The organism is Polynucleobacter sp. 39-46-10 (assembly GCF_002282275.1).
The window spans coordinates 1-56778 of record NZ_NCJB01000002.1; the positions used below are offsets into that span (position 1 = coordinate 1).

At 46.5% G+C, this 56778-nt stretch carries 59 protein-coding genes, 1 pseudogene and 1 riboswitch (1 of these 61 only partly in view); of the genes and pseudogenes, 20 read left to right on the forward strand and 40 right to left on the reverse strand.

The window, feature by feature from the left end; genetic code table 11:
* Together B7X71_RS00295 and B7X71_RS00300 are read right to left on the reverse strand one after the other, a co-directional pair.
* Window positions 1-84: P-II family nitrogen regulator (locus B7X71_RS00295; protein ID WP_293600111.1), on the reverse strand; the 84-nt coding region annotated here is incomplete at its 3' end.
* A 25-nt stretch (window positions 85-109) separates the two neighbouring features.
* On the reverse strand, window positions 110-952 hold the full coding sequence (locus B7X71_RS00300; RefSeq protein WP_293596771.1) for a TorF family putative porin: 843 nt from the start codon (window positions 950-952) through the stop codon (window positions 110-112).
* A 262-nt stretch (window positions 953-1214) separates the two neighbouring features.
* Here B7X71_RS00300 and B7X71_RS00305 point away from each other — a divergent pair, with 262 nt between their 5' ends.
* Complete coding sequence (locus tag B7X71_RS00305; protein ID WP_015422110.1) at window positions 1215-1469, forward strand: accessory factor UbiK family protein; 255 nt, start codon at window positions 1215-1217, stop codon at window positions 1467-1469.
* Window positions 1470-1494: 25 nt separating this feature from the next.
* Here B7X71_RS00305 and B7X71_RS00310 read toward each other — a convergent pair whose 3' ends face one another.
* From B7X71_RS00310 to B7X71_RS00340, 7 genes and pseudogenes are all read right to left on the reverse strand, one after another.
* Window positions 1495-2112 carry a hypothetical protein gene (locus B7X71_RS00310; RefSeq protein WP_293596770.1) on the reverse strand — a complete coding sequence of 206 codons (618 nt, stop codon included), beginning with the start codon at window positions 2110-2112 and terminating at the stop codon, window positions 1495-1497.
* Window positions 2075-3028: pseudogene (lipA, locus tag B7X71_RS00315) on the reverse strand (lipoyl synthase); the annotation flags it as partial. The gene B7X71_RS00310 and the pseudogene lipA, both read right to left, overlap by 38 nt.
* Window positions 3029-3087: 59 nt before the next feature.
* Window positions 3088-3732, reverse strand: a complete 645-nt coding sequence (gene lipB / locus B7X71_RS00320; protein WP_293596768.1) for a lipoyl(octanoyl) transferase LipB — start codon at window positions 3730-3732, stop codon at window positions 3088-3090.
* A 9-nt stretch (window positions 3733-3741) separates the two neighbouring features.
* Window positions 3742-4011 carry a DUF493 family protein gene (locus B7X71_RS00325; protein WP_293596767.1) on the reverse strand — a complete coding sequence of 90 codons (270 nt, stop codon included), beginning with the start codon at window positions 4009-4011 and terminating at the stop codon, window positions 3742-3744.
* Window positions 4012-4040: 29 nt separating this feature from the next.
* The gene (locus B7X71_RS00330) at window positions 4041-4757 is read right to left on the reverse strand and encodes an alpha/beta hydrolase (RefSeq protein ID WP_293596766.1); all 717 of its coding nucleotides are present in this window, start codon (window positions 4755-4757) and stop codon (window positions 4041-4043) included.
* Between the two features lie 23 nt (window positions 4758-4780).
* Window positions 4781-5089 carry a ferredoxin gene (locus B7X71_RS00335; protein ID WP_215376104.1) on the reverse strand — a complete coding sequence of 103 codons (309 nt, stop codon included), beginning with the start codon at window positions 5087-5089 and terminating at the stop codon, window positions 4781-4783.
* A 12-nt stretch (window positions 5090-5101) separates the two neighbouring features.
* Entirely contained in the window at window positions 5102-6196 is a 1095-nt protein-coding gene (locus B7X71_RS00340) for a VanZ family protein (RefSeq protein WP_293600105.1), read from the reverse strand.
* A 46-nt stretch (window positions 6197-6242) separates the two neighbouring features.
* On the opposite strand from B7X71_RS00340, the gene B7X71_RS00345 reads away from it, so the two are divergent.
* Window positions 6243-7043: a biotin--[acetyl-CoA-carboxylase] ligase gene (locus tag B7X71_RS00345; protein WP_293596764.1), complete on the forward strand. Its 801-nt coding sequence runs from the start codon at window positions 6243-6245 to the stop codon at window positions 7041-7043.
* Window positions 7040-7861: a type III pantothenate kinase gene (locus B7X71_RS00350; protein WP_293596763.1), complete on the forward strand. Its 822-nt coding sequence runs from the start codon at window positions 7040-7042 to the stop codon at window positions 7859-7861. The genes B7X71_RS00345 and B7X71_RS00350 overlap by 4 nt, the downstream gene beginning before the upstream one ends.
* 27 nt (window positions 7862-7888) lie before the next feature.
* Here B7X71_RS00350 and rfaE2 read toward each other — a convergent pair whose 3' ends face one another.
* Window positions 7889-8380 (reverse strand): D-glycero-beta-D-manno-heptose 1-phosphate adenylyltransferase, encoded by a 492-nt coding sequence (gene rfaE2 / locus B7X71_RS00355; RefSeq protein WP_293596762.1) that lies wholly within the window; start codon window positions 8378-8380, stop codon window positions 7889-7891.
* Window positions 8381-8524: 144 nt separating this feature from the next.
* Between rfaE2 and B7X71_RS00360 the strand changes: the two genes are divergently transcribed.
* From B7X71_RS00360 to B7X71_RS00380, 5 genes are read left to right on the forward strand one after another with little or no spacing between them, the layout of a single operon-like run.
* Window positions 8525-9049, forward strand: coding sequence for a glutathione peroxidase (locus B7X71_RS00360; protein WP_293596807.1), 525 nt, complete (start codon window positions 8525-8527; stop codon window positions 9047-9049).
* Complete coding sequence (locus B7X71_RS00365; protein WP_293596761.1) at window positions 9049-10437, forward strand: NAD(P)-binding protein; 1389 nt, start codon at window positions 9049-9051, stop codon at window positions 10435-10437. Before B7X71_RS00360 ends, B7X71_RS00365 begins: the two co-directional genes overlap by 1 nt.
* Complete coding sequence (locus B7X71_RS00370; RefSeq protein WP_293596760.1) at window positions 10438-11223, forward strand: DUF1365 domain-containing protein; 786 nt, start codon at window positions 10438-10440, stop codon at window positions 11221-11223. It begins immediately after the preceding gene.
* A complete protein-coding gene (locus tag B7X71_RS00375) occupies window positions 11220-12515 on the forward strand; it encodes a cyclopropane-fatty-acyl-phospholipid synthase family protein (protein ID WP_293596759.1) in 1296 nt (431 codons plus the stop codon). Before B7X71_RS00370 ends, B7X71_RS00375 begins: the two co-directional genes overlap by 4 nt.
* Complete coding sequence (locus B7X71_RS00380; RefSeq protein WP_293596758.1) at window positions 12512-13288, forward strand: SDR family NAD(P)-dependent oxidoreductase; 777 nt, start codon at window positions 12512-12514, stop codon at window positions 13286-13288. Before B7X71_RS00375 ends, B7X71_RS00380 begins: the two co-directional genes overlap by 4 nt.
* A gap of 9 nt (window positions 13289-13297) precedes the next feature.
* Here the strand turns inward: B7X71_RS00380 and B7X71_RS00385 are convergent, their stop codons facing one another.
* Genes B7X71_RS00385 through argS form a run of 3 tightly spaced genes read right to left on the reverse strand, consistent with a single transcriptional unit; the run spans window position 13298 to window position 16349 of the window.
* Entirely contained in the window at window positions 13298-13960 is a 663-nt protein-coding gene (locus B7X71_RS00385) for a thiol:disulfide interchange protein DsbA/DsbL (RefSeq protein WP_293596757.1), read from the reverse strand.
* Window positions 13957-14571, reverse strand: a complete 615-nt coding sequence (locus tag B7X71_RS00390) for an SPOR domain-containing protein (RefSeq protein ID WP_293596756.1) — start codon at window positions 14569-14571, stop codon at window positions 13957-13959. The genes B7X71_RS00385 and B7X71_RS00390 overlap by 4 nt, the downstream gene beginning before the upstream one ends.
* 50 nt (window positions 14572-14621) lie before the next feature.
* Entirely contained in the window at window positions 14622-16349 is a 1728-nt protein-coding gene (argS, locus tag B7X71_RS00395) for an arginine--tRNA ligase (protein ID WP_293596755.1), read from the reverse strand.
* 35 nt (window positions 16350-16384) lie between these two features.
* Here argS and B7X71_RS00400 point away from each other — a divergent pair, with 35 nt between their 5' ends.
* The gene (locus B7X71_RS00400) at window positions 16385-16702 is read left to right on the forward strand and encodes a DUF1840 domain-containing protein (protein ID WP_293596754.1); all 318 of its coding nucleotides are present in this window, start codon (window positions 16385-16387) and stop codon (window positions 16700-16702) included.
* A gap of 21 nt (window positions 16703-16723) precedes the next feature.
* On the opposite strand, the gene metH is transcribed toward B7X71_RS00400, so the two are convergent.
* Both metH and B7X71_RS00410 read right to left on the reverse strand, forming a co-directional pair.
* Entirely contained in the window at window positions 16724-19471 is a 2748-nt protein-coding gene (gene metH / locus B7X71_RS00405) for a methionine synthase (protein ID WP_293596753.1), read from the reverse strand.
* The gene (locus B7X71_RS00410; RefSeq protein ID WP_293596752.1) at window positions 19468-20532 is read right to left on the reverse strand and encodes a homocysteine S-methyltransferase family protein; all 1065 of its coding nucleotides are present in this window, start codon (window positions 20530-20532) and stop codon (window positions 19468-19470) included. The genes metH and B7X71_RS00410 overlap by 4 nt, the downstream gene beginning before the upstream one ends.
* Before the next feature lie 78 nt (window positions 20533-20610).
* Between B7X71_RS00410 and B7X71_RS00415 the strand changes: the two genes are divergently transcribed.
* Window positions 20611-21054: a PhaM family polyhydroxyalkanoate granule multifunctional regulatory protein gene (locus B7X71_RS00415; protein ID WP_293596751.1), complete on the forward strand. Its 444-nt coding sequence runs from the start codon at window positions 20611-20613 to the stop codon at window positions 21052-21054.
* Here B7X71_RS00415 and B7X71_RS00420 read toward each other — a convergent pair.
* Window positions 20966-22051 carry an MBL fold metallo-hydrolase gene (locus B7X71_RS00420; protein WP_293596750.1) on the reverse strand — a complete coding sequence of 362 codons (1086 nt, stop codon included), beginning with the start codon at window positions 22049-22051 and terminating at the stop codon, window positions 20966-20968. The two genes, B7X71_RS00415 and B7X71_RS00420, sit on opposite strands and share 89 nt — an antisense overlap.
* A 22-nt stretch (window positions 22052-22073) precedes the next feature.
* On the opposite strand from B7X71_RS00420, the gene B7X71_RS00425 reads away from it, so the two are divergent.
* Entirely contained in the window at window positions 22074-22250 is a 177-nt protein-coding gene (locus tag B7X71_RS00425; RefSeq protein WP_293596749.1) for a DUF1289 domain-containing protein, read from the forward strand.
* A 21-nt stretch (window positions 22251-22271) separates the two neighbouring features.
* Here B7X71_RS00425 and B7X71_RS00430 read toward each other — a convergent pair whose 3' ends face one another.
* Window positions 22272-23255, reverse strand: coding sequence for an MDR family oxidoreductase (locus B7X71_RS00430; protein WP_293596748.1), 984 nt, complete (start codon window positions 23253-23255; stop codon window positions 22272-22274).
* An 87-nt stretch (window positions 23256-23342) separates the two neighbouring features.
* Here B7X71_RS00430 and B7X71_RS00435 point away from each other — a divergent pair, with 87 nt between their 5' ends.
* The 3 genes from B7X71_RS00435 to B7X71_RS00445 are packed head-to-tail and all read left to right on the forward strand — an operon-like array spanning window position 23343 to window position 24845.
* Entirely contained in the window at window positions 23343-23645 is a 303-nt protein-coding gene (locus B7X71_RS00435) for a hypothetical protein (RefSeq protein ID WP_293596747.1), read from the forward strand.
* 26 nt (window positions 23646-23671) lie between these two features.
* Window positions 23672-24160, forward strand: coding sequence for a flavin reductase family protein (locus tag B7X71_RS00440; RefSeq protein ID WP_293596746.1), 489 nt, complete (start codon window positions 23672-23674; stop codon window positions 24158-24160).
* A gap of 22 nt (window positions 24161-24182) precedes the next feature.
* Window positions 24183-24845 (forward strand): glutathione S-transferase N-terminal domain-containing protein, encoded by a 663-nt coding sequence (locus tag B7X71_RS00445; protein ID WP_293596745.1) that lies wholly within the window; start codon window positions 24183-24185, stop codon window positions 24843-24845.
* Between the two features lie 67 nt (window positions 24846-24912).
* Here B7X71_RS00445 and B7X71_RS00450 read toward each other — a convergent pair whose 3' ends face one another.
* From B7X71_RS00450 to B7X71_RS00500, 11 genes are all read right to left on the reverse strand, one after another.
* The gene (locus tag B7X71_RS00450) at window positions 24913-27948 is read right to left on the reverse strand and encodes an efflux RND transporter permease subunit (RefSeq protein ID WP_293596744.1); all 3036 of its coding nucleotides are present in this window, start codon (window positions 27946-27948) and stop codon (window positions 24913-24915) included.
* Between the two features lie 7 nt (window positions 27949-27955).
* Window positions 27956-29095: an efflux RND transporter periplasmic adaptor subunit gene (locus tag B7X71_RS00455; protein ID WP_293596806.1), complete on the reverse strand. Its 1140-nt coding sequence runs from the start codon at window positions 29093-29095 to the stop codon at window positions 27956-27958.
* A 169-nt stretch (window positions 29096-29264) separates the two neighbouring features.
* Window positions 29265-30800, reverse strand: a complete 1536-nt coding sequence (locus B7X71_RS00460; RefSeq protein WP_293596743.1) for an efflux transporter outer membrane subunit — start codon at window positions 30798-30800, stop codon at window positions 29265-29267.
* Window positions 30801-30943: 143 nt separating this feature from the next.
* Window positions 30944-31807 carry a pirin family protein gene (locus B7X71_RS00465; RefSeq protein WP_293596742.1) on the reverse strand — a complete coding sequence of 288 codons (864 nt, stop codon included), beginning with the start codon at window positions 31805-31807 and terminating at the stop codon, window positions 30944-30946.
* Window positions 31808-31837: 30 nt separating this feature from the next.
* Window positions 31838-32395 carry a flavodoxin family protein gene (locus B7X71_RS00470; protein WP_293596741.1) on the reverse strand — a complete coding sequence of 186 codons (558 nt, stop codon included), beginning with the start codon at window positions 32393-32395 and terminating at the stop codon, window positions 31838-31840.
* Window positions 32388-32819 (reverse strand): MarR family transcriptional regulator, encoded by a 432-nt coding sequence (locus B7X71_RS00475; RefSeq protein WP_293596740.1) that lies wholly within the window; start codon window positions 32817-32819, stop codon window positions 32388-32390. Before B7X71_RS00475 ends, B7X71_RS00470 begins: the two co-directional genes overlap by 8 nt.
* Before the next feature lie 159 nt (window positions 32820-32978).
* Window positions 32979-34811 (reverse strand): glutamine--fructose-6-phosphate transaminase (isomerizing), encoded by a 1833-nt coding sequence (glmS, locus tag B7X71_RS00480; RefSeq protein ID WP_293596739.1) that lies wholly within the window; start codon window positions 34809-34811, stop codon window positions 32979-32981.
* Window positions 34811-36286 (reverse strand): bifunctional UDP-N-acetylglucosamine diphosphorylase/glucosamine-1-phosphate N-acetyltransferase GlmU, encoded by a 1476-nt coding sequence (gene glmU, locus B7X71_RS00485; RefSeq protein ID WP_293596738.1) that lies wholly within the window; start codon window positions 36284-36286, stop codon window positions 34811-34813. The genes glmS and glmU overlap by 1 nt, the downstream gene beginning before the upstream one ends.
* Window positions 36283-37191 (reverse strand): tRNA 2-thiocytidine(32) synthetase TtcA, encoded by a 909-nt coding sequence (gene ttcA, locus B7X71_RS00490; RefSeq protein WP_293596737.1) that lies wholly within the window; start codon window positions 37189-37191, stop codon window positions 36283-36285. The genes glmU and ttcA overlap by 4 nt, the downstream gene beginning before the upstream one ends.
* 28 nt (window positions 37192-37219) lie before the next feature.
* Complete coding sequence (locus B7X71_RS00495) at window positions 37220-37615, reverse strand: dihydroneopterin aldolase (protein WP_293596736.1); 396 nt, start codon at window positions 37613-37615, stop codon at window positions 37220-37222.
* Window positions 37616-37660: 45 nt separating this feature from the next.
* On the reverse strand, window positions 37661-38482 hold the full coding sequence (locus tag B7X71_RS00500; RefSeq protein WP_293596735.1) for an SDR family oxidoreductase: 822 nt from the start codon (window positions 38480-38482) through the stop codon (window positions 37661-37663).
* Between the two features lie 25 nt (window positions 38483-38507).
* Between B7X71_RS00500 and B7X71_RS00505 the strand changes: the two genes are divergently transcribed.
* On the forward strand, window positions 38508-39695 hold the full coding sequence (locus B7X71_RS00505) for an SAM-dependent methyltransferase (protein WP_293596734.1): 1188 nt from the start codon (window positions 38508-38510) through the stop codon (window positions 39693-39695).
* A 4-nt stretch (window positions 39696-39699) separates the two neighbouring features.
* Here B7X71_RS00505 and B7X71_RS00510 read toward each other — a convergent pair whose 3' ends face one another.
* From B7X71_RS00510 to B7X71_RS00520, 3 genes are read right to left on the reverse strand one after another with little or no spacing between them, the layout of a single operon-like run.
* The gene (locus B7X71_RS00510) at window positions 39700-40839 is read right to left on the reverse strand and encodes a polynucleotide adenylyltransferase (protein ID WP_293596733.1); all 1140 of its coding nucleotides are present in this window, start codon (window positions 40837-40839) and stop codon (window positions 39700-39702) included.
* Window positions 40840-40843: 4 nt separating this feature from the next.
* Entirely contained in the window at window positions 40844-41752 is a 909-nt protein-coding gene (locus B7X71_RS00515; protein WP_293596732.1) for a complex I NDUFA9 subunit family protein, read from the reverse strand.
* Window positions 41753-41775: 23 nt separating this feature from the next.
* Window positions 41776-43734 (reverse strand): lytic transglycosylase domain-containing protein, encoded by a 1959-nt coding sequence (locus B7X71_RS00520; RefSeq protein WP_293596731.1) that lies wholly within the window; start codon window positions 43732-43734, stop codon window positions 41776-41778.
* 55 nt (window positions 43735-43789) lie between these two features.
* Here B7X71_RS00520 and B7X71_RS00525 point away from each other — a divergent pair, with 55 nt between their 5' ends.
* Complete coding sequence (locus tag B7X71_RS00525) at window positions 43790-44413, forward strand: 5-formyltetrahydrofolate cyclo-ligase (protein ID WP_293596730.1); 624 nt, start codon at window positions 43790-43792, stop codon at window positions 44411-44413.
* Here the strand turns inward: B7X71_RS00525 and metF are convergent.
* From metF to metK, 3 genes are all read right to left on the reverse strand, one after another.
* Window positions 44403-45233: a methylenetetrahydrofolate reductase [NAD(P)H] gene (gene metF, locus B7X71_RS00530; RefSeq protein ID WP_293596729.1), complete on the reverse strand. Its 831-nt coding sequence runs from the start codon at window positions 45231-45233 to the stop codon at window positions 44403-44405. The genes B7X71_RS00525 and metF overlap by 11 nt on opposite strands.
* Before the next feature lie 61 nt (window positions 45234-45294).
* Entirely contained in the window at window positions 45295-46740 is a 1446-nt protein-coding gene (ahcY, locus tag B7X71_RS00535) for an adenosylhomocysteinase (RefSeq protein WP_293596728.1), read from the reverse strand.
* Window positions 46741-46801: 61 nt separating this feature from the next.
* Window positions 46802-46913: riboswitch (S-adenosyl-L-homocysteine riboswitch) on the reverse strand.
* A 79-nt stretch (window positions 46914-46992) separates the two neighbouring features.
* Window positions 46993-48159, reverse strand: coding sequence for a methionine adenosyltransferase (metK, locus tag B7X71_RS00540; protein WP_215302209.1), 1167 nt, complete (start codon window positions 48157-48159; stop codon window positions 46993-46995).
* 195 nt (window positions 48160-48354) lie between these two features.
* Between metK and B7X71_RS00545 the strand changes: the two genes are divergently transcribed.
* The 3 genes from B7X71_RS00545 to dapF are packed head-to-tail and all read left to right on the forward strand — an operon-like array spanning window position 48355 to window position 51054.
* Window positions 48355-49215 carry a lysophospholipid acyltransferase family protein gene (locus B7X71_RS00545; RefSeq protein ID WP_293596727.1) on the forward strand — a complete coding sequence of 287 codons (861 nt, stop codon included), beginning with the start codon at window positions 48355-48357 and terminating at the stop codon, window positions 49213-49215.
* Window positions 49216-49240: 25 nt separating this feature from the next.
* Window positions 49241-50140 carry a lipid A biosynthesis acyltransferase gene (locus B7X71_RS00550; RefSeq protein WP_293596726.1) on the forward strand — a complete coding sequence of 300 codons (900 nt, stop codon included), beginning with the start codon at window positions 49241-49243 and terminating at the stop codon, window positions 50138-50140.
* Window positions 50141-50199: 59 nt separating this feature from the next.
* Window positions 50200-51054, forward strand: a complete 855-nt coding sequence (gene dapF, locus B7X71_RS00555) for a diaminopimelate epimerase (RefSeq protein ID WP_293596805.1) — start codon at window positions 50200-50202, stop codon at window positions 51052-51054.
* 45 nt (window positions 51055-51099) lie between these two features.
* Here the strand turns inward: dapF and pyrE are convergent, their stop codons facing one another.
* Window positions 51100-51768 carry an orotate phosphoribosyltransferase gene (gene pyrE, locus B7X71_RS00560; protein WP_293596725.1) on the reverse strand — a complete coding sequence of 223 codons (669 nt, stop codon included), beginning with the start codon at window positions 51766-51768 and terminating at the stop codon, window positions 51100-51102.
* 8 nt (window positions 51769-51776) lie between these two features.
* On the opposite strand from pyrE, the gene B7X71_RS00565 reads away from it, so the two are divergent.
* Complete coding sequence (locus B7X71_RS00565) at window positions 51777-52559, forward strand: exodeoxyribonuclease III (protein WP_293596724.1); 783 nt, start codon at window positions 51777-51779, stop codon at window positions 52557-52559.
* On the opposite strand, the gene B7X71_RS00570 is transcribed toward B7X71_RS00565, so the two are convergent.
* The 5 genes in view from B7X71_RS00570 to argB are tightly spaced (at most 22 nt apart) and all read right to left on the reverse strand, a layout consistent with a single transcriptional unit that may run on beyond the window.
* On the reverse strand, window positions 52552-53886 hold the full coding sequence (locus tag B7X71_RS00570; RefSeq protein ID WP_293596723.1) for an MFS transporter: 1335 nt from the start codon (window positions 53884-53886) through the stop codon (window positions 52552-52554). The genes B7X71_RS00565 and B7X71_RS00570 overlap by 8 nt on opposite strands.
* On the reverse strand, window positions 53879-54460 hold the full coding sequence (metW, locus tag B7X71_RS00575; RefSeq protein ID WP_215302215.1) for a methionine biosynthesis protein MetW: 582 nt from the start codon (window positions 54458-54460) through the stop codon (window positions 53879-53881). The genes B7X71_RS00570 and metW overlap by 8 nt, the downstream gene beginning before the upstream one ends.
* A complete protein-coding gene (locus B7X71_RS00580; RefSeq protein ID WP_293596722.1) occupies window positions 54457-55596 on the reverse strand; it encodes a homoserine O-acetyltransferase in 1140 nt (379 codons plus the stop codon). The genes metW and B7X71_RS00580 overlap by 4 nt, the downstream gene beginning before the upstream one ends.
* A complete protein-coding gene (gene slmA, locus B7X71_RS00585; protein WP_293596721.1) occupies window positions 55593-56249 on the reverse strand; it encodes a nucleoid occlusion factor SlmA in 657 nt (218 codons plus the stop codon). The genes B7X71_RS00580 and slmA overlap by 4 nt, the downstream gene beginning before the upstream one ends.
* Before the next feature lie 22 nt (window positions 56250-56271).
* On the reverse strand, window positions 56272-56778 hold the 3' portion of the coding sequence (gene argB, locus B7X71_RS00590) for an acetylglutamate kinase (RefSeq protein ID WP_215376228.1). 396 nt of this gene lie beyond the right edge of the window; the window shows 507 of its 903 coding nt (coding positions 397-903); its start codon lies beyond the right edge, outside the window — the gene reads right to left on this strand; its stop codon occupies window positions 56272-56274.

Sequence of the window (56778 nt, forward strand, 5' to 3'; positions counted from 1 at the left end):
GATGCCCGAAACTCCCACTTCCGAGAGAGCTTCGCGCACTTCGTCAAGCTTGAAGGGCTTGATGATTGCGGTAATTAATTTCATACGTTTCTCCGTTCAAAGGAAGGAATTAGAAAGTTTTTGTCAGAGCAACTACTGCGCCACCACGACCGGCGGTAGTGTTTGATGTTCCCAAAGGAGTACCAGTCCATGTATTCCACCAACTGGAATTTGCATTGGTACTAACATAAGAAGCGGACAAAGCTAAGCCACCACCGAAATCTTTCGTTAAACCAAGCTTCCAATCGGTATAGCTGATATTTTGCGCAGTTTGTCCGATGCCACCAGTTGTAGCAGGTTGACCAGCGACATATTGGTAACCAACGTGGCCATTTGCAGATATACCCCAAAAACCAGTGTCATAGTTCAATGTCAAATCAGGGTACATAGAACCAGCGCTATTAGGAATACCAAACAACGTAGTCACTGCATATGAGAGCTTTACAAAACCAGTCAATGGTCCAAGTGTAAAGTTTTGGGCAGCATAAAGCTCAGTGCTATTAGGATTTAGCATCGCAGAATACTGACCCTTGCTCGGATAGTAATATTGAAGAACGCCAAAGTCAGAAGCAAATCCCGGAGCAATCAATTCTTTCTTAAAGCCGCCGTAGAAATCCATCTCAACTGGTGCAGAGACTGCGCCTGAAGTTGTATTGCCAACCCAGTTAATTGTGCTGTTCCAGTTGCCAATATAGAAACCGCTCTCATGGGCGTAATCAAAACCACCCTGGATAGCTGGCTGGTAGTTAGTTTGAGTAATACCACGGTAACGGTAATCATTAGTAATAGTTACGTTAGCTGTTACTGGGCTAACTTCTGGAGCCTCTGCTGCAGGAGCTGTTTGTGCAAACGCTGCAGTTGCAAATAAGCCAGATGCTGCGAGAGCGATGGCTGTCTTTTGAATAGTTTTCATGTGTTGCTCCTTGCTGTGTGTAATGAAAAAGGGATAAATGCTTTATTGCATTAAGTGATCATGAATCTCTGGCCCTCTTTCAATTTGGTGCGATTCCCCTAAATAAGGCTTATGCACAATTTTGGTGCTTAGATATGCACCATTTACGTTCATTTTGGTGCAAATGCAGCATTTTTGGCTGGATCAGCCTGTTTTTGGCCCAACAACTTAAAATAGATTCTGTATCTTTTAAGCAACCTTCAACAGAACGGCGGGCAGCATTATGCAAAAACCAGGCGAAATCCTAGAGCAAATTCAGCGCATTGCTAGCGATATGCAAAACAAAGTTGGGGATGCTATTCGCAACTCACCTGCACAAGAGATTGAAAAGAATGTGCGAGCTATGATGAATCAGGGATTTCAGAAAATGGACTTGGTTACTCGTGAAGAGTTTGATCTGCAATCAAAAGTTTTGGCTAAAACCAGGGAAAAGTTAGAAGCACTCGAAGCTAAAGTTGCCGCCCTAGAAAAATCTTAATCAGATTCGCAGTTTCATCTAGAAACTATTCTGGATGAAACTCATCAAAGAAGTTGGAGTAAGCCTCTTCAGAGAAAAACTTTTTTGCATCTACCCTTGCTGGAGCTGCATGCAGAACCGATATCTGATAAATCCAAGTTCCATTATCTGGCGCAATCCTGGTAATCCAACGGACACGCATTGACTGCTCTACTGCACCAGTAGATTTAAATTCCAAAAAGTAATCCTTAGTAGCAACACGCTGTTTATTCGCAGTCTGATAAAGAGCTTCAACACTCAACGCACTTTCCAAACTGACATTTGCCCGATTCAATAAGTTACCCTGTAATTGCTCTAACAATTTGGGTGCTAGGGTAGCCTGATCCCTGCTCAAATGAATCGTACTCACAGAATAAATATCATCCTCAATTTTTACTGCCTCTAAGGTTTGAGGAATTTCTTGATTCGCATAGGGCAGTCGTCGCTCCTTTTTTTCAGGCTTACCTGGAAATAAAGCGTTATAACCTTCTTGAGGAGACTGCACAGTCCGCCAATCTAACTTGGGACTACAAGCAGCAAGCAGCAATGTAAGCGTTAGAATTACGCCAAACTTCTGGAGCATGAATTTAGACAACACCTGCACTGTGAGCTTGTTGGTCAGCATGGTAGCTAGAGCGCACCATCGCACCCACGGCAGCATGTGAGAAGCCCATGGCATAAGCCTCTTCCTCGAAATGCTTGAACACGTCTGGATGGACATAGCGCTGAACTGGGAGATGGTGACCCGAAGGTGCTAAGTACTGCCCAATCGTCAGCATATCAATATTGTGCTCACGCATATCACGCATCACTTCCAGAATCTCTTCATCTGTCTCGCCCAAACCGACCATCAAGCCACTCTTAGTCGGAATGTGTGGGAAGCGCTCTTTAAAGTCCTTTAACAACTTCAATGAGTGTGCGTAATCTGCGCCAGGACGAGCTTGCTTGTACAAACGCGGTACGGTTTCTAGATTGTGATTCATGACATCGGGTAAGCCTTGTGGCGCATGCTCAGAAAAAATATCCAAAGCTTTATCCAAGCGACCACGAAAATCTGGAACCAAGACTTCAATGCGCGTACCTGGTGAGAGATCTCGTGATTGAGAAATGCAGTCCACATAATGCATAGCACCACCATCACGTAAATCATCACGATCTACGCTAGTAATCACCACATAATTTAATTTGAGGGCAGCAATCGTACGGGCTAAATTGCCAGGCTCTTTTGTGTCGAGCGGATCTGGTCTGCCGTGACCCACATCACAAAATGGGCAACGACGTGTACATTTATCACCCATGATCATGAAGGTAGCGGTGCCTTTGCCAAAGCACTCGCCAATATTGGGGCAACTTGCTTCTTCACATACCGTTACCAACTCATTCTCACGCAAGATTTTTTTGATCTCGTTAAAGCGAGAATTACCAGAAGCTGCTTTTACTCGAATCCAGTCTGGCTTTTTTAGAACTTGCTCCAAGGGAATAATCTTGATTGGAATCCGCGCAGTTTTCTCACTCGACTTCTGCTTACGCGAAGCGTCGTAATTAAGATCCTGCCGGCTATTAGCGTTGGCAGTTAAATCGAGATCCGGCTTATTGGTGGTCATGATGGAATCAGTTGCTTTTGCAAATGCCCTAAAAGGGTTTGAATAATAATGTCTATATTGTCCTTGATCCCAAGGGTTTGCATATCCACCGTCCTTAAGCCCTCATACCCACATGGGTGAATTCGGGAAAAAGCCGCTAAATCAGTAGACACATTTAGGGCAAGTCCATGATACGAGCATCCTTTTGAGACTTTAAGGCCCAAAGCAGCAATCTTTGCACCCCGATACTCCAATGAAACTGGGCTCTCCTGGGCAATATAAATACCAGGAGCGCCGGCATGTCTTTCTGCCTGTATGCCAAAGTCTGCCAGGGTATCAATTAAAGCTTGCTCAATTCGGGAGACAAGCTCTTTTACAAAAATCTTCAAACGCCGGAGATCGAGCAATAGATACACCACGATTTGCCCAGGGCCGTGATAAGTGATCTCACCTCCGCGATCCACCTGCACTAAAGGAATTTGATTGCTAGGGGAATGTAAATTACTCGCATCCCCCGCTAAACCCAATGTAAATACTGGGGGATGCTCCAGAATCCAAATTTCATCTAGAGTATCGCCATCTCGCTGCTGCGTAAAATCCCGCATCGCTTGATAGGTTAACTCGTAGTCAGCTACCCCTAAATGTTTTACTAAAAAACTCATGCAAATAATTTAGAGAACAACACTAACTAGAGGATGTGTGGATAGTGTGCGATACAACTCATCTAATTGCTCACGGCTGGTTGCGGTGATCGGCAAAGTAATGCCCAGATAATTTCCATCTTTAGAAGGTCGTTGCTCAACCTTGCTCTCATCAAGCGTAGGGTCAAATTGACGAGCAATGTGCAAAATTGCCGGCAAGTATTCTCGATTGGTCTTGCCCATCACCTTAATTGGAAACTCAGATGGATACTCGATAAGAGATTTTCTATCTTCAGTCATGTTTTTATCTTTCTAATGTACTTTGTAGTTTATTGATTGCGATGATCAGGCATACCCAACCAAGCACCAGTGATGATGTTGCGTATGCAATGTAGACGTCGGTGGAAAAAATGATCTGCGCCTGGCACTACTTGAACTGTTAGTTCTTGAGGACGCGCCCAATCCAAGACATCGATCAAGGGAATGGTCTCATCTACCTCGCCATGAATCAAAATCGTATCAGCAGGCACAGGCGCTAAGGCCCACTTTCCTGCCGCACTACCCACCATGACCAGTCGCTCTGCTGGGCGTCCTAGCCCTGCTAAGCGCTGTACTAGATGAGTCCCAACAAAACTGCCAAATGAAAATCCAGAAACCACTAAGGGTAAGGTATTTGCAGTCTGAGTCCACGCTTGTTGTGAAGTCGCTTCAAATTGATTCCAGCTCAAGGGGGTGCGCATCCAATCAGCAACATGAAGCAGATCTTCCATCTCACCAATGCCATCATCATGCACACCAGCAGTAGCGCCAACACCGCGGAAATTAGGGCGCACACTGACATAACCCAATTGATTAAAGGCCCGCGCCATCGTTTGCGCAACCTTGTTATCCATTGTTCCGCCCATTAGCGGATGAGGATGCGCAACCAAAGCCAAACCCCTTACCAAAAAATCAGGGTTATTTTTTAATTCGTCAGGCAGATCAATCGACATTTCAATTTGACCTACAACACCTTCAATATGAATGATTTTTGTACGGCTATTCATGAGGGAAACTTTCCAAAATCTTTTTAAGCCAACTGCAGACGCTCTACTGGACGCCCTTGTATTAAGTGTGACTGAATAATTTCTTCAATGTCTTCAGTATCCACAAAGGTATACCAAATACCCTCTGGGTAAATCACGGCTACTGGGCCATCTGCGCAACGATCTAAACATCCCGCCTTATTAATGCGGATGTTTCCTGGGCCAGACAATCCCAACTCTTTCACGCGTTTTTTTGCATAGTCAAATAATGCAAAAGCATTATGGCGATCGCAACAATCCTCGCCATTACTTCGCTGGTTTAAGCAGAAAAAAACATGGTGTTTGAAACTCATAAGCAATCTCAATCAAGGTTTTAAATTAACAGTAGTCCGATTTCGGAACACCCAAAATAAAGCTAATGGCAACCATACTACTGAAACCCATTGCATTAATTCATTAAAGTGTAATAGCCTGCCTTGGTACCAATGCCTTAATGTCAAAATGAAATAAGGATTGTCCGGTAAAAGATTAATTGCCAGAGTAGCACTAAGCAGGCAAGCGATCGCAAGCCAGGTTTTATTGGCTTCAGAAAATTGGAGAGTCCATTTCAGCAATAGACTGCCCAATACCATTCCCCAAATAGCTCCCGCAGTAAGCCATAGCAAACTAAACTCTGCCCCGAATTGCAATGCAGTAAAGGCAATCTTGATCAAAACGGTGAAGCAAAGAAGGCTAGTTAAGATTTTCCACTGGGGCGCTTTTGCACGCATACCCAGTGATAGCAAGAGCCCTGTGCCGAGCCAACAAATTGCCGTAATGATTGATTCCTGAATAACGTGGTTCACGACCATAGTTCCCCAATCGACCGAGGCAAAGATCGCATGTCCCCATACCCCAGTGCCTAACCAAGAGCTTTGGGGGTAAATCTGGGCCCAAGGAAAGAGTAGAAACAAGGCACATGCAGCCCAGTTCAAACCAAACCACTGGTCAAAACGACGGCGTATTGCGCTACCAGAGAGCCACTGGGGGCCCAGGGGGATGGCTAATAAGCCACCTATCAAGCCACCCAAGATATTGGCCCACCAATCCATTTGGCTCGGAATGCGCGTGGGCAGCCAAGTTTGCAAAGACTCCACACTAAAAGCCAGTGCTGCACTAAAGCTCAATGCAATGCCTAGGGCAACAAAATTACGCCATCGCGGGTAACAGGCAAAGACCAGCAAAAATCCCAAGGGGATATAAGCCAAGATATTGACCGAGACATCAAAGAGCGTAATAAAGCGGGGTAAAGGGGCATCTAACCACGCCCATGGGGCAATGCCATTGTCAAAGCTGAAATCAAATGGATTTAGGCTGACATAGACGATTAATAGCGCATAGCTCAGGCTAATGGCTCTGGCCAAAGGCATTGCCTGGAGTGGCCAAACAAACTTGCGAGGACGCTGATCATCGTGATGCATTCCACCATTCTAGGTCAGCCTGGTCAGATCTTTCTACAATAGGTAAATGAGTACAAATTGCATCCTAGAGCGCGTTGCCAGCACTAAATCAACTAATGATGATTTATTAGCCCGTTGGCGCGCTGGGGAATTAATTGATCCCGTTGCTCGCATTACCCAAGAGCAGACCTCTGGTAAGGGCAGGGCTGGGAGAGTTTGGCTTTCTAATCCTGAAGATACCCTGTGCTTTTCCTTGGCCTACCCCTTTCATAAACGCCCCAATGAACTGAGTGGACTTAGCCTAGTTATTGGCTTAGCGCTTATTTCTGGAATTGCCACGACACTAGGTCTTAGTGAGGATGCATTGCATCAACAAGGCTTGAGACTCAAATGGCCTAACGACTTACTACTTAACAATGCCAAGCTTGGCGGCATCCTCATTGAAGGCGGCCAAAGTAATCCAAGCCTACCCACCTGGATGGTGATTGGGCTGGGTCTTAACTTACGTAATGCAGCGCTGATTGAAAAGAGCCTAGAAGGCCAAACCTCTTTTGGAGTTGCAGCTTTAGGGCAACTCATACCCCACCACAGTGTACTTCCCGATACTGAGTTTGTTTGGCTAAAACTCATTGAGTCCTTTGAAAAGCATTTGGCTCAGTTTGACGAAAATGGATTTGGCTATTTTAAGAATTCGTGGGAGCAGTGGGATGCCTTCAATGGTCAATCCGTTTGTATATCAGGCGCAGGCAAAGAATCTATCATCGGAATTTCCGCTGGAGTTGATGACACTGGCGCGCTTATCCTAAAGCAGCATGACAAATCGATTGCCATTCATGCGGGCGATGTTTCTTTGCGAGTTCAATCATGAGTCTGTATTTAGTATTTGATCTTGGCAACACTCGGCTTAAATGGGCTGCTGTCGAATCCACACAAAATATTTCAGATCGCAATAAAAAGTTGTGGGCGTATTCTGGATCAATTAGCACTAAATCTTTTCAATCACCAGAGCTGCGTGCCGAGCTATCTGACTATATTTCTAAAACCTTGCCCAGGCCAGATACGATTGCGTTTTGCTGTGTAGCAGGTGATGCTGCTATTGAAAATCTACGTAGCCTCTTTCCGCAATGGCAAGATCTTGAGTGGAAGCAATTTATAGGCAGCAGTTCTTACGACGGTGTTCGCACACTCTATCAAGACCCAAGCAAGTTGGGCGCAGACCGATGGGCGGCATTGATTGGTGCAAGAGCAATCTCAAATACCAACACACTGGTGATTAATGCTGGGACCGCCACAACCATTGATTTACTAGGCGGTAATGGCATTCATTACGGCGGCTGGATACTACCGGGCCTCAGCATGATGCAAGAAAGCCTGCAACAAAATACGGCCCAACTCCCATTAGCGGTTCGCATCAGCAAGACTACAACTCAAGCGAGCTTTGGCACAACAACGGATGAAGCTATTACTGGCGGTTGTGATGCGGCACAAATTGGAGCAATACTGCGCGCAGCTTATTTAGCTAAAGCGATGAATCATCCTATCGAACGAATTTGGCTTGATGGCGGCAATGCCAAAGTCTTGGCGAATGAGATTAAACAATTTCCTGAGCTGGCAGCACTTCCAATTGAGCCTATCGAAGGCTTAGTACTTCGGGGGCTTTGGGCTTGGCTCTTACAAAACTTCTAGGTATTTGTATGCGTTAATTGGCAAGGCTTAACTAGTACGGATCTTGCCCAACAGAGTTGTTGTAGAGCGCTCATATAAAAATGGAATAGCAACCGCTTTGCCACCCCAGGTTTTCACTAAGCGAGTTTCTTGGAGGGTATCGATTTCATAATCTCCCCCCTTGACGTAGATATCTGGATGAATTTTTGCAATGAGATTCACTGGAGTCTGTTCCGTAAATAACACCGCTAAATCCACACTCTCCAGCGCCGCTAATAGAGCTTGGCGATCAGCCTCAATATTAATAGGCCTGTCATCACCCTTACCCAACATCTTGACTGAAGCATCTGAGTTCACACCCACCACCAGACTGGCGCCTAATGCTCGCGCTTGGGCTAAATAACTAGCGTGACCACGATGCAAGATATCAAAAACACCATTAGTGAACACCAGAGGTCTTGGAAGGGCGGCAATACGCGCCTCCAGCTCTGCAGGGTCACAGACTTTGGACTCAAATGAAGGTAAAGATAAAGAGCTCATAGCGTCATATTAATGGCATTGAGCTGGGCCCAACGATATTTGCCAGAATGTCTTAGACTTGGGCATCCCCACCCAGTCCATAGGCTCAAGATGATTCGCAATATGCAGAGCTACTTACTAGCACTACTTTTGCTGCTACCAGTAATGCAATTAGTTGAGGCAGCACCGCCAGCCTCACCCAGCTGCAGCCCCCTTCTGTCTCAGACCTTTCCGAGATTGCAGGATGAGGCACCTCAAAACCTCTGCCAATACCAGGGCAAAGTCATTTTAGTTGTGAATACAGCCAGCTTCTGTGGTTTCACTAGCCAATATGAGGGTCTTGAGAAGTTATATGCCAAATATAAAGATCGCGGCTTAGTGGTATTGGGATTTCCATCTAATGATTTTGGTCAACAGGAGCCCGGCAGTAATAAAGATATTGCTGAATTCTGTAAAAATACCTATGACGTGAAGTTCCCGATGTTTGCCAAGAGCTCAGTAAGCGGGGGCAACCCCAATCCTTTATTTAAGATGTTGATTGCTAAAACCGGTACAACACCTAAATGGAATTTTTATAAATACCTCATTAATCGCAACGGTAATGTAGTGGACGCATTTGGTAGTCTGACCAATCCAACAAGCACTAACATTACCGGTGAGATAGAGAAACTTCTTGGAGAGAAAATTTAGTGGGCAAGAAAAAAATTGCCATCATTGGCGCCGGCATTTCTGGCTTAGGATGCGCACATGCATTAAGACAGCACCCCGATTTAGATCTCACCATATTTGAAGGCGGCAACCATATTGGCGGCCACAGTAATACCGTAGATCTCACGCTAGAAACTCCTCAAGGCAAGATGACCCATGGAGTGGATACTGGATTTTTAGTATTTAATCGCAAAACCTATCCCCGCTTAGTTCGCCTTTTTGAGGAAATTCAGGTGCCCATTGCGCCATCAGAGATGTCATTTTCAGTGTCAATTGATGCTAGCAAAAAAACAGGTGCCAGTAAAAAGATTGAATGGGCTGGAAACGATCTCAATTCCTTCTTTGGACAAAGAAAGAATTTATTCTCGCTGTCATTTTGGAGCATGGCTTATGACATATTGCGCTTCAATCGTCTCGCCACTCAACTCGCAGAAAAGCAAATTACTGCCAAGCTTGAATACTCGGAGCCAGATGAGCGTATTAAAGATTTTTTAGATCGCAATCGTTTTGGCTCTAGTTTTAGAGAGAATTATTTTCTACCAATGATTGGCGCTATTTGGTCATGCTCCGTTGAGCAGATGCTGGAGTTTCCAATTCAGACCATGGTCCGCTTCTGTCATAACCATGGCCTTTTGCAAATTCAAAATCGCCCGCAATGGCTTACTGTGAAAGGCGGCTCGCGAGAGTATGTAGATCTTTTAGTGGCGGCTCTGGAGAAATATCGAGTTAAGTTTGTGCGCGAGGCGGTTACTCGCGTCAATGCCTGTCAAGCTGAAAATTCTCAGGTTGAAGTCATTGCGTCCACTGGATCACATTGGTTTGATGAGGTAGTTATGGCATGTCATAGTGATCAAACCTTAGATCTGGTACATGGTATTGATCAGGATGCCCGCAATATTTTGGCCTCGGTACCTTATCAAAAAAATCGTGCAATTTTGCATACAGACATTAATTTCTTACCGACTACCGAGCGCTGCTGGGCAGCCTGGAACTACACCGCAAAATCTGGCGCAACACCGACTGCACAACAACACGTCAGTGTGAATTATCTAATTAATCGCTTACAACCTCTACCCAAAGCATTCGAGGGCACACAGATTATTGTCAGCTTGAATCCATTGACTGATCCCAATCCAAAATTGGTGCATGAGGAAATTCACTACTCACATCCAGTCTTTGATATGCGCGCCGTTCAGGCGCAAAAAGAGCTACCACTGATTCAGGGTAATTCCTCAATTTGGTATTGTGGTGCATGGACTGGCTTTGGCTTTCACGAAGATGGTCTTCGCTCAGGTGAATTAGTGGCGATGGATCTAATGGGAAAAATTGCTCATCGTGTTTTACCCAATTCCATCAAAGATGCTCAGTAAATGAGTTTGCCAACGATTAATTTTGGCGCGGTAAAGCATCGGCGCTTTCGCCCCGCCAAGAACGCTTTTGGCTACGGTGTATTTACCTTATCTATTCCGATGCGTGCGCGCAGAAGTGACCCAAAACTACTCAGCAAGCACGGCCTTAAAGATAATCAGTTCGGGCTCTTCTCATTCTTCGACCAAGATCATGGATTGGGTAATGCGGATAGCCTATCCTGGATTGAAGCGATCCTCAAGGAAAATCATATTCAGCATGTTGATGGTGAAATTTGGTTACAAACCTTCCCGAGAGTCCTAGGCTACGTCTTCAATCCTGTGAGCTTTTGGATCTGCACTCAAGCCAATGGCCAAGTTCAAGCTGTATTAGCCGAGGTAAATAACACCTTTGGTGAACGGCACTGCTACTTACTCAATCATGACTCTGGCAAAGCCTTGCAATCCGGGGAGACCTTGGTAAGTAGGAAAGTTTTCCATGTATCGCCTTTCTGTGACGTACGCGGGGAATACCACTTCCGCTTTTTATTTCCCCAGGACAGCAATTCAAAGCGGAATAGCGTTTGTCGGATTGAACTCCACGAAGATGGCGCCCCACTGATTAATACAAGCATCAGCGGGCTAGCTCAGCCTTTAAATAAGAGCTCCCTCTATCTTGCCTTCCTTCAATACCCCCTGATGAGCTTAGGCGTCATTGGCCGAATTCATTGGCAGGCATTGAAATTATGGTTAAAAGGTGTACCCTTTCATTCAAAACCTAAACCACCAGAACTTGAAATTACCCGATGAATCGCCCCGGCCAATCACTGCTGTCCCGCCTAACCTTCTCTCGCCCTGAGAAGTGCGAATCTAAACAGCAACAATATCGCTCAAGCACAGAAACCTTATTAACTCTTTTAGGGCAATTACGCAGCGGACATTTGCTGCTCACCCTGCCAAATAAAGAAGTCAAAGAATTTGGAAATAGCGCAGACCAGCTGCATGCAGAAATCCAAGTTTTAGATTGGTCCGTATTTAAAGAAGTGTTATCTCATGGCGATATTGGCTTTGCTGAGAGCTATATTCGGGGTGAATGGAATACGCCTGATCTCAAAGCGGTTCTGGAATTAGCTATTCGTAACCGTACCATCCTAGAAAGAGCAATTTATGGAAGTTGGTTAGGCTCTATAGCGTATCGACTGAGGCATTGGTTTAGAGACAACTCCAAGTCTGGAAGCCGTAAGAATATTCATGCGCACTATGACTTAGGCAACGCTTTCTATACCCTTTGGCTAGATCCCACCATGAGCTATTCAAGCGCCTGGTTCTCTGAAGGTGACAAGCAACCTCTGATGGATGCGCAACGTGCCAAGATCAAACGTATTTTGGATGCCATACATGCCAAACCAGATGATCAACTCCTCGAAATTGGCTGTGGTTGGGGTGGCTTTATGGAAGAGGCTCTGCGGAACGGCAATCAAGTTACGGGCCTGACTTTATCGACTGAACAAAAGGCTTTTGCCGATACCAGACTGCAAAAAGTTGCTGCGCAGACAAGTGATGGCCAGCAATTCGAGGTGCGTCTTCAGGACTATCGAGACTGTGTAGAGCAGTTTGATGGCATCGCCTCAATTGAAATGTTTGAAGCAGTTGGTGAAAACCATTGGGGTGAGTACTTTCAAACCATTGCCAATCGACTAAAAGCAGGCGGCCGAGCTTGCATCCAAACCATCGTCATAGCAGAAGGTTTGTTTGATCGTTATCGCCATAGCACCGACTTTATCCAGCAGTATGTTTTCCCAGGTGGAATGCTGCCATCACCAAGCAAATTCAAGGCTGCAGCTGCTAGTGCCGGCTTAGAGGTTGAAGCTGAGTTTGCATTTGGCGCTGACTACGCTAAGACTTTATGCTTATGGCGTGATAGCTTTAATCAAAAGATTGAAGAAATATATCGCCTTGGATTTGATGAGGCGTTCATTCGACTCTGGAATTTCTATCTCATGTATTGCGCAGCTGGATTTTCCGAAAAGAATATTGATGTCGTTCAGTACATCCTTAAACACCAAGATGTTATTCACTCAAGTGATGCACTACGCCCATGAAGCAAAAAGGAATGGATTCATTTGTAAATCAACGGATTTGGATTGTTGGGGCCTCGAGCGGAATCGGTGAGGCCTGCACAAACGCTTTTATCAAGGCAGGCGCTAAAGTTGCCCTCTCTAGCCGTCGTGTTGAGCGTCTAGATGCACTTGCACAATCGGCAGACCCAGGACAAGCCTTAGTTCTCCCGCTAGATGTTACCCAGCAAGGGCAGCTCATTGCAAGCTATCAACACATCCTAGAGGCATGGGGCGGATTAGATCTACTACTCTTTGTTTCGGGTGTGTACACACCATTGCGTGCTGACAATTTTGACTTTGAGGTTGCACAACAAACTATTGATGCCAACTTACTAGGACCCATGCGGGCAGTAGGGGCAGTCTTGCCCAATATGCTTGAGACCCACTCTGGTCATATTGCGATCGTTGGTAGCGTTGCTGGATATAGCGGACTACCAAAAGCTTTGGCTTACGGGCCAAGCAAAGCAGGGATTATTAACTTCTGCGAAACCCTGTATTACGACTTACTGCCGCAGGGGGTGAGCGTACACATGATTTCACCAGGATTTGTGGCAACAGAAGCTACTGCACAGAATGATTTTGAGATGCCAGCACTGATAACCGCTGATGAAGCTGCAAAAGAAATCCTCGGCGGAATTCAGGCGGGAGAGTTTGATATTCACTTCCCTAAGCGGTTTTCAGGATTCTTAAAATTCCTCAGAATCCTGCCTTACCCTCTTTACTTCTGGATCGTACGACGCTTCGTCAAAATCTAAGACACTGAATTACTTGTACTTATCCTTACGGATTTTTTGCTCCAGATAATCCATTACAGCAATTGCTTTAGCCTTTGTTCCAGCAATGGATGGAGAAGTGACATAGCGACCCTGCATCACAATAGTTGGCACACCATCTATACGATAGGCATCAGCCATCTGTCTTGCAGCACGAGCTTTGGATACAACAGCAAATGAACGATAAGTAGCCAAGAAAGTATTGCGGTCGATGCCTTGAGAAGCAACCCAATCTGCAATCTCATTTTCTGTCATGAGGCGTTTATTTTCTTTATGCATCGCATACATCACTTTGTCATTCATCGCTTCACCCTTGCCCATAGACTCTAAGGCATAGAACAACTGGCTATGTGGCATAAAGTCATCGCGAAAGGCAACAGGTACTTTACGGAATGTCACATCCTTTGGCTGGCGCTTAAGCCATGCATTGAGCTCTGGCTCAAAGTCATAGCAATGCGGACAGCCGTACCAAAAAAACTCGATAACCTCAACCTTACCTTTGGACTCAACTGGCTGAGGGGTAGGCAGAATACGGTAATCAAAGCCCTCTTCAATTTTCGGGCTTTGCGCAGAAGCCAGACCTGAAAAAGAAAATGCCAAACCAAGAATGGCGGCAGATATAAGTGCTCTCTTAGACTTAGATAATGTGATCATGATTTACTAGATTTAATAACACTCGGTTTAATGCCCATGCCATTTAACTTATCTCGCACGGGATTGCTTTCCTCAACACTGTTATATGGGCCAACGCGAACACGCCAAAGCGTATTGCCCTCGCTACTAATTTCACTCAATTGTGACTGAATACCCTGAATAGCTAAACTTGCTTTTTGTGCATCTGCATCAGCGCGTTTATTAAAAGCACCCACTTGCAAGAAATAAATGGCATCCGATTTTGCAGCTGGTGCCGGGGTTGATTCAGCTGGTTTCTTGCCATTAGCTAAATCAGCAATTGGGTCTGGGGCATTGGCGGCAGGTGCTGCCGACTTGCCTTGCAAAGGCTTATTTAAGTCTAGAGCTTCCACTGGTGCGGTTGCTTCACCTTCTGCGGGAGCTGGCCCTGGCTTAATGGTCAAAGGCAGATTAGGCGCTCTGACTCCAGGGCGCTCTTGAGGTGTATTTTTAGAAAGATAGAAGGCGATCACAAAAGCAACCCCTAGTCCAACCCCAAGCCCCAAAATAAAACCAAGGATAGTGCCGCCATACTCTGGGCTCGTAGACTTCGTCTTTGGAGTGAAGCTGGTGTGTTGATTATTTTGTTTCATCGTATCCCCATCCTTCTTTTTACATCTTAAGCGCTAGCAATTGGTACAGCTTACATCTTAGCGGGTGCTGAGACACCCAATACTTTTAATCCATTTTCAAGCACCTGACGCGTCGCCGAAAGCAGTGCCAGACGAGCTAATTTCAAGGCAGGGTCATCCACCAGAACGCGATCTGCGTTATAAAAAGTATGGAAATCTCCAGCCAAATCACGTAAGTAAAAAGCTAAGGTATGTGGCGCTAAATCTGCGGCTGCATCCGTGAGCATTTCTGGATATTCAGCTAAACGACGTAAGAGATGATCTGAAGCTTTGCTTTGCAACAAAGAAAGATCTGCACCCTTCAGGTCAGAAACTTGTCCACCCCATTGGGTCAAGATTGAGCAAATACGCGCATGCGCATATTGCACATAGAACACGGGGTTTTCATCATTTTGCTGCAATGCTAGATCAACATCAAATACAAATTCCGTATCAGCCTTGCGAGAAATCAGGAAGAAACGTACCGCATCGCGTCCACGCTGCAACGCAAGCTCGCGCTCATCAACAGTCATCTCTGGCGTAACACCGCCGGACCATTCGACTAAGTCACGTACAGTCACATAAGAGCCTGCACGTTTAGAAATTTTTACCTCTTCACCATGGCGCATCACTGTCACCATCTTGTGCAATACATAGTCTGGGTAGGTTTTTGGAATATCCCAACCGCGCTTCTGCGCTACGCCCTGCAAGCCTGAGCGCACACGGGCGATCGTGCCATGGTGATCACTACCTTGGACGTTAATCACTTTTTGGAAGCCACGATTCCATTTACTGGTGTGATAGGCAACATCAGGCACGAAGTAAGTAAAGCTACCATCAGACTTACGCATAACGCGATCTTTATCGTCACCATCATCTGTTGTCTTCAACCAAAGCGCACCTTCAGACTCGTAGGTCTTACCAATATCCTGCAACTCTTCAACTATCTTGGCAACGCTACCATCGGTATACAAGGAAGATTCTAGGTAGTAGCAATCAAACTTCACGCCAAATGTTTTTAAATCGATATCTTGTTCATTGCGCAAATACGCTACGGCAAATTGACGAATGGCTTCAAGGTCATCTTTATATTCGGGTGAAGCCTTAAAAGCAGTCGCAATCTCCGCAATGTATTCACCGTTATAAGCACTTTCTGGCCAAGTGACATCACCTGGCTTAAGTCCGTTTAATCGAGCTTGTACTGAGAGTGCCAAGTTTGCGATCTGCACTCCAGCATCGTTGTAATAAAATTCGCGGTGTACTTTAATGCCCTGCGTTGCCAATAAGTTTGCCAAGGCATCACCGAGTGCAGCCTGACGACCATGGCCAACGTGTAGTGGCCCAGTGGGATTGGCCGACACAAACTCAATCATGGCGCTGGAGACTGGAGCCGCTTCTGGAGCTAACTGACCAAACTGAGGCCCCGCCATAAGAACCTCTTGAACCACCGCTGTTTTAGCGGCATTGCTTAGGCGAAAGTTAATAAATCCAGGGCCCGCGATTTCACAAGAAGCGATGAGGTCACCATAGCCGGGTTGCCGCTCCAAACGCTCAACCAGCGCTTGGGCTAATTCCCTGGGATTTAACTTCCAAGCCTTGGAAAGCTGGAGGGCAATATTGCAAGCAACATCGCCATGGTCTACCGCCTTGGGGCGCTCTAAACGAGGGGCAGGGGCATCACCCAAGCTGTGCTCCTGGGCCAAACCCTCTAGAGCGGCACTGAGCATCTCAATTAAACGATTTTTATTAGTTAACAACATAGATAAGTGAGTTTATCAGGTGGTAAGCTACTGAAATGATCTATCAATTTCGCTCCAAAGCGGGTCCTGACGTCATCATGTTGGCTGATCTGACCCAGCGAATCTTTGAAATTTTGGGCCGCCCATTAGAGCCCAGGGGGATTTTCACTGTTGAGCAACTACCAGCCCTCATTATTGCCCTAGAAACCGCCATTCTGAAAGATTTGGAAGAGCGAGCTAAAAGCAATGCGGATGACCAACAAAATACTGAAAAACCGAAGCTTGCAGACAGACTCGGCCAGCGTGCCTACCCCTTCCTAGAACTCATGAAACAGGCCAAGGCCAAAGATGAACCGGTGATGTGGGGCGTTTAAAGCACCACATCAAGGAAGTTCTTAGTCGATAGAGCTGGCCAGCTGACGGCGGATATCTTCCACAGTCTCGTTACGGCGCTTAGCAAGATCTTCAATTTGGTCTGCCGACAACTTACCCACATTGAAATACCGCGCATCTGGATGTGCCAGATAAAAACCACTGACGCTGGAAGCCGGATTCATTGCCATCGATTCAGTCAGGGTCATACCAATATCTTCTGAACCAATGACGCGCAATAAGTCTTTTTTCACTTCATGCGCAGGGCAAGCTGGATAACCTGGCGCTGGACGGATGCCACGGTATTCTTCATTGATCATTTGATCATTCGTCAGAATTTCATCAGTTGCATAACCCCACAGATCAGTACGAACACGGTGGTGCATTAACTCTGTAAATGCCTCTGCCAAACGGTCAGCTAAAGATTGCAACATGATTGCGCTGTAGTCATCATGCTTGGCATGAAACTCAGCCACTTTTTTCTCAACGCCATGGCCAGTCGTCACAGCAAAGCAGCCGAGATAATCAGCCACCTTAGAATCTTTTGGCGCAACATAATCTGCCAAGCAACGATTAGGTCGACGTACGCCATCAACTACAGGGCGCTCGGCCTGCTGACGCAAGTTATGCCAAACAAATAATGGATGTTCGCGTGATTCATCGCTGTATAAGACGATGTCATCACCGATTGTGTTGGCTGGATAAAAGGCCACTACAGCATCGGCTTGCAACCACTGACCTTTGATTAATTTATCTAAAAGCGCCTGGCCATCTTCAAATACTTTGCGAGCCTCTACGCCAACGATTTCATCATCCAAGATTGCTGGGAACTTACCAGCTAAATCCCAGGTCTGGAAGAATGGTGTCCAGTCAATATATTTAGCAATATCACTTAAAGCAAAATTCTTGAAAACACGGCGCCCAATGAACTTCGGCTTCTCAGGCACATAACTATCCCAATCAATCAGCTCGCGATTCTTGCGTGCAGCTTCTAGTGAGATGGTTGGCGAAGCTTTTTTATTGGCATGCTGCTCACGTATGCGCACATAGTCATCGCGCAGATCTTGAATAAATTTCTTGGCGCTCTCATCTGAAAGCAGGCTCGATGCCACCGACACAGAACGGGATGCATCAGGTACGTAGACCACAGGACCATCGTAGTGTGGCGCAATCTTAACTGCAGTGTGTACACGAGAAGTCGTAGCACCCCCAATCATCAATGGAATTTGACGTTCACGGAAATAGTCATCACGCTGCATCTCTTGAGCAACGTAAGTCATCTCTTCTAAGGATGGGGTGATCAAACCAGACAGACCAACAATATCCGCCTTTTCTTCTTTAGCACGCTTCAGAATTTCTGCGCAAGGCACCATCACGCCCATATTGGCAACTTCAAAGTTATTACATTGCAGCACTACCGTCACAATATTTTTACCAATATCGTGCACGTCGCCTTTAACAGTCGCCATCACAATCTTACCCTTGGCTTTGGCTTCACCACCAGAGGCAATATGCAAGCGTTTTTCTTCCTCAATGTAAGGAATCAAAATCGCCACTGCTTGCTTCATCACACGTGCACTTTTAACCACTTGAGGCAAGAACATCTTGCCGGCACCAAACAAATCGCCAACGACGTTCATCCCATCCATCAAGGGACCTTCAATCACCTCGATCGGACGACCACCCGCACCCATAATTTGCGCACGTAGCTCTTCAGTATCTTCTTCAATAAAAGTAGTGATGCCATGTACTAAAGCATGGGTTAAACGCTCACGTACTGGAGATTCACGCCAAACTAAGTTCTCTACCTGCTTTGCGCCACCACCCTTAAATTGGTCAGCAATATCCAGCAAGCGCTCCGTTGGAGTCTTGCCGTCTTTATCTTTAAAGCGGTTAAGCACCACATCTTCAACGCGTTCACACAATTCGGGATCTAGGTCTGCATAGACGCCGAGCTGTCCTGCATTGACGATACCCATATCCATGCCTGCCTGAATGGCGTGATACAGGAACACCGTATGAATAGCTTCTCGTACGCGATCATTGCCACGGAAAGAGAAGCTAACATTGGAGACGCCGCCACTGACCTTCGCGCCCGGCAGATTTTCTTTAATCCAGCGCGTAGCATTAATAAAATCTACTGCGTAGTTGTCATGCTCTTCAATACCAGTCGCAATTGCAAAGATATTGGGATCAAAAATAATATCTTCTGCAGGAAAACCAATCTCATTCACAAGAATTTGATAGCAGCGTTGGCAAATTTCAGTCTTGCGCTTAAAAGTATCGGCCTGACCTACTTCATCGAACGCCATCACCACGGATGCTGCGCCATAACGTCGAATTAGGTGCGCTTGTTTTCTAAAGGACTCCTCGCCCTCTTTGAGTGAAATTGAGTTAACAATCGGCTTACCTTGAATACATTTCAGACCCGCTTCGATAACACTCCACTTGGAAGAGTCAATCATGATCGGTACACGTGCAATATCTGGTTCTGAAGCAATCAAATTCAAGAAGCGCGTCATCGCTGCTTCAGAATCCAACATCGCTTCATCCATATTGATGTCAATGACTTGAGCACCATTCTCAACTTGCTGTCTTGCAACTACCAAGGCTTCATCAAATTGATTATTCAAAATCATTCGTGAAAATGCTTTAGAGCCTGTGACGTTAGTACGCTCACCGATGTTCACAAAGCCAACTTCAGGCGTGACATTGAAAGGCTCTAAACCCGAGAGCTTCATCGGCGGCATTACCTTTGCAGTCTTACTCATGCTGATGCCTCCACGCTCTCACGATAGAAGGCACGAGGCTTACGCTTAGCAACTGCATTCGCAATCGCACGAATATGGTCTGGCGTCGTTCCACAGCAACCGCCCACAAGATTCACCAAACCATCTTTTGCAAAGCCATCGACTAAGCTGGAAGTAATTTCTGGAGTTTCATCAAATCCAGTGTCACTCATTGGATTAGGCAAGCCTGCATTGGGATAGCAAGATACAGCGGCATCACAAATACGAGCAAGCTCAGCAATATACGGGCGCATTAGTGCAGCACCTAAGGCACAGTTCAAGCCAAAAGTTAATGGCTTAATGTGACGCAAGCTATTCCAAAATGCCTCAACTGTTTGTCCAGACAAAATACGACCAGAAGCATCAGTCACTGTACCTGAGATCATCACTGGTAAACGTTCACCAGTTTCTTCAAAGAATTCATCTAAAGCGAACAATGCAGCTTTTGCATTAAGTGTGTCAAAAATGGTTTCGACTAAAAATAAATCAACGCCACCTTCAAAGAGGCCTTCAATCTGTTCGCGATAGGAGGCACGCAATGCATCAAAAGTCACGTTACGGGCACCTGGATCATTTACATCTGGAGAAATGCTTGCTGTCTTTGGAGTAGGTCCGATTGCGCCCGCTGCAAAACGTGGCTTATCTGGCGTAGAGTATTTTTCGCAGGCAGCGCGCGCCAATTGAGCTGAGATGACATTCATCTCACGTGCCAAGCCTGCCATTTTGTAATCCTCTTGCGCAACCGAGGTAGCACCAAAAGTATTGGTTTCAATAATGTCTGCACCCGCATCTAAATACTGCTCATGAATCTTGCTAATGATTTGGGGCTGCGTTAAAACTAAAAGTTCGTTATTGCCCTTGATATCGCCCGGATGATTTTCAAAGCGAGTGCTCGCTGGTAATCCACGGTAATCCGCCTCATTCAGCTTGTATTGCTGAATCATGGTGCCCATAGCGCCATCCAAAATCAGAATGCGCTGCTTCAGTAGCTCGGGAAGTGCCTGGCCGCGGGTGTAAGGCTGGGATAAACCATTAGATTGCATTGCTTAACCGGGATTAATCTCTAGAATCTCTTATTGTATTGGCAATAAGCCACTTTTATCTGACCCGGAGCTCGCCCTATGTTTGGAACTATCCCTGAATTCAATCAAAGCCTTGAAATGATGAAAACCATGTGGGGCCAGGGGGCAGGCGGATCGACGCCAGGACAATTTCCCTTCACTACAGATGCCTCCAAGGCTGCTGGGGGGTTCGGCTCAGCATTTCCAGGGCTGGATACCGATGAGCTAGAAAAGCGCATCAAAGACCTCAAAAGCGTTGAAAACTGGCTTAACCTCAACCTCAATATCTTGAAGTCCACTATTCAGGGTCTTGAAGTACAACATGCCACCATGATGGCCCTCAAATCCTTTGGAGATGCGGTTTCAGCAACTGCTGCTGCCGGCGGATCTACTGAAGAGTCCGGAACTAAGGCCTCTAAACCACGCAAAACCGCAACACGCCGTCGTCGCAAAGCTGGCGACTCAACTTTCCTCGACGAAGTAGGTAATTCAGATGAGCAATAGCCTCACCCATAGCAAATGTCATTTGGTGAATATCTAATTCACGCTTAAATAAAACCGGCACTATCTCTCGAGCAGTTGCCGGTTTTTTACAGGCCCCAAGCGTTTCTGCCAAGCGCTCATCGTGGTGCAATTTCAACTGATCAATCCGCGACTTCATTCCTATAAATGGCTTACCATGAGATGGCAGTACTAAGGTGTTATCAGGCAAAGGTAGGTAGCGATCCAAAGAACTCAGATATAAACCGAGAGGATCTGCATCAGGATCCGCGTCATAGACACTGACATTGGTGGAGATGCGTGGCAACAACATGTCCCCAGAAATCAACACACCTAAATCTTTACAAAATAGTGAAGCATGCTCAGGCGCATGGCCAAACCCCATAATCACTTGCCACTCGTGTCCACCAATCAAAATCACTTCACCATCGATGATGCGACGATATTGTCGCGGTACACCTGGAACCATATTGCTGTAGTAATTCGAGCGTGCCCGGATTTTTTCTAAATCTTCTGGAGCACTTAATCCATGTCTCTGAAAGTGGTCCGCAGAACCACCGCCGCCAGCACGGGCACCAACAGTAGCACCACCTTCTTTATGGCTCAACCATTGCGCTGTTAAATAATCCGTCATGGAGATCCAGAGAGGTACATTCCATTTTTCGCAGAGCCATTGAGAGAGTCCCACGTGATCTGGATGCATATGGGTCACGATCACCCGCAATACCAGTAAGCCCTCTAGCTGTGTGGCAAAGATCTGCTCCCAAGCTGCTTTGGTCTCCTCATTGGCAATGCCGCAATCAACAATTGTCCAGCCTTGAATGCCTTCAAGCTCATCACGCAGCAGCCATAAATTAATGTGGTCCAGAGCAAAGGGTAAGCGCATACGCAACCAGCGCACGCCAGGCGAGACCTCCATTGAGTCACCCACTTCCGGCAAAGCATCGGCTAAGGGATAATGAATAGAACTAAGATCGCTGGATTGGTTTTTGGTATTCATCTATTTCTATTCTAGGTTTGCTTTGACAACAGTTCCATCGCCTTGCATCAACTGGTGCGACATCAACCCTGAAAATGGTTTTTGCCGTGGCTGCTATCGCACGCTCACTGAAATTGCAGGCTGGTCTGAACTTTCTAAGGCCGACAAGCTTGAGGTCTGGGAAAAACTAGAAACGCGCAAACCTCAAGTACCGCAGTAAGTATTGCCAATTACTAATTGCTTATTTATTGACATCAACAATCAAACGACCACGCACATTGCCTGCCATCAGTTCTGTTGCGTACTTTAAAGAATCTTCCAAGCTAATTTCATGAGAGATTTCTTCTAGAGTTTTGAGGTCAATCAGCTTACTCAATTGCTCATAGGCTGCAATACGTTTTGCTTTTGGCACTGTCACACTATTAATGCCGTACAAAGTTACACCACGCAAAATGAATGGAGCAACAGTCGATGGAAAATCCATTCCCTGAGCAAGACCACAAGCGGCAACCGCACCATCACTTTTGGTTTGTGCGCAGGCATTAGCCAAGGTATGACTACCAACGCTATCGACTACTGCCGCCCAGCGCTCTTTAGCTAAAGGCTTACCAGGGGCCGACAATGCGGTGCGATCAATTACTTCGCTTGCACCCAATTTCTTCAAATAATCAGCCTCAGACATACGTCCAGTGCTGGCAACTACGGTAAAGCCCAATTTACTTAATAGGGTGATAGCGAAGCTACCCACTCCACCAGCAGCCCCCGTCACCAATACTTCACCATCACTAGGTTTTAAGCCATGCTTTTGTAAAGCCATCACACATAGCATTGCCGTGTAACCTGCAGTACCAATAGCTAAGGCCTGCTTAGCAGTAAAACCCTTTGGCAGTGGAATGAGCCACTCTGACTTCACGCGTGCTTGTTGGGCTAACCCACCCCAATGACCTTCACCAACACCCCAACCATTCAGCAACACCATGTCGCCGGCCTTAAATTCTGGGCTAGCACTCTCCAATACCTCACCCGCAAAATCAATTCCAGGAACCATCGGAAAGCTGCGCACTACTGGCCCTTTGCCAGTAATGGCCAAGCCGTCTTTGTAGTTCAGCGTGGAATAGAGCACCTTCACTCTGACATCGCCCTCAGGCAAACTTGCCTCATTGACCTGAGCAAGCTCAGCTCGATAACCTTGATCATCTTTATTCACCAAAATCGCGTTAAACATGTCTCTTCCTTTTAAAAGCGCTGCATTCTCCACAGCAAATACGTAATAGGTTTATCCTAACGAGCATTGCTGATTATGGAGGTTTCCATGAAAAAAATTCTACTATTAACTGCGGCCTCTGGTCTAACACTAGTTGGATGCTCCTCAAGCCAAATTAATATGTCTATGGGTAATATGCGCTTAATTAGCTCCAGCGCAGCACCACAAGATGTCATGGATTTCGCCAACACAACTTGTAAGAATGATTTCTACCAAGGAGCAAGCTTCCTCTCTAAGGCAGGCAAGGAATATCGCTTTAAATGCGTAAAAGCTGAAGAAAATGAAATCCTCACCCCGATTCCTGGCACAGCAATGTCCTCTGATGCACCCACTACAGCTGTAGCAAAGTAAGTAAATCACTAAATAGATATAGCAAGATGACCCCATTTACCTCCCAAGAGCTACGCAAAGGCTTTTCCTCTTTTGCGACAGGGGTCACTGTGATTACTTGCCTGGATCCCGACCAGCAGGCGCACGGCATCACCATCAGCTCATTTAATACTGTTTCATTAGAGCCACCACTCATTTTGTGGAGCCTCAAAAAGCATTCACGTTTAATGCCCCACTTTGAGGTCGGTCAGAAACAGCTTATTCATGTCTTGGAGCGTTCGCAGGAAGCCATGGCAATGCACTTTGCCACCGTTAAAGAAAATCAGTTCGTTAACATTCCCCATCAAATTGCAGCTAGCGGCCTTACTCAAATTGATGGATGCTGCGCTTACTTTGAATGCGAAACTGTATCAGTGCACACCGGGGGCGACCACAACATTATTGTTGCCAAAGTTCTCAACTTAAAGCACGCAGCACAAAGTCACCCCCTCATCTTTGCGCATAGCAAATTTATGGGACTGGACTCACCCCTTTAAATACAGGCCAATAGGAGCTCTCATGATGCGTTTGTGGGGAAGAAAAACTTCAATCAATGTCCAAAAGGTGTTGTGGTGCCTGGCAGAGTTAGGGTTAGAAGAAGGCAAGGATTTTGAGCGCATTGATGCGGGCCTTCATTTTGGCAAGAGTCGCACTCCCGAATTCTTAGCCCTTAATCCAAACGGCTTAGTACCAACGCTTGAAGATGGAAATCTTGTGCTTTGGGAATCTAACACTATCTTGCGCTATCTAAACAACCAGTACGATCAAGGGAAACGCTTTCCTGCAGACATAAAAAGTCAGTTCCAATCTGAAAAATGGATGGATTGGCAACTGGGAACCATGTGGCCACCTTTAAGGGTGGCAGTGCTTGGACTCACTCGCGTCCCTGAAGCAGACCGTAACTATGAGCTAATTAAAAAGTCTTATCAAGAGGCAGACTCATGGCTCGCCTTGCTTGATCAGTATTTAGAGAATAACTCCTACTGCTCTGGTGAACAATTCACTATTGGAGACATTCCATTGGCTTTGTGCGTAAGTCGATGGCTCCTACTAGAGCAAACCTTCCCAGAAAAAACTGGACCACGCTCGCAATTAAGCAATATTGATGAGTGGATGAAGCGCATATCTAGGGAAACCAAATACAGCGTAGTAGAAGAAAAAGCACTCAACATTGTGAAGTAATATAAGTGCTCAATTAGAAAAGGGTGAACCAAGTTCACCCTTTTTCTTTACTTACTTGAGGAATATATTACTGCTGCTTGAATTTCTTTTGGTGGTGATCAGCGCCAATAAATAAATACATAGCGGGCACTACAAAGAGCGTGAACAGAGTGCCAATCGATAGGCCAGTAAAAATCACGATGCCCATAGATTGACGACCAGCCGCACCTGCACCAGAGGCAATCACCAGAGGTACTACACCCAACACCATTGCAGCAGTAGTCATCAATATCGGACGCAGACGCACGCTACTTGCCTCTACGATGGCATCCAACTTACTACGACCAGCTTCCTGCAATTCATTTGCAAACTCCACAATCAAAATACCGTGCTTACTAATCAATCCCATCAGCGTGACCAGTCCAACCTGGGTATACACATTCAAGGTGGTGAATCCTAAATTAATAAAAATCAATGCCCCAAACAAGGCGAGCGGTACTGAAACCAAAATCACGATCGGATCGCGGAAGCTTTCAAACTGTGCAGCTAAGACTAAGAACACGATCAAGATCGCAAAGAACATCGTCACCAAGAAGCCGCCGGACTCTGCCATGAACTGACGTGATGGGCCAGCGTAATCCATGGTGTAACCGTTCGGCGCTACTTCTTTTAAAGTTTGGCGCATGAACTCCAGCAGGTCCGCTTGAGAAATAAATGGCGTACTTACACCAGAGATTGTTGCGGAGTTGAGTTGCTGAAAGTGATTAATCGACTGCGGTACCACTCTTTGCTTAATCGTTGCGATGGTGCGCGCCTGAATCATCTGACCACTTGGCGTGCGTATGTAGTAATCCAAGATCTGGTCTGGATTTAAGCGATCTACTTGCTTAACTTGCGGAATGACACGATATGAACGGCCAGCGACAGAGAAGTAGTTAACATAACCGCCGCCCAAAGCAGCTGATAGCGCATTACCCACTTGCTGCTGCGTCATGCCCAGTGCAGCGACTTTTTCACGATCGATTTCTAAAACGTCTTGTGGCTTATCAATCTTCAAATCCGAGTCTACGAAGAAAAAGTTGCCGCTACGACGCGCTTTATCTAAAACTGCTTGCGAGACTTCATTCAGCGATTCATAAGACTCAGTGGTATTAATAACCACCTGAACAGGTAAGCCCTGCGCACCTGGCAACGCTGGGAACTGGAAAGCTGCTACACGAGCGCCAGCGATCGTATTCCACTTGCCCTGCATATCCTCTTGGAACTTTGTAGCATTGCGACTTCGCTGATCCCAATCCTTGAGCAACACACCACCAAAACTACTGGTGGGGCTGGTGATCTGGAACATCTGCTCATACTCAGGCTCTGCTGCTGATATTTGATAAATCTGATCGGCATAGGTCTGCATCTGATTGACCGTGCTGTTGGGTGGGCCTGAAGCCTGCATCAACACGATACCTTGATCCTCTGTTGGCGCTAATTCAGCGCGGGCAGTAGCGTAGAGGTAGGCAACTCCACCTAGCAAAATTACACCCATCACAATGATGACTTGCCAGGTACTCAAGAGCTCACGCAAAGTGGTTTGATAGCTGTGGTGGACCTTTTCAAATATGCGGTCAATCTTTTGCACAAAAGAAGAGGCCTCTTGCTCCTCAGTAAAGATGCGGGAACACATCATTGGAGAAAGCGTCAATGCAATTAATCCTGATACCGCGACTGCACTGGCTAGGGTAAAGGCGAATTCCGTAAAGAGCGCACCGGTTAATCCACCCTGAAAACCAATAGGGATATATACCGCGATCAATACAATGGTCATCGCCAAAATCGGGCCGCCTAACTCACGAGCAGCAATCAAAGAAGCCTCTAGCGGAGACTTTCCTTCCTTCATATGACGGTCAACGTTCTCAACCACAATAATGGCATCATCGACGACCAAGCCAATCGCCAGAACGAGGGCAAGAAGTGTCAGCAAATTAATGGAGTAGCCCAAGACCTGCATCAAAAAGAATGTGCCAATCAAAGAAAGTGGCATCGCAATCACAGGCACAGCAACAGCACGTGCGCTTCCTAAGAAGAGATAGATCACCACCGTCACAATCAACAGCGCCTCTAGAAGCGTTGCCACCACCTCATCAATCGACGTGGTAATGAACTTAGTAGAGTCGTAAACTACCTTGCCTGACATGCCAGTGGGTAACTGCTTCTGAATATCGGGCACCGCTGCACGCACACGCTCAGCAACATCAAGCAAATTCGCTTGGGGTGCTACCTTGATAGCAATAAACACCGATTTCTTACCGCTAAAGGCGACGTTGGTGTTGTAGTCCTCCGAGCCCATGCTTACAGTAGCCACTTGATCAAGGTACACAATATTGATGCCATCTTTCTTGACAACCAATTTACGGAACTCATCAAGCGTATGGAGATCGGTACCTGCCACCAAGTCAACAGCAACCATATCCCCTTTAGTGCTACCTACTGCGGATAAGTAGTTATTGGCTGCCATGGCACTATAAACATCATCTGCACCCACACCAAGCCCTGCCATCTTCTCGCGATCAAGCCAAGCGCGCAGAGCAAACTTTCTGCCACCAGTAATTTCAGCATTCTGTACACCGTCTACAGAATCCAGCTTTGGCTTCACTACCCGCAATAAGTAATCAGTAATCGCATTGTTTGGAATGTCATCGCTATAAAAACCCATATACATCGCTGCAGTGGACTGACCAATCTGTACAGTCAACACAGGTTGCTGGGCTTGCGGTGGTAACTGATTCTTAACCGAACTAATCTGAGTTTGGATCTGCGTTAACGCAGCATTGGAGTCGTAATTGAGCTTCAGAGTTGCGGTAATTGTCGATAGGCCGCTCACACTCATCGAGGACAAATAGTCGATACCTTGAGACTGAGCAATCGCCGTCTCTAGTGGCTGCGTAATAAATCCTGCAATCGTCTCTGGATCAGCGCCATAGTAAGCCGTTGTAATCGTAACGATCGCATTTTGCGTTTGCGGATATTGATTGACAGGCAAAGATCCAACCGCCTTTAAACCAAATACCAAGACGAGCGCACTCACTACCAGTGAGAGCACCGGCCTACGAATGAATATGTCAGTCCAATTCATCTAGGACTTATTCCTGTGGCTGTGGGTTTGGTGAATTCGCTGGCAACACCTTGTTATTCACAATCAGCGGAGTACCGTTCTTCAGCTTAAGTTGGCCACTAGTCACAACCGTGGCCCCCTCTTCAACCCCTTTGAGAATCGCCACTTGATCTCCACGGGTTAGTCCAGTAGTCACAAAAACTTGTTGAGCCTCAAGCGCAGGTTTGCCCTGCTTATCCTTTTTACCAGTTGGCTTAGCAATAAAGACTGTAGAGCCATATGGGTTATAAGTCACAGCAGTTTGAGGCAAGGTCAGCAACTTCACTTCATCACCCAACTTAATATTCACGTTAGCAAACATGCCCGGCAAAATCTTTTTATCCGGATTAGCCAGCTGGGCTTCAATCTGAATATTGCGCGTGTTGGTATCTACTTTAGGACTCACAGCAGTAACTTTGCCAGTAAAGCTTGAACCCTTAAAGGCATCGGTCGTCACTACAATTTCTTGGCCAACCTGAATCTGCTCAGCATTACCTTGTGGGAGATTAAAGTCCACAAAAATAGGATCTAAGGTTTGGAGGGTAAGCAACTTATCGCCCGGGTTAACGAACTGCCCAGGGTTGATCATCACAATACCGACGCGACCACTGAAGGGAGCTTTTAGATTCTTCTTAGCCACTAAAGCAGTTTGCTGCTCTACCTGAGCCTGCTTTGACTTGGCATCTGCTTTACTGGTATCGAATACATTCTTACTAATCGCCTGAATCTCTAACTGCTGTCTATCACGCTCATTAATTACCTTAGCCAAATCTGCCAATGCTTTTAAGGAGTTGAGCTGTGCAACATCAGAGGCATCATTCAATTTAATGAGCAACTCGCCCTCTTTAACATCCATGCCAGATTTAATGGGTACGTTTTGCACTAAGCCACCAATTTCAGTGCTGAGCTCTACACCTCTATATGCACGCACATTTCCAACGCTAGACAACTTGGGTTGCCATGCCGTTGTCTCCACCACCATCGTCGAAACTGTTGCTGGTGGTAAGCCCATGCCCGCAATGAAATGCTTAATCATGAAAGTCTTGAGTTGATTAAATCCAAATATCAAGCCCAATAACAAAAATACGCCGCACAACATAATCGTCATGCGACGACCTAAAGGCGTCATTGATTGCAGTTTGGCATTAGCCTTGCTCCGCAGAAAGCGTTCACGCAAGCGTACCCATACACCTTTTGCCTTTTCCCAAAGTGCAATGATCTTCTCGCGAAGTTTCCACTCGATCGCCTTAGCACATACCCAAGCCCACAAGGCAAGCACTGCTGCAGTTACTTTGGTTTTAATTGTTTCCAGAAGTTTCATTTTGATCTTTGTTCGCTATGGCTTTTGGTTGAAAGGCTGGGCCGGTACGATTCCACCAGCCACCGCCTAGTGCTGCAAATAATGCCGCTGTATCAGAGAACCGGGTTGCTTGCGCAGAAACCGATTTGACTTTAGCAATTTGGTATTGATTTTGATAATAGAGAACAGCCAAATAACTTGCAGTCCCTAGCTTGTATTGCTGCTGTACCAACTCTAAAGTTTCATAAGCGTAGCGCTCTGCATCTGATGCAGACTTCAATGCTTGGGCACCAGTCTCTAAAGCACGCAATGCATCAGCTACCTCTTGAAATGCCTTGAGTACAGTTGCTTGGTATTGATATACAGCTTGTTCGTAATTAGCCATGGCGCCACGGCGTTGCGCTAATAGTTGCCCGCCCTGAAAGAGTGGCTGAAAGATACCGCCAGCAATCGACCATAGCGTCGCGTTCGGCCCAAACAGAGCTGCACTAGTTAATGCTGCCGATCCAATTGCGCCAGTGATATTAAATTGTGGCAATAAATTTGCAGTGGCTACACCCACCAAAGCATTGGTAGCCTTGAGTTGTGCCTCTGCTGCACGGACATCTGGGCGCTGGCGCACTAAGCTTGATGGCACGGAGAGCGGCAGCTTCTCTGGTAAATGCAAAGACTTCAAATCAAATTTAGTGATGTTGGCATTACTGGGTAACTCACCAACCAACACTGCCAACTGATTGCGTGCAAAAGATAGATTGCGTTCGTAGGTAAATAAATCTACTTGCGAGTTAGAAACCAAAGTTCTTTGCGATGTCACATCCACTCGAGAAACTGTACCAATCACTAATTGCTTCTCTGTTACTTCAGCTAAATTCGTTTGCGCTTTCAGAATTTCTTCTGTGGCTTGCATTTGCGCACGCAGAGCAGCTTCACGCACAGCGCTAGTCACAATATTGGCAGTCAAGGAAAGGTATGCGCCTTCTAGCTGAAACTGTGCAATCTCCGCTTGCGCTCTCGCACCCTCAACAGCGCGGCGCGCACCACCAAAAACATCGAGCTTATAAGTGACATTTACAGAAGCGTTATAGAGGTTGTAGGTATCGGAGCCATAAGGCAGGCCATAAATAGCAGAAGGCTGCAACTGCCGAGCAACGCCGCCATTTAAACCTATCGCCGGGAAGTACTGTCCACCAATTTGCGCACTGACATTTTCCTGACTAGCGCGTAGTGCAGCATCTGCTGCACCTAAATTCGGATTTTGCTGCAAAGCTTTTTTAATCAATACATCAAGCTCTGGCGATTTGAATAACTCCCACCACTGAGCCTCAATATCAGCGCCTTCAATAAACTCTTGATCAGTTCCACCTGGTACCCCAGGTGCGGTAGCTAACTTCTTTGAAAGGGTGTTTTCTGTATATCTAGATGTATTTGGAGCATCAGGCTGCTTGAAGTCTGGGCCCACCGCGCATGCAGAAAGAAATCCCGCAAAAATAAGCGGAACCAATCGCAAACCAGAGAAATCTTTGAAGCCGTGCATGAACTGTGACAAATATCCTTTTCTTCACCAGCTATTAGAACACACTTTTACCAGTTATTTTTTGTAACATATTGATATAATTGGTTATTTTCTTATACACAGCCAAACAAAGAAGTCAAATGGAATTTTGGTACTTTTGATTTTTAATGGGTAATTCTGCCAAAGCTTCCGCTATTGAAATCCTGCATTGCCTGAGCAATCTCTTCCTTGCTGTTCATAACAAATGGACCGTATCCAACGATAGGCTCATTAATAGGTTCGCCACTCAGCAGCAAGGCAATAGAGTCTTCCAGCACATTGACTTGAATATCTTGGCCCTGATTACTAAACATCAACATCAGAGCATCTTTAGCCACCACACCATCACCAGCCTCAATGGCACCCTTGAGCACAACCAGTGAAGTATTCCAGCCCTCAGGTACAGGAATACTTGTCGAATCCTTCTTCAACTTCAGGTCAATCACATTGAGAGGGGTAAAGGTATTGGCTGGCCCTATATGGCCATCAAACTCTCCAGCAATGATGCGTGCTTGTCCTGCCCCCTTCCTCAAAGCAATCGCAGGAATCTGTTTATCCAAAATTGCCTGATAGCCTGGCTCAGTCATTTTGAGTTTTGCGGGCAGATTTACCCACAACTGCACCATCTCCAAAGTTCCGCCATTTTTGGCAAAGTCTTCAGAATGAAACTCTTCATGCAAGATGCCAGAGCCAGCAGTCATCCACTGCACATCACCGGGACCAATCACGCCACCCTGACCGGTGGAATCCTTGTGTGCAACTTCACCTTCATACACGATCGTGACCGTTTCAAAACCGCGATGAGGATGTGAGCCCACGCCTTTACGCTCAGTTGTTTGGGGGAACTCTGCTGGACCTGCGTAGTCCAATATCAAGAATGGACTCATTTGCTTGCCCAGATCTTGATAGAAGAACAGGGTGCGCACCGGGAAGCCATCACCTACCCAGTGACCTCGATCATTGCCTTGTATCCCAATGAGTTTTTTCATCATCCCCCCAATCGTCTCTATTGCCGATTCTTACTTCGTTTTTAGTATGCCAGCTATCTTCGCAATACGCTCACCATAGAGACGTGCGGTTTCTAGGTCGCCCGCATTCACTTCATCAGCACTTGCATCTGAAGGTGTCTGCATCATTGCGCCAGCAGATGAGCCTACATAATTCACATCATCACGCTTAGCTGCCTTGGAATTTGAAGGCATCAAACCAGTACCAACCCAGATGCCTGAATGCTGCATTGCTAGAGTGAAGAAGTAATGGAGGGTGGAATGCTTATCACCGTTCATGGTGGCAGAATTTGTGAAGCCACCAAATACTTTATCTTTCCACTGCTGTGAAAACCATTGCTTAGAACTGGCATCAGCAAATTTCTTGAACTGCCAGCTCACTGTACCCATATAGGTTGGCGAACCGAATACGATGGCATCAGCAGTGTTTAAGGTTTCCCACTGCGCATCAGTGATATTGCCTTCGGCATCAATTGCTACTAAGGTGCCATTAGCACCTTTAGCGAGCGCTTCAGCTTGTTTAACTGTGTGGCCATAACCACTGTGAAATACAACAGCTACTTTAGTCATGATCTTTCCTTTGAAAAATTGTTTTAACTTCTTTTAAAACCATTACCGCTTGTTCTAACTCTTTCTTGCTGAGCTTTCCGAAGGCTTTACTGAGATACTCAACATGCTCTGGAAATACTTTCTTAAATAACTTGTCGCCCGATTTTGAGAGGCCGATCTTGTAACTTCGACCATCCTCAATATTCATAAACTTTTCTATGAACCCTTTAGCTTCTAGGCGCTCAAGAACGCCTGTCATCGTGCCTTTGGAGACTAGCGTCTTCTCACCCAACTCCTTACAAGTCATCGGCGGCTGGTTACCCAAGGTCGCAACGATATCGAACTGAGTGGTGGTTAAACCCATCTCTTTGATATGCGCCGCAGAATGCACTTCAAATGCCTGATATGCCTGAACCAATTCCTTAACGAGCGATAGGTGATTCATTTAAAAACCTTAATTTAGTCTGTATACGTACTATTTTAGTACTAGTTAGTACTAATTGCAAGGCCTTACAAAATTAAAGGACATAAACCCTGCGGATTGGCTTCCGCCAGGTTTAAAAATCCCACTAAGAGTTTTGGGTTAAATCCACCCCAAGAGGAATTACTCGACCGTAACGCTCTTTGCGAGGTTGCGTGGCTTATCAACATCAGTACCCAGGGCACAGGCTGTGTGATAAGCCAAGAGTTGAAGCGGAACTACATGCAGAATTGGAGATAGATTACCGTAGTGCTCAGGCAAACGAATCACGTTAATACCCTCGCTACTAGTGATCTCGGTATCCAGGTCCGCAAAAACATAAAGCTTTCCACCGCGGGCTTTTACTTCCTGCATATTGGATTTGAGCTTTTCCAGCAAGTCATCTTTAGGGGCTACTGTAACCACTGGCATCTTTTCAGTAACCAAGGCGAGCGGTCCATGTTTTAACTCACCCGCTGGGTAGGCTTCAGCATGAATATATGAAATCTCTTTTAACTTAAGTGCGCCTTCAAGAGCAATCGGGTAGTGCATACCGCGCCCTAAGAATAAAGCGTTTTCACATTTAGCAAATGCAGTGCTCCAAGCCATAATCTGCGGCTCAAGCGCTAACACTGCATGCAAAGCTTTTGGCAAATGGCGCAAATCACGCAAGAGCTCTTTTTCTTGTTCAGGGCTCACCTTGCCCGCGCGCTTGGCCAATGAAACAGCCAACAGATAGAGCGCAACTAATTGAGTAGTGAAGGCTTTGGTAGAAGCCACGCCAATCTCGGTACCAGCCTTAGTTAAGAAATTCCAATTAGTTTCACGAACCATGGCACTAGACGCCACGTTACAAATCGCAAGAGTGTATTGATGCCCTAACGCTTGCGCATGACGTAATGCCGCTAAAGTATCGGCAGTCTCACCAGACTGAGAGACCACCACAATTAGTGTATTCGGATTAGGAACGGTTGTGCGATAGCGATATTCACTAGCAATCTCAACCTGGGTCGGGATGCCTGCTAAGTCCTCTAGCCAATATTTTGCTACACAGGCAGAGTAGTAGCTGGTGCCGCAAGCCAGGATCAAAATTTGATCAAACTTTTTCCACTGTTCAGGGTCAGCATTAAAGAGTTCTGGCCCAAAGCTAGCAATGTTGGCAAGCGTGTCACCAATTGCTCTGGGCTGCTCAAAAATCTCTTTTTGCATGTAATGCTGATAAGGCCCTAGATCAACTGAGTCAGCCTGAGCAGGCATGGGCTTTTGCTCTCGCTGCGTTGTCTTTCCCGCATGATCAATGATCTCAACTCCATCAGCCTTCAAAATGGCAACATCACCCTCTTCCAAATACATCATGGAGTGCGCTCGACCAGCAAGCGCTAACGCATCCGATGCGAGAAAGTTTTCATTTTTACCAAGAGCAACAACCAATGGGGAACCAGCACGCGCCCCAACCAAAACATCTGGACGATCTTGTGCAATCACGCCAATCGCATAAGCACCGTGAAGGCGCGGCAAAACCGAACGGACTGACGCAACCAAATCTGCTTGATTGCTAGCTACGTAAGCTTGATGAATCAAATGCGCAATGACTTCGGTATCAGTTTCTGAAGCAAATACATAACCCACAGACTTCAGCTCAGTGCGAAGTGATTCATAGTTTTCAATAATGCCGTTGTGAACAACCGCAATTAATCCACCAGAAATATGCGGATGTGCATTTTGCGTATCTGGCTTACCGTGAGTTGCCCAGCGAGTATGCGCAATTCCTAGTGTGCCATGAAAATCTTTACCCTGCTCCGCCAACTCAGAAACACGAGCAGTAGTGCGAGCACGTTCAATCAGATGCTTGGCATCATCACCATTGATTACCGCAAAGCCACAAGAATCATAGCCACGGTACTCAAGACGGCGCAAACCTTCAATCAACACTTCAACAATATTCTTACGCGAAGCTGCGCCAACGATTCCACACATTATTTTTTAGCCTTAGCGGGTTTTTTACTGGCTACTTTTCTTTCAACGACTTTCTTAGCTGCTGTTTTTTTTGCTTGCTTTACTGGGCGCTGCCACTGTAAAGAGATTTGCTTGGCCCTAGAGACAGTTAGCTGATTTGGGGGCGCATCTTTAGTCAGGGTGGTTCCCGCGCCTAAAGTCGCACCACGGCCAACGCGCACTGGGGCAACCAACTGAGTATCCGAACCAATAAAGACATCGTCCTCAATGATGGTTTGGTGCTTATTCACACCATCGTAGTTACAAGTAATCGTGCCTGCACCGATATTGACTCTAGAGCCCACAATGGAATCACCAACATAGGCCAGGTGATTGGCTTTGCTATTGGCGGCAATCTTGCTGTTCTTCACTTCGACAAAGTTGCCAATATGTACATCATTAGATAATTCTGCGCCAGGTCGTAAACGTGCGTATGGCCCAATTAGTGAATTTGCCCCAACCTGAGCTCCGTCGATATGGCTGTATGGGTGAATGGTGACATTCTTAGCAATCACGCTATTGCGAATAATGCAGTACGGACCCACTTTTGTGCCTGCAGCTAAAGTAACGCAACCTTCAAATACACAACCCACATCAATAAAGACATCAGTACCGCACTCCAGAGTTCCGCGGATATCGATGCGCGCTGGATCAGCCAAAGAAACGCCGGCATCCATTAAGGCATTCGCTTGATTAAGTTGATGCACTCGCTCCAACGAAGCCAACTGATCGCGACTATTAACACCAACGGTCTCATATTCGGCATCTGCTTGTGCAGTGCGAATAGGTACGCCATCTTTCACTGCCATTGCAATCACATCAGTTAAATAATATTCACCCTGGGCATTGCTGGCACGCAAAGACTTCAACCACTTCTTAAGTGAGTTAGTTGGCAGCACCATGATGCCGGTATTGATTTCTTGAATACGCTTTTGCTCAGGCGAAGCATCTTTTTCTTCAACAATCTCTTTTACCGACCCATCAATGTCGCGCACGATACGACCATAGCCTTTTGGATTGTTGAGGTTTTGAGTTAGAAGCGCTAACGCAGAATCTTTACCACGCACACCATCAGCCAATTTAGCCAATTTAGAGAGCGTTTTCTTACTTGTCAGGGGCACATCACCATAGAGAACCAAAGTAGGTTCATTCACATCTAGCTTAGGCAAGGCTTGCAATAAAGCGTGGCCCGTTCCTTTTTGCTCGGCCTGCAATGCGGTGCCCACTTTGCCAAATCGAGAATCTTGTTCGCTGGCAACCTGAAGAAATTGCTTTACATCAGCCGCGCCATGCCCAACTACGACTATAGGTCCAGTTTTAGCACCCTTACCTTGTAGCTCTAGGGCTGTATTGAGAACGTGCTGGAGCAGTGGCTTCCCGGCCAAGGTTTGAAGAACCTTGGGTAAGGCGGACTTCATCCGCTTTCCCTGCCCAGCAGCCAAAATAACGATGTTCATAAGGAGGGATTATAAGACCCCTGAATAAGCGTTCCACAGGCAATTTCATCAATTTCTGTCTCATCAATTGCCTTATCGCCAGCAGATCTTGCGGCAATACCTGACAGTTCTGTAGAAATCTCAAGATTCTTAAAATCAAAGGCCTCACTATCCATTAAATGGGACGGCACGATGTGGTGCATTGAGCGAAAGAGATTCTCAACGCGCCCTGGGTGCTTTTTCTCCCACTCACGCAACATCTCTTTCATAGCGCCACGCTGCAAATTTGGCTGACTACCGCACAGATTGCACGGAATAATCGGGAAGTTCATATCCACCGCATATCGTTCAAGCAACTTTTCAGGAACGTATGCGAGAGGACGAATCACAATATGCTTACCGTCATCAGATCGCAACTTTGGTGGCATGCCTTTGAGCTTGCCGGCAAAGAACATATTTAGCATCAGCGTTTCTAAGATGTCATCACGGTGGTGGCCCAAGGCAATCTTGGTTGCACCCAGCTCGTCTGCCACGCGATATAAAATTCCACGACGTAATCGAGAGCAAAGGCCACAGGTAGTTTTACCTTCTGGAATTACACGCTTAACAATGCTATAGGTATCTTGGTTTTCAATGTGGTACTGAACACCTAAAGCCTTTAAATAGTTCGGCAAAATTTCTGCCGGAAATCCTGGTTGCTTCTGATCTAAATTAACCGCAACGATTTCAAAATCAATCGGGGCGCGCTCGCGTAACTTCAAAAGAATATCAAGCATGGCGTAACTATCTTTACCGCCTGACAAGCAAACCATCACCTTGTCACCATCTTCGATCATGCCAAAGTCACCAATCGCTTGACCCACTAAACGACATAGCTTTTTCTCTAGCTTATTTTCTTCGAAAACGACTTTGCGGACATCACTCATGGCAACTGAATTCTTTTCTGAATTTTCTTTAAGCCTGCTTCATCCGAAATACCTCAACACCAACGGAGTGACAATCTGGATAAACATCTGGCTTTGCCGTACTAACACGAGCAGCAATGACCTTGGGATGCAAGAGCATCGCGGCAACGATGTCATCGCAGAAGGTTTCTTGTAAATGAATATGACCCTGGGAAGACCGCGCCTTAATGGTCTCACGCATAAAGTCATAATCAACCACTTCTTCCAATAAATCCTGAGAAGGGGTGTTCATATTCAGTGGAATATAGAGATCTACATTGAGAATAACGCGCTGCTCAGCCTTTTTCTCAAAATCATGAACGCCAATATTGATATAGATTTCATAGTCACGCAGAAATAAGCGGCGGCAATCAGCAAGTGCTGGATGAGAAAGAATGGCATGCATAAATTTGTATTAGCTCTTTTTAACTTTTGATTCTGTATTAAATTCTTAACTTGTCTTAAACATCACATCGCGTGATGATGGTAAAAGATGCTGTCCGCCATCTACATATAAGGTGGTGCCTGTAATTGCATTCGAGCTTGCCAAAAATACTGCTGCTTTTGCAATATCGCTTGGTGTTGATGACTTACCCAAGGGCGTCATTTGATGCGCCTTGGTAAAACCGGATTCAGTTTGATCGCCCGAAGTCAGCGTAATGCCAGGAGCCAAACCAATCACTCTCAAGTGCGGAGCAAAATCCACAGCAAGTACGTCAATCGAAGTGAGCAGTGCAGCCTTAGATAATGTGTAAGACAAATAATCTGGATTGAGATTAATTAATTTTTGATCGAGCAGCTGGATCACCGAAGGGATAGATAAATCACTCTCGTCTGCTTTCTTTGTCTGACTCTTTTGATACTCAAACATCAACTGAGAAAGTAATATGGGTGCGGCTAAATTCACCTGCATATGGTCTCGCAAACTTTTACCACTCAAGGGCGCCCCAGAATTAGCGCGATCGTATTCAAAGATCGAAGCGCTATTAACTAGACATTGCAAATTACTGAACTCAGCTACAACTGCGGTAAACAGAGAAGTAATTTCTAGTTCGCTAGCGAGGTCAGCCTTAAATGCCACGGCCTTACGCCCCAGCTTCTGAATCTCAGCTACAGTGACTTGAGCATCGGATTCAGAGCGGCCATAGTGAACTGCCACATCCCAGCCCTGACGAGCAAATTCCAAGGCAATTTCACGACCAAGGCGCTTGGCAGCGCCGGTCACTAAAACCGCTTTATTTTGCTGAGGTGATGGGTTTGAACTCAAGTTCACTTAAATTCTCTTAGACTAGCGAGCTATGGATATTACCTTGACCAGCCTTGAAAAGGCTCATACCGAGCTTCTTAGCCAAAAAATAATGGCTGAAATCGCCTCCAAAGGCGGCTGGATACCCTTTTCAAGGTATATGGAAATGGCCCTCTATGAACCTGGAATGGGCTATTACAGTGCTGGAGCTCATAAATTAGGTGCTGGCGGTGATTTCACGACCGCACCTGAGCTCTCCTCCTTATTTGGTGCAGCTATTGTGGAAACGCTTCTACCCATTCTTGAGGGACTTCAGGCTCAAGGGCTCCCCACCCAGATTCTGGAGTTTGGTGCCGGCACCGGCAAGTTAGCCGAATCCATTCTCACCCGACTGCACGATCTGGGATTTTCCTTAGATCGCTACGACATTATCGAGATCTCGCCAGACCTAGCTCAAAGACAAGAAGATCGCCTCCAGCAACTTACGGGGAAGCTAGCCTTACCTACTCAATGCAATTGGTTAAGTTCTTTACCCAGCAAGTTCAAAGGTGTTGTCCTGGCCAATGAGGTAATTGATGCGATTCCTTGTGACGCCATCATTTCTCAAAATGGCTTTTGGTATCAACAAGGGGTCGCTGTAATTGACGGTAAGCTTGCTTGGTCGACAGGAAAGCCCGTTGAGCAGTCTCTACTTCCAGAGGCCCTGCTAACTGGAAACTTTTCTGAAGGCTACGTTACAGAATTACATGTGCCTGCAAATGCCTGGATGCACCATGTAGCCAAGCATCTCGATACCGGACTCTTCCTCACATTTGATTATGGATTTCCGGAGAGCGAGTACTACCACGCGCAACGCCTTGAAGGTACACTCATGGCGCATCATCGCCATCATGCCATTCAAGATCCATTTCATCTCCCGGGGCTTTGTGATTTAACAACCCATGTGGAATGGTCACAGATTGCACGCAGTGCACTCGAAGAAGGGGTGGATGATGTCTATCTCAGCAATCAAGCAAGCTACTTACTTGATGCGGGTATTGGAGATATTGCATTAGAGATTGGCAACCCCAGCAACCCGGAAACTTTCTTACCCATTTCGAACTCACTGCAAAAAATATTGTCCGAAGCGGAGATGGGCGAGCTCTTTAAGGTCTTTGCATTCTCAAAGAAACTATCTGACGTATTGCCAAACCACGTCTTAGAAGACTTACCAGGCTTTCGAGGCAGAAATCGACTGTAAGCTTTTAGATGGCTACGGCCATAGTAATAGCTACGAGTCTAGCAGCATCTACTGCACTACGAATTCTTTCACCGTTAGATCGCTCCTCTGCCGGAACACCTTCGATAATTTCGGCCGTGTTGAGCGATTGAGAATTTTGCATTGCCGAAATTAAAGCGCTGACATTCAAGCCAATATGATTTGCCAAACCTAACAAAGCATTTCCACGGTCAGGCTTACGCCAAACGTCTGCACGATTAAACCAAGCCAATATATCTGCAGGCTGATAGTTAGCGCCTACATCGTTAACCGATTTCTCGATGAGTGCATTGAGCTCACTAAATAATTCACTGAAATCACGGACTTCATTTGGCATCTTGACGCACTCTGCCCATGAACGAATTTCTCTAGCAGGCAAATGCATGAGTGTCACAGCGCAGCGATCTTCTAGGCGATTATCTGCTGCATGCAAATGTGCAATGAGCTGATCGCGGAATTCTTCTTGAGCCAAAGAAGATGTCAATGATGCCGGCAGTAATACCTTAGCTGCATCAGAATCGAGCAAGACCTGAAACATTCGCATGGGCTTGCTGGCAGTAAAACCTCTAGCCAACTCTTGCCAAATTCTCTCAGCTGAGAGCGCTGATAATTCATTCGATTGAACAATGGCCTGCAAAGCAGCCATGCTTTCTGGCGCTACCGCGAACTCCGGGAAGCGTGCTGCAAAACGGGCAATGCGCAATAAGCGTAAAGGATCCTCTGCAAACGCATCGGACACGTGTCGAAATATCCTGGCTGCTAAATCTTGCTGACCGTTATAGGGATCCAAAATAGGCCCCACCCATTCTCCATCAGCGCTCACCTCTTGGGCCATTGCATTGATGGTCAAATCGCGACGCTCTAAGTCCTGCTCTAGCGTGACAGTCGGGTCAGCGTAAAACATAAAGCCTTTATATCCCTTGCCGGTTTTACGCTCAGTTCGAGCTAAGGCATATTCAGCTTGAGTCTCTGGATGCAAGAACACTGGAAAATCTTTACCCACTGGACGATATCCCTGGGCAATCATCTCTTCTACACTTGAACCAACCACTACATAATCAATGTCGTGCACTGGCAAACCCATCAGGGTGTCCCGAATGGCGCCACCAACAGCGTAGATCTTCATGGGCTTATTTCATGCCTTCTAGGGTGCGACGACTAATACCAAATACTTTAGTCAGGGCATCTTCGCCATTCAGCGGCAAGATGTTTGGCACCTGCATTGAAGCAATATTGTCCCGCGACATTAAAGTCGGAACTGGCAGGTACTCAAAAGCCAAGGCCTGAAGGTAACCAACAAAAGTAGGTACAGGAATAATGACGCATTTTGTGTTGGCCTTATGCGCAGCAAATTCCACAATTTCTTTCATGGTGTAAACAGTAGGACCCACCAAATCATAAGATTGATGAATGGCCGATGGCATTTTCAGAGACTTGGTAAATGCACTGGCCACATCATCTACGCTCACTGGCTGAAACTGCGCTCCAGAGTTTGCCAGAGGCATTGCTGGAAATAATTTCGTTAATTTGGAAAACAAATTAATAAATTGATCTTGAGCGCCAAAAATCACTGAAGGCCTAAAAATAGTCCAATCGAGGTTGCTGGCTTTGACTGCAGCCTCGCCATCACCTTTACTACGCTGATACATCGATGGACCATTTGAGTCTGCACCCAATGCACTCATATGCAGGTAACGCTTAAGACCATGCAACTGCATAGCAGTCATGATATTTTTTGGGAGCTCCACGTGAGCCGCTTTAAACACTTTGCCATAAGGCTGAGCAGGCTTGTCATGTAACACGCCAACTAAATTAATGACTACGCCACCAGGCTTGATTCGCGAACAAAGCTCTTGCAAAGAATCAAACTCGTGTACATCAGCATCCTCTAAGTGTACTTTCGGTAGCATGCGCAATTCACGTGCAGATGCTAAGTGCCTAGTAGGCAGTAGAACGGAGTAGCCTTCTGCTTGCAACTGGGCAGCCAAAACTCTGCCTACAAAACCGTTACCGCCAATTAGCAGAATGTCATATTTCATAAAATTCCAATGTAGTTGAAATACTAAGGTAACTCAGATGCGTTTGCTGCTTTAGGAGCAATCACACCTAAACGCTGCTTTAAAGACTGTGTCTGCCCATGCATCACTGATGAATAATACGTTGCATTAGCCAAAACGTTTTTTACATAAGTTCGTGTTTCATTGAACGGAATTGTTTCTGCAAAGATCGCGCCCTCAGTAGGGCTGGTGAGCTTTTCCCGCCAAGTTTTAGAGCGTGACGGGCCTGCGTTATAAGCCGCAGATGCCAGGACCCAAGAGCCATCTAGATCCACTAAGACCATATTTAAGTAATTACTGCCCAGTGTGAGATTGGTATTGGTATCAGCGAGCTTGTCATTGGTGTACGAGGTCATGCCAATTTTCTTGGCGACATACTTCGCCGTGTTTGGCATCACTTGCATCAAGCCTGAAGCACCCACTGAAGAGGAGGCATTCATGATGAAGCGTGACTCCTGACGAATCAACCCATATGCCCAAGCCAAGTTCAAATCAATTTGCTTAGCAATTGGCGATAGTTCATCACGATAAGGTGTTGGGTAGCGCAAGCTAAAGTCATGCTCTTGCTTAGTACGATCTGCCGTATTCACAACGCGGTCGTATAAACCGATCCGCTTGGCGTATTCAGCAGCTGCAAGCAACTGCTTATCACTCATATTGCGCAACTCCCAATTCCAGTCACGGTTGCCTTCAAAACGTAAGTTCATCGCATAGAAGCGCTCACCCCTAATAAAGCCTATACGTTGAGACATGGCTTCGATTTCTGCATCACTCACTTTGGTGCGGGCAGGTGCATGATTGGATTTACCTAAATCTTCGCGAGCAAGCTGTCCATAAAAGTTATATTGGTCAGCAACGAGTTCGAGGTTCTCGCGCGCTTTTTCATTTTGACCATCCATTTTTAATGCGCGTGCATACCAATAAGTCCAAGCGGGATCTTTACTGCGTACCGCTGGGTTCATGCCTTCAATGGCATTCTTTACCAAGGTCCAATCCTTGGCGCGCAAGCCTGCACGCACTTTCCACTCCTGACCCTCAGTAGAAAGAAGTTCGTTGTAGCCCAGGTCTTGCTGAAGACGATAGGCATCATCTGCATTGGGATCTAATTTCTTTGCGAGGAACTGTCCAATCACACCCCAAGCTACCGCCTGATTCTCCTTACTGTAGCGAGATGCATTTTGGGAAAAGTCTCTAAATGCCTTTGCAGGGTCTGCTTTAGCAGCCTTCACAATATCGGCAATAGGATCTTCGCCACCCAAGCGACGTGACATGGCGTCAAAACTCATCTCGCTAGCAGCGCGACCAATCGCTTTTGCTTCGCTCGGTGTCATACCACCAGCACCAACCAAAATAGGCACCAATTCTTGGCAAGCCTGACCGAAATAACGTGGATCCAATAATATTGCGCGTGCATCAATCGCCACTTTGGTTGGGTTCTCACCTTGAGCTAATTTTGACTGCAGTGAATAGCACTTCACCTGAGTGTCGTCATCCAAAAAAAACTTAGGGTACTCAGCATCAAAACGCGACCAATCTTTTCGCTTACCCAAAACGAGTAGCCAGTCATTGCGCATCCGATCGGCCAAAGCCGTATCTTGATATTGATTTAGAAAAGCCGCTACCTGAGCATCAGCGTTACTATCCGCACGAGCAACACCAGCGCTATCAAATAACTGGGGCTTAATACGGAAATAGGTTACATAGTCCTCATATGGGTAATTAGAGAGGCTAGCCGCTAATGTTTGTGCGCGAGCCACATCATTTCTCTTGGCTGCTTCACGCAATTCAATAAAAGTGCGATCGCCCTGCGTAATCTCAAAGGCTGAAACCCTAGTTTCTTTAGCAGGAATGGTTTTCTTGGCTTTTTCCGCAAAAATGCTGGGCGCAGAAACTGCAAGGGCTAGAAATAGAATCCCGCCTGCGGTTTTTTGCCAGCCACCAAGAATACAAAACTTCTTTTTCACCGTCTTACCTTATCGATTTACTATATCTCTTAATTTTCGCCTGATAATGGTCTATATGCACGGCAATTCTCCAAAATCGCTACGGCAAGACTTGCTAGCCCAAAGGAAACAGTTTGCGGCCAGCACAGGCTATTCCATCACTCAAGAAGCCATTTTGGCTGGGCTGGTTAGTTTTCTGGCTGACCATGACGCTCAAGTTCAATCCATTGCCTTGTATTGCCCTATACAAGATGAGCTTGATTTGCGACCTACACTATTAGCGTGGGTTGAGAGTAAGGCAGATAAAACGCTGGCCCTCCCCTTTGCGCGTCCCGATAAACATTTGGATTTTTATGCCTGGCAAGCTGGCGACCTACTCATTCCTAGTCGCCATGGTGTGCCTGAGCCGGATCCCAATAATCCTCGCAGGCCTCAAGTTACTCCAGACTGCATCTTGATTCCCTGTGTAGGCTGGTCAGAATCCAGGGTAGGCGATAAAACACATTATTGGCGGCTTGGGTATGGAGGCGGCTACTTTGATCGCACCTTGGCCCAGCTGCGTAAAGCCAAACCAAACCTACTATGCGTAGGTATTGGCTTTGATTGGCAAAAATTAGATGACTCTCAGTGGCAGGCTCAAACGCATGACGAGCCTTTAGATGCTCTACTCACTGAGTCGGGCTTAGTAATTACTTATTGAGACTGAGATTGTCTGCAATCGCTAGAACAGCATCCGCCTGATTGAGCGAATAAAAATGTAGCCCAGGTGCGCCAGCCACTAAAAGCTGATCGCAAAGATCGGTAACTACTTCTTCACCAAATGCACGAATCGAAGCAGTGTCATCGCCATAAGACTGCAAACGCAAACGAATCCAACGCGGAATCTCCGCACCACAGGCATCAGAGAAACGCAGCAGCTGAGTGCTATTAGTGATTGGCATGATTCCGGCAATGACTGGTTGCGTAACGCCTAGGTCATAGGCCTCATCAACAAAGCGGAAATAGGCATCACTATTATAAAAATACTGCGTTACTGCTGAATTGGCTCCAGCCTTCATCTTCTGCACAAAGAAATCAACATCCGTTGCAGGCGACTTGGCCTGCGGATGGCATTCTGGATAAGCTGCTACATCAATATGAAACCAATCACCAGTTTCTGCACGAATAAATTCGACCAATTCGTTAGCGTGATGAAACTCACCATACTGACCCATGCCAGATGGTAAGTCGCCACGTAAAGCTACGATACGCTTAACACCTAAGGCTTGATATTGCTTCAACATTTCGCGCACACTTTCACGCGAGCTACCAACACAAGATAAGTGTGGAGCAACCACAGCACCTGCAGCATGAATATCACTCACGACTTTTAATGTGCCAGATTGAGTAGAGCCACCAGCACCAAAGGTCACAGAATAAAAAGCGGGCTTGAGCGTTTCACTAAAACGCTCGCGCACGAGATGCAGCTTGCCCTCACCTTCAGGTGTTTTTGGAGGGAAGAATTCAACGCTTAATTCCATGATCTTGGGCCTGTATCTGTATCTCTATCTCTCTATTGAACAATATCTAGCAAGGGGCAAATTAATAACGATAGTGGTCAGCCTTATAAGGGCCTTCCTTCGTTACGCCAATGTAAGAAGCTTGCTGATCTGACAATACAGTTAACTGTGCATTCAATGTCTTGAGCTGCAAACGGGCAACCTTCTCATCTAAATGCTTAGGTAATGTGTAAACACCAACTGGGTATTTATCTGTACCAACTGCATTCCACAATTCCATCTGCGCAATCACTTGGTTCGCAAATGAAGAACTCATGACATAAGATGGGTGACCTGTACCGCAACCGAGGTTAACCAAACGACCTTTAGCCAAGATGATGATGCGCTTCTCAGGATTGCCATTCGCTGCCGGGAAAATCACGTGATCTACCTGTGGCTTAATTTCTTCCCACTTGTACTTCTCGATACCAGCAACATCAATCTCGTTATCGAAGTGGCCGATGTTACAAACAATGGCTTGATTCTTCATCTTCGCCATGTGGTCATGTGTAATTACATGGTAGTTACCCGTTGCTGAAACAAAGATGTCTGCCTTATCTGAAGCGTAATCCATTGTGACAACACGGTAGCCTTCCATCGCTGCTTGCAATGCGCAGATTGGATCTACTTCAGTAACCCAAACTTGGGCTGACAAGGCGCGCAAGGCTTGAGCTGAACCCTTACCTACGTCTCCATAACCACAAACCACTGCAACCTTACCGGCAACCATCACATCGGTAGCACGCTTGATTGCATCAACTAAAGATTCGCGGCAACCGTAGAGGTTGTCGAACTTGCTCTTCGTAACAGAATCGTTCACGTTAATTGCTGGGAACTTCAAATCGCCTTTAGCGAACATCTGATAGAGACGATGTACACCAGTAGTAGTTTCTTCAGTAACGCCTTTGACTTTTTCTAAACGTGTGGAATACCAAGTTGGGTCTTGCGCCAATTTCTTTTTAATGGCTGCAAACAAAATGGTTTCTTCTTCGCTAGTTGGGCGATTCAAGCAAGCTTGATCTTTCTCGGCGCGTGCACCGAGATGCAACAACAAAGTCGCATCGCCACCGTCATCCAAAATCATATTGGTGAAGCCATCATCGGCCCACTCAAAAATACGGTGGGTGTAATCCCAGTATTGCTCAAGAGTTTCGCCCTTGATTGCAAATACTGGTGTGCCATTGGCAGCAATTGCCGCAGCAGCATGATCTTGTGTAGAAAAAATATTGCAAGAGGCCCACTGCACTTCAGCACCGAGAGCTTCGAGCGTCTCGATCAACACTGCAGTTTGAATGGTCATGTGTAATGAACCAGTGATGCGTGCACCACGTAATGGCTGCTGTGATGCGAATTCGTCGCGAATCGCGATCAAGCCTGGCATTTCTGTTTCAGCAATGGCGATTTCTTTACGGCCAAAATCAGCCAAAGAAATATCTGCAATAGCGCAACGGGTTGCTACAAAATTATTTAAATCGGAAACGGTACTCATGAATGCTCCAGCTAAATACGATCCAATGCTGGAGTAGAAACTCGCTAGCCATTGAATCATGGGTTAGCGAGCGCAGTTGCAATTAGCAAACTCTAGAGTTACCTAAGAGCTCACTCCCTTCAAGCCTGGGGAAACACTGGTTCTCAGCATTCCTTGCAACGCTCCTTGAAGGTATGGCCAAATTGTAATCAATTTCGCCATATTTCGCCTCAATACAACAACATACTGCAAATTTACTGCCTAAAAAGCAGATTACAAGCCAGCAGCCGCGCGTAACGCAGGCGCCTTATCGCACTGTTCCCAAGTAAATTCTGGCTCTTCACGACCAAAGTGGCCGTAAGCAGCAGTTTTGCGATAAATCGGACGCAAGAGGTTCAACATCTTGACGATGCCTTTTGGACGCAAGTCAAAGTGCTCAGATACCAGTTGCGCAATCTTCTCGTCAGAGATCTTGCCAGTGCCGAAAGTGCTCACCATCACTGAAGTTGGCTTAGCTACACCAATCGCGTAGGAGATCTGAATCAAGCACTTGCTTGCCAGTCCTGCTGCAACTACGTTCTTGGCTACATAACGACCAGCATAAGCAGCAGAACGGTCAACCTTGGATGGATCCTTACCAGAGAACGCGCCACCACCGTGAGGGGCTGCACCGCCGTAGGTGTCCACAATGATCTTGCGACCTGTTAGACCGCAATCACCTTGCGGGCCGCCGATAACAAATCGACCTGTTGGGTTCACTAAGAAGTTAATCGCACCTTTAATCAAATGCTTTGGCAATACAGGTTTGATGATTTCCTCGATCACTGCTTCGCGCAATTTCTCAAGAGAAATTTCTTCATCATGTTGTGTAGAGAGAACCACGGTATCGATTGAGTCAGGCTTGCCATCCACGTAGCGCAAGGTTACTTGGGACTTCGCATCTGGGCGTAACCAATTCAAACGACCATCACGGCGCAGTTGAGACTGACGCTCAACCAAGCGGTGTGACAAATGGATTGGTAAAGGCATAAGCTCTGCAGTTTCGTCACAGGCGTAACCAAACATCAAACCTTGGTCGCCAGCACCTTGATCCAAGCCGTCGTCATGCGCCTTATCAACACCTTGAGCAATATCCGGGCTCTGCTTGTCATAGGCAACCAAAACCGCACAACCTTTGTAATCAATACCGTAGTCAGTATTGTCATAACCAATTTCACGCAAAGTATTGCGGGCTACTTGGATGTAATCCACATTCGCATTTGTAGTAATCTCACCGGCCAATACCACTAGCCCGGTATTACACAAAGTCTCTGCAGCAACGCGCGCAGTTGGGTCTTGAGCCAGGATTGAATCCAAGATGGCATCAGAGATTTGGTCTGCTACTTTATCGGGGTGACCTTCAGAAACAGATTCTGAGGTAAAGAAGTAATCATTTGCCATTGCATATAAATTAACACGATCTAAGGGACAACTCGACGTGCCAGGAACTTCAACGGCGACGCTTTAGCAGAATTTATGAATCGCCCTGCAAGTTGCCTTAACTCAGCGATGATGCAATTCTATCCGAAAAATGCCTTATTTATCAAGCACGGTTGGAAATTTGGCCCTAGCGCCAGCATTGAATATCATTAGAGGGTGCGCAAAGTCCTTCTTAAACTAATCCTCGCTGCAATAGCGGTATTGCCCTTATTCCTAGTTCAGGTGATTGGGGCTGCCTTAGGGATGCTGGCCTATGTAGGATCTAAGCAATATCGATCACTCTTCCGCCCTCAATACGAGGCGGTTGTGAAAAGCCATCATTTACCCCTGCAAATCTGGCGTGCAGCAGTTGCTTCAGGACAACTTTTTTCAGACAGCTTGTGGATTTGGCGCAATCCAGCAAAGGCCCTCAAGCTAGTCGAAGTCCAGGACTGGGATTTGGTGAAAGCGGCCATTAACGAAGGTCATGGCTTAGTTATGCTCACGCCTCACCTCGGTGGCTTTGAAATCATTCCTCGAGTCTTAGCTCAGCACTTCCCTGCCACAATCCTTTATCGCCCATCACGCCAAGAATGGCTTAACGAAGTGGTGGAAGAAGGTCGCACCTATCCCAATATGCATTTCGTACCAACCAACCTGAATGGCGTTCGTCAAATGACACGAGCACTCACTCGCGGTGAGGCTATAGGCATTCTTCCAGATCAAGTGCCTAGCGGTGGTGAGGGTGTATGGGTACCATTCTTTGGGCGCCCCGCTTATACAACTCCACTGCCAGCACGCTTAGCTAATCGCAACAACTCACCTGTTGTGATGTTTACTGCCAAACGCAAAGGGCTCGGTAAAGGCTGGCTTATGCAAGCCAAGAGATTAGAGCCGCTATCCGAAGATTCCGCCCTAGCAGCAGCCGAACTCAATGTTGCAATTGAAAATGCAATTCTGGTTGCGCCCAATCAATTCATCTGGGCTTACAACCGCTACAAACATCCCAGCGGAGCAGAATTACCACCAAGCAATTAGTTAATAAATTGATGATTTATTCAACATGACCTGGTTACAAAACGTTTTCAATTTTCTGGCGCTGAGCTTACTGCGCCTATTTGCATTTCTGCCTTACACCCTGACGATTTACATAGGCTATGGTCTTGGCTGGTTAGCAGCGCACATACCTAATGAACGCGCCAAGGTAGTTAAAACCAACTTACGCCTGTGCTTTCCCAGTCTGAGCGAAGACGAAATTGATGCGCTTGCTTTAGAGCACTGGAAATTATTTGGGCGCAGCGTGATGGAGAGAAGTCGTATTTGGCTCGGTAGCGGCAAGCAGATTACTGACATCGTCACCATCAACTCTGCGATTACGCTGGGTGATCGCAAGCCACGGCTCTTAATCAACCCTCACTTTGTTGGGCTTGAGGGCGGCTTCATGGCACTATCGGTTTTAGCAAGTCAGCATGACTGGCCACGTGGCGCAGGGCTCTACCAAAATATGAAGAATCCATTCTTTAATCAAAAGATGATTGAATGGAGAAATCGATTCGGCGGAAAATCGATTGAGAGGCAAAGTCGCTTACGTGATTTGATTCGTGAAATTCAAACAGGTAACTTTATTTTTATTGCGCCTGATATTGATCTCGGTCCACGTGACTCCGTTTTCGTACCCTTCTTTGGCATTCAAACCAATACGATCACTTCGGTCTCACGCTTAGCTAGACTCAGTGGCGCAGAAGTCTGCCTCATGACCACCACATTAAATCCCGATCGCATGGGGTACACCTGCAATATCAGCGCACCACTCCCCAATTTTCCAACAGATGATGTTGAAGCGGATACTGCGCGATTGAACAAATACATCGAAGACCTTGTTCGAGAAAGGCCGGCGGAGTACTATTGGGTACATAAACGCTTTAAACATCGGCCACCTGGCGAGCCAAGTCTTTACAAATAATTGGGATTCTTTTGAGTACGAATTTAAACAAGCCTGCACGCACATTACGCTTCACCAAAATGCATGGTGCTGGCAATGATTTCATTGTGCTTAACGGTATTGATCAAGACCTCAGCGATATCACTCGCCAGCAATGGCAAAAATTAGCCCATCGCCAATTTGGCATTGGTGCCGATCAAATTCTGCTCGTTGAAAAAGCCACGCGTCCGGATGCAGATTTTCGTTATCGCATTTTCAATGCGGATGGTGGCGAAGTTGAGCAATGCGGCAACGGTTCACGTTGCTTTGTTCGCTTTGTGCTCGACCAAGGTCTTTCTACAAAGAACCCATTGCGCGTGGAAGTAGCGCATACCGTTCTCACCTTGAGATCTCATGATGATGGCCAGGTGGAAGTGGATATGGGCGCGCCGATTTTTGAGCATAGCGAAATTCCTTTTAATGCAAGCGGCCTAGCAAGTAAGCAAGAGTTTCATGAAATGCTCTACGCGCTGCCTATTGCTACGCCTGCTACCCACGACAGCTGGATCGGTGTCTTGTCGATGGGTAACCCCCATGCAGTGCAAGTAGTGGGTGATGTTGATAGCGCACCCGTTCTCGAAGAAGGTACATCAATCGAAAAGGATGCGGTATTTCCGAAAAGAGTCAATGCGGGTTACATGCAAATTCTGAATCGCCATGAAATCAAGTTGCGCGTCTTTGAGCGTGGTGCCGGCGAGACTTTGGCTTGCGGCACAGGTGCATGTGCCGCAGTTGTCTCCGGCATTCGCCGTGGCTTACTCGACTCCCCGGTGAAGGTGCATACCCGTGGTGGAGATTTACAAATTGCCTGGGGCGGCATGATCAATGAAGTGGCTCAGAGCGTCATCATGACAGGCCCAGCCATTACCGTATTCGAAGGTGAAACAAAGATCTAAAGAGCGGAAATCCAGCAACTACCGCTACCACTACTACTCTTTAGATTAAATCCCGTACTTCTCACGATAGGATTTCACCGCTGGCAGGTAGCTTGTTAACTCCGAACTGCTTGAGGCAGTTAAGAAAGCCATCAAGTCGGCTAGGTTCGCAATTGCTACAACTGGCAATCCAAATTCTTGTTCCACTGCTTGCACCGCAGACTTGTCGCCAATCTCTGTAGCGGTCCCCGACTTTTCCATGCGATCCAAAGCAATCAATACTGCTGCTGGCTCAGCACCTGCATCCCGAATGAGTTTCACAGACTCGCGTACAGACGTCCCAGCAGAAATTACGTCATCAATGATGACCACTCTGCCCTTTACTGGGGCACCTACCAATGAACCGCCCTCACCATGATCTTTGGCTTCTTTGCGGTTGTAGGCATAAGGCACATTACGTCCAGCATCGACCAAAGCAATTGCAGTGGCAGCAGCCAAAGTAATACCTTTATAGGCTGGCCCATAAAGCATGTCGTATTGCAGACCAGATTCTTGCAAGGCTTTAGCGTAATAATGGCCAAGCGCACTAAGGCGGGCACCATCATTAAATCCACCCGCATTAAAGAAATAAGGGGAAAGTCGCCCCGCTTTAGTTTTAAACTCCCCAAACGACAAAACATTTGCCTCTAAGGCAAATTGAATAAAGTTATCTTGATTAGAATTTTTTGAGCTCATAGGCCTATATGTTACGCATCATTTCTGCCAACCTCAACGGTATCCGCTCTGCAGTCAAAAAAGGCTTTCTGCCTTGGCTTGTGAAGCAAAAAGCGGACTTTATCTGCATGCAGGAGCTCAAAGCTCAACAAGACGACTTAGAAGATGCCATTCTCAATCCAGATGGTCTACACGGCTTCTTTCATCATGCCGAGAAAAAGGGCTATAGCGGTTGTGGCATCTACACCCCGCATAAGCCCGACGAAGTGCTCTATGGCTATGGCAACGAAGAATTTGATGCTGAGGGACGCTACGTAGAGGCCCGGTTCAAAAAGCTGTCAGTAATCTCGGTGTATATGCCCTCAGGCTCTAGCTCTCCGGAAAGACAGGAAGCTAAATATCGTTATCTAGACTCTTTCTTGCCACACCTAGTTGAACTCAAGAAGTCAGGGCGTGAGATTGTCCTGTGTGGCGACGTCAATATTGCCCACAATGAGATTGACCTCAAAAACTGGAAAGGCAATCTCAAGAACTCGGGATTTTTGCCTGAAGAGAGAGCTTGGCTAACAAACCTGTTTGGCAAAGTCGGTTACGTAGATGTCTATAGAAAACTAGAGCCTGAAGCCACTGATACCTGCTACACCTGGTGGAGTAACCGCGGTCAAGCGTATGCAAAGAACGTAGGCTGGCGCATCGACTATCACATCACCACCCCAGGAATTGCGGCAAGCGCTAAGGATACTGCCGTTTATAAAGATGAGCGCTTCTCAGATCACGCTCCACTCACAGTGGACTACGACTGGTCTATTTAGCGACCTGTGAATCGTGCCGTTTAAATTCGACCACTTTGAAGTGAATGGTGAGCCAAATCAGAATTAATACCGGCGCACCAATAATCGCAGTACTAATAAAAAAGTTTGAGTAGCCAAAGTTATTTACAAAGACGCCCGAGAATCCAGCCAACCACTTTGGCAATAAGAGCATCATCGAACTAAACAATGCGTACTGGGTTGCAGAGTACTGAATATTTGTCAGCGCTGAGAGAAACGCAATAAAGGCGGCCGAAGCAATTCCGGAACTCAGGTTATCGGCAGAAATTACCCAGATCAAGCCATGCAAATCATGGCCCTGCGTCGCAAGCCAAGCAAATAATAAATTGCTGACGGCCGATAAGATTGCACCCAAGAATAAAATTCGCATCACACCAAAGCGCAATGTGAGAACACCGCCAAGGAAGGCTCCGACCAATGTCATCACCACACCAAAGACCTTGCTGACTGCTGCAACCTCATCCTTGGTGTATCCCATGTCTACATAAAACGGATTGGCCATAATGCCCATCACCACATCACTAATACGATAGACGGCAATTAAAGACAAAATCAAAACGGCGTGCCAGCCATAGCGTTTAATAAAGTCTGCAAATGGTTCAATCAAAGTTTGATGTAGCCATGCCCTTGCATTGCGGGTCTTTTCAAGCTCAATGCGAACGGGCTCTTTACTAAATAAGGTGGTGACCACGCCCACACCAATCGAGAGCGCCATACAAAGATAAGCAAATTGCCAGGCAGCAGGATCATAGCCAGCAGAGCCTGACTCAGCACGGGCGGCCAACCAAAGAACGCCGGCCCCAGCCCAAATTAAAGCGAGTCGATAGCCTGTTTGATACGTAGCGGCTAATGCTGCTTGATGATCACTATCTGCAGACTCAATCCGAAAAGCATCTAAAGCAATATCTTGAGTTGCAGAGCCAAAGGCAACTAAGAGTGCGCACCACACAATTGACGTGAGCTGAGCTTTGGGGTCAATGCTGGCCATACCGACCAGGCCAAGAATAATTAGCAACTGCGCAAAAAGCAGCCAGCTACGCCTTCTACCAAACAAGCTAGATAGCAAGGGAATGGATAGTCGATCTACTAAAGGCGCCCACATCCACTTAAACGCATAGATCAAGCCAACCCAAGTGAGGTAACCAATAGTACTGCGATCAATACCTGCTTCTCTTAGCCAAAAGCTCAGTGTTCCCAAAATAAGCAGTAAGGGTAGACCGGCGGAGAATCCCAAAAAGAGCATTCGGAGACAAGGCCATTCGAGATAAACCCGAAAATCTTTCAGCCAGGACTGAGCGCTACTAAGCACGTCGAACGCGGAACAGCGCTAAGCTTCCAAAAAGATTAGGCATCAAGGTAACTTGTCGCCCCTCATGCAAAATGCATTGATCCAGAATCTGCAAGCCCAAGCTCGAGGCTAACTTTTCAAAATCAGCAACGGTAAGAACGCGCACATTGGGTGTGTTGTACCACTGGTAAGGCAAGCTTTTCGAAACCGGCATACGGCCAAAACCAACGGCTAGGCGGTGTGACCAATGGCCAAAATTCGGGAAAGAGACAACCGACTCTTTACCCACCCTAACTACTTCACGCAAGATCTTTTCAGTTTCGTGAATAGTTTGCAGTGTTTGTGAGAGCACAACCGTATCAAAACTATTGTTCTCAAAGAGCGCCAAACCCCCTTCAAGATTTTGTTGAATGACGTTCAAACCTTTTTGGACGCAAGAAAGTACGCGCGCATCATCAATCTCAACGCCATAAGCATGCACAGGTTTTTGCTTTTGCAAATACTCCAAGAAGCTACCGTCACCACAGCCAAGATCCAAAACTTCGCTATTGGGCGCAATCCAGTTTGCTATTGCAGCAAAGTCTGCGCGCTTCATGATTTAGCCTCTAGCATTTGTTCGAAGTAAGCACGAATCAGATTGTGATAACGCGGATCATCCAATAAGAAAGCATCGTGCCCGTGTGGTGCATCAATCTCTGCATAACTCACTTCACTCTTATTGCTGAGCAAAGACTCCACAATCTCGCGACTGCGATTAGGTGGGAAGCGCCAATCGGTAGAAAAGCTCACAACTAAAAACTTGGCCCGCACCTCAGAAAGAGCGCGATTTAAGCTACCCTCATAACGACGAGAAGGGTCAAAATAATCAAGTGCCCTAGTAATGAGTAAATAAGTATTGGCATCAAAGTAAGTGGAAAACTTATCGCCCTGATGGCGCAAATAACTTTCCACCTCAAACTCCACATCAAAGCTGAAGCGGTAGTCATGAGACTCACCATTTGGTCTTTGCAGCTCGCGCCCAAACTTTTCCGCCATATCATCATCTGACAAATAAGTGATGTGGCCGACCATGCGCGCTAGTCTGAGACCACGCTTCGGCACTACACCGTGCTCATAGTAATTGCCGCCATGAAAATCCGGGTCAGACAAAATGGCATTACGCGCCACTTCATTAAATGCAATATTCTGTGCGCTCAATTTTGGTGTCGAGGCAATTACTAGGCAATGGGCAAGACGCTTTGGGAACTGGATGGACCAAGCCAATGCCTGCATACCGCCCAAGCTTCCGCCCATCACTGCAGCAAAACGACGAATGCCTAACTTATCAGCCAAGCGTGCCTGGGTATTCACCCAATCTTCAACCGTAATTACTGGGAAGTCTGCGCCATAGGGCTTGCTAGTGGCGGGATTGATGCTCATTGGCCCGGTAGATCCGAAGCATGAGCCTAAATTGTTAACGCCAATAACAAAAAAATGGTTTGTATCTACCGGCTTACCTGGCCCAATCATGTTATCCCACCAGCCGATATCTTTTGCATTATCAGGATTAGGACCGGCTACATGGTGGGATGCATTAAGTGCATGACAAACCAGCACAGCATTACTTTTATCGGCATTGAGCTTGCCGTAAGTTTCAATAACTAAATCGTAGCCCGATAAGATGGCGCCACTTTGCAAAGGCAAAGGCTCGGCAAAGTGGATGGTGTTTCTAGAGAGGTGTAGCTCGCTCATTCGGACAGAAGAATGCGAAGACTAATATCAGATGCTTCGGTTGGGAACTTCTTAAAGCCGCTACGAGCAAAGCGATGCCAGCGGCCCAAGACATAACTCATCAACATCGCTGCACGAATGCTGACTTCATCTTGAGATACGTTTGCCCAGTTACCGCCCTGAGTTTGAGCAATGCGCAGTGCCTGCTTTAAGGATGCCTCTACACGATCGAGTACTTGTGTAATGCGGTCTTGTAGACGATCATCTTCTTGCAATAATGCGTCCCCCAAGAGAACACGAGTCATGCCGGGATTCTTTTCGGCGAAGAATAAAAGCATCTGCAAAATGCCACGAGCTTGCGCAAGCCCAGATTCTTCCTTTTGATTAATCTGATTAATCAAACCAAAAACAGTTTGCTCAATGAAGGAGATCAAGCCTTCGAACATCTGCGCCTTACTAGCGAAATGTCGATAGAGTGCCGCCTCTGAAACCTGAATTTTTGCCGCCAACGCCGCAGTTGTTACACGCTCACCCTTAGGGTTTTGCAACATCTCGGCCAATACTTGCAAGATTTGCAAGCGGCGCTCACCAGGGCGTGGACGCTTGCGTGTCTTACCCTCTTCGGCAACTGTTGCCTCGATTTCTGATGCAGTAGGGTCTAAAGAATCACGCATACCTATATCTCTTATTCAACTCTTAACGAGAGCGAATCATTGTTCCAAAAGCTTGCTCCGTCAGAATCTCTAACAATAAAGAGTGTTCAATTCGTCCATCAATAATATGAACGGAATTCACACCACTCTTTGCCGCATCTAATGCAGAAGAAATTTTCGGCAACATCCCACCAGAAATCGTGCCATCAGCAAAGAGGCCGTCAATTTCACGGGCAGTCAGGTCGGTTAAGAGCGTGCCATTTTTATCCATCACACCAGGAATATTGGTCATCATGACCAATTTCTCTGCATGTAAAATTTCCGCCATCTTGCCAGCCACTAGATCAGCATTGATGTTGTATGCTTGGCCTTCTTCACTAAATCCAATTGGGGAAATCACCGGAATAAATGCATCGTCTTGCAGTGCTTTAACAACCGCCGGATTAATAGCTTCGATCTCACCAACAAAACCTAAATCAATGGTTGCGCCAGCCTTCTTTTCATCGGCAACAAACATTTTCTTCGCGCGAATCAAGCCACCATCTTTACC

What these genes read in the sequence shown, in the direction of transcription:
- glmS (WP_293596739.1), bottom strand. Translation starts at nt 34,811, where the DNA reads ATGTGTGGAATCGTTGGCGCAGCTTCGCGTAAGAATATTGTTGAAGTG.
- B7X71_RS00360 (WP_293596807.1), top strand. Translation starts at nt 8,525, where the DNA reads ATGCAATTAGTTGAGGCAGCACCGCCAGCCTCACCCAGCTGCAGCCCC.
- B7X71_RS00325 (WP_293596767.1), bottom strand. Translation starts at nt 4,011, where the DNA reads ATGACTGAAGATAGAAAATCTCTTATCGAGTATCCATCTGAGTTTCCA.
- metH (WP_293596753.1), bottom strand. Translation starts at nt 19,471, where the DNA reads ATGAGTAAGACTGCAAAGGTAATGCCGCCGATGAAGCTCTCGGGTTTA.
- B7X71_RS00420 (WP_293596750.1), bottom strand. Translation starts at nt 22,051, where the DNA reads ATGAATACCAAAAACCAATCCAGCGATCTTAGTTCTATTCATTATCCC.
- B7X71_RS00370 (WP_293596760.1), top strand. Translation starts at nt 10,438, where the DNA reads ATGAGTTTGCCAACGATTAATTTTGGCGCGGTAAAGCATCGGCGCTTT.
- B7X71_RS00435 (WP_293596747.1), top strand. Translation starts at nt 23,343, where the DNA reads ATGAAAAAAATTCTACTATTAACTGCGGCCTCTGGTCTAACACTAGTT.
- B7X71_RS00505 (WP_293596734.1), top strand. Translation starts at nt 38,508, where the DNA reads ATGGATATTACCTTGACCAGCCTTGAAAAGGCTCATACCGAGCTTCTT.
- lipB (WP_293596768.1), bottom strand. Translation starts at nt 3,732, where the DNA reads ATGAGTTTTTTAGTAAAACATTTAGGGGTAGCTGACTACGAGTTAACC.
- metW (WP_215302215.1), bottom strand. Translation starts at nt 54,460, where the DNA reads ATGAAGCGCGCAGACTTTGCTGCAATAGCAAACTGGATTGCGCCCAAT.
- B7X71_RS00525 (WP_293596730.1), top strand. Translation starts at nt 43,790, where the DNA reads ATGCACGGCAATTCTCCAAAATCGCTACGGCAAGACTTGCTAGCCCAA.
- slmA (WP_293596721.1), bottom strand. Translation starts at nt 56,249, where the DNA reads ATGCGTGATTCTTTAGACCCTACTGCATCAGAAATCGAGGCAACAGTT.
- B7X71_RS00305 (WP_015422110.1), top strand. Translation starts at nt 1,215, where the DNA reads ATGCAAAAACCAGGCGAAATCCTAGAGCAAATTCAGCGCATTGCTAGC.
- B7X71_RS00310 (WP_293596770.1), bottom strand. Translation starts at nt 2,112, where the DNA reads ATGCTGACCAACAAGCTCACAGTGCAGGTGTTGTCTAAATTCATGCTC.
- B7X71_RS00335 (WP_215376104.1), bottom strand. Translation starts at nt 5,089, where the DNA reads ATGAGTTTCAAACACCATGTTTTTTTCTGCTTAAACCAGCGAAGTAAT.
- ahcY (WP_293596728.1), bottom strand. Translation starts at nt 46,740, where the DNA reads ATGAGTACCGTTTCCGATTTAAATAATTTTGTAGCAACCCGTTGCGCT.
- B7X71_RS00430 (WP_293596748.1), bottom strand. Translation starts at nt 23,255, where the DNA reads ATGTTTAACGCGATTTTGGTGAATAAAGATGATCAAGGTTATCGAGCT.
- B7X71_RS00390 (WP_293596756.1), bottom strand. Translation starts at nt 14,571, where the DNA reads ATGAAACAAAATAATCAACACACCAGCTTCACTCCAAAGACGAAGTCT.
- metF (WP_293596729.1), bottom strand. Translation starts at nt 45,233, where the DNA reads ATGGAATTAAGCGTTGAATTCTTCCCTCCAAAAACACCTGAAGGTGAG.
- B7X71_RS00565 (WP_293596724.1), top strand. Translation starts at nt 51,777, where the DNA reads ATGTTACGCATCATTTCTGCCAACCTCAACGGTATCCGCTCTGCAGTC.
- glmU (WP_293596738.1), bottom strand. Translation starts at nt 36,286, where the DNA reads ATGAACATCGTTATTTTGGCTGCTGGGCAGGGAAAGCGGATGAAGTCC.
- B7X71_RS00350 (WP_293596763.1), top strand. Translation starts at nt 7,040, where the DNA reads ATGAGTCTGTATTTAGTATTTGATCTTGGCAACACTCGGCTTAAATGG.
- ttcA (WP_293596737.1), bottom strand. Translation starts at nt 37,191, where the DNA reads ATGAGTGATGTCCGCAAAGTCGTTTTCGAAGAAAATAAGCTAGAGAAA.
- B7X71_RS00475 (WP_293596740.1), bottom strand. Translation starts at nt 32,819, where the DNA reads ATGAATCACCTATCGCTCGTTAAGGAATTGGTTCAGGCATATCAGGCA.
- B7X71_RS00510 (WP_293596733.1), bottom strand. Translation starts at nt 40,839, where the DNA reads ATGAAGATCTACGCTGTTGGTGGCGCCATTCGGGACACCCTGATGGGT.
- B7X71_RS00495 (WP_293596736.1), bottom strand. Translation starts at nt 37,615, where the DNA reads ATGCATGCCATTCTTTCTCATCCAGCACTTGCTGATTGCCGCCGCTTA.
- argS (WP_293596755.1), bottom strand. Translation starts at nt 16,349, where the DNA reads ATGTTGTTAACTAATAAAAATCGTTTAATTGAGATGCTCAGTGCCGCT.
- B7X71_RS00330 (WP_293596766.1), bottom strand. Translation starts at nt 4,757, where the DNA reads ATGAATAGCCGTACAAAAATCATTCATATTGAAGGTGTTGTAGGTCAA.
- dapF (WP_293596805.1), top strand. Translation starts at nt 50,200, where the DNA reads ATGCATGGTGCTGGCAATGATTTCATTGTGCTTAACGGTATTGATCAA.
- B7X71_RS00460 (WP_293596743.1), bottom strand. Translation starts at nt 30,800, where the DNA reads ATGCACGGCTTCAAAGATTTCTCTGGTTTGCGATTGGTTCCGCTTATT.
- B7X71_RS00385 (WP_293596757.1), bottom strand. Translation starts at nt 13,960, where the DNA reads ATGATCACATTATCTAAGTCTAAGAGAGCACTTATATCTGCCGCCATT.
- B7X71_RS00440 (WP_293596746.1), top strand. Translation starts at nt 23,672, where the DNA reads ATGACCCCATTTACCTCCCAAGAGCTACGCAAAGGCTTTTCCTCTTTT.
- B7X71_RS00515 (WP_293596732.1), bottom strand. Translation starts at nt 41,752, where the DNA reads ATGAAATATGACATTCTGCTAATTGGCGGTAACGGTTTTGTAGGCAGA.
- pyrE (WP_293596725.1), bottom strand. Translation starts at nt 51,768, where the DNA reads ATGAGCTCAAAAAATTCTAATCAAGATAACTTTATTCAATTTGCCTTA.
- B7X71_RS00300 (WP_293596771.1), bottom strand. Translation starts at nt 952, where the DNA reads ATGAAAACTATTCAAAAGACAGCCATCGCTCTCGCAGCATCTGGCTTA.
- B7X71_RS00340 (WP_293600105.1), bottom strand. Translation starts at nt 6,196, where the DNA reads ATGCATCACGATGATCAGCGTCCTCGCAAGTTTGTTTGGCCACTCCAG.
- B7X71_RS00445 (WP_293596745.1), top strand. Translation starts at nt 24,183, where the DNA reads ATGATGCGTTTGTGGGGAAGAAAAACTTCAATCAATGTCCAAAAGGTG.
- rfaE2 (WP_293596762.1), bottom strand. Translation starts at nt 8,380, where the DNA reads ATGAGCTCTTTATCTTTACCTTCATTTGAGTCCAAAGTCTGTGACCCT.
- B7X71_RS00380 (WP_293596758.1), top strand. Translation starts at nt 12,512, where the DNA reads ATGAAGCAAAAAGGAATGGATTCATTTGTAAATCAACGGATTTGGATT.
- B7X71_RS00450 (WP_293596744.1), bottom strand. Translation starts at nt 27,948, where the DNA reads ATGAATTGGACTGACATATTCATTCGTAGGCCGGTGCTCTCACTGGTA.
- B7X71_RS00470 (WP_293596741.1), bottom strand. Translation starts at nt 32,395, where the DNA reads ATGACTAAAGTAGCTGTTGTATTTCACAGTGGTTATGGCCACACAGTT.
- metK (WP_215302209.1), bottom strand. Translation starts at nt 48,159, where the DNA reads ATGGCAAATGATTACTTCTTTACCTCAGAATCTGTTTCTGAAGGTCAC.
- B7X71_RS00415 (WP_293596751.1), top strand. Translation starts at nt 20,611, where the DNA reads ATGTTTGGAACTATCCCTGAATTCAATCAAAGCCTTGAAATGATGAAA.
- B7X71_RS00580 (WP_293596722.1), bottom strand. Translation starts at nt 55,596, where the DNA reads ATGAGCGAGCTACACCTCTCTAGAAACACCATCCACTTTGCCGAGCCT.
- B7X71_RS00375 (WP_293596759.1), top strand. Translation starts at nt 11,220, where the DNA reads ATGAATCGCCCCGGCCAATCACTGCTGTCCCGCCTAACCTTCTCTCGC.
- B7X71_RS00455 (WP_293596806.1), bottom strand. Translation starts at nt 29,095, where the DNA reads ATGACGCCTTTAGGTCGTCGCATGACGATTATGTTGTGCGGCGTATTT.
- B7X71_RS00345 (WP_293596764.1), top strand. Translation starts at nt 6,243, where the DNA reads ATGAGTACAAATTGCATCCTAGAGCGCGTTGCCAGCACTAAATCAACT.
- B7X71_RS00465 (WP_293596742.1), bottom strand. Translation starts at nt 31,807, where the DNA reads ATGAAAAAACTCATTGGGATACAAGGCAATGATCGAGGTCACTGGGTA.
- B7X71_RS00550 (WP_293596726.1), top strand. Translation starts at nt 49,241, where the DNA reads ATGACCTGGTTACAAAACGTTTTCAATTTTCTGGCGCTGAGCTTACTG.
- B7X71_RS00400 (WP_293596754.1), top strand. Translation starts at nt 16,385, where the DNA reads ATGATCTATCAATTTCGCTCCAAAGCGGGTCCTGACGTCATCATGTTG.
- B7X71_RS00410 (WP_293596752.1), bottom strand. Translation starts at nt 20,532, where the DNA reads ATGCAATCTAATGGTTTATCCCAGCCTTACACCCGCGGCCAGGCACTT.